Source organism: Phycicoccus sp. Soil748 (assembly GCF_001428025.1).
Classification (GTDB): Bacteria; Actinomycetota; Actinomycetes; order Actinomycetales; family Dermatophilaceae; genus Pedococcus.
The window spans coordinates 132,163-177,423 of record NZ_LMSC01000001.1 but is presented as its reverse complement, the minus strand read 5'-3'; the positions used below and the strand labels follow the sequence as shown (position 1 = coordinate 177,423).

The 45,261-nt window shown below is 72.0% G+C and carries 47 protein-coding genes, 1 tRNA gene, 1 pseudogene and 1 riboswitch (1 of these 50 only partly in view); of the genes and pseudogenes, 23 read left to right on the top strand and 26 right to left on the bottom strand.

Annotation, left to right across the window (positions count from 1 at the left end):
- The coding region (locus ASG70_RS00865; RefSeq protein WP_235531281.1) for an endonuclease domain-containing protein at nt 1–973 on the top strand (973 nt) is incomplete at its 5' end.
- Between the two features lie 283 nt (nt 974–1,256).
- Here ASG70_RS00865 and ASG70_RS00860 read toward each other — a convergent pair.
- Nucleotides 1,257–1,583 carry a DUF2530 domain-containing protein gene (locus ASG70_RS00860; RefSeq protein WP_235531280.1) on the bottom strand — a complete coding sequence of 109 codons (327 nt, stop codon included), beginning with the start codon at nt 1,581–1,583 and terminating at the stop codon, nt 1,257–1,259.
- 54 nt (nt 1,584–1,637) lie between these two features.
- Here ASG70_RS00860 and ASG70_RS00855 point away from each other — a divergent pair, with 54 nt between their 5' ends.
- From ASG70_RS00855 to ASG70_RS00840, 4 genes are all read left to right on the top strand, one after another.
- Nucleotides 1,638–3,161, top strand: coding sequence for an NCS2 family permease (locus tag ASG70_RS00855; protein WP_082589874.1), 1,524 nt, complete (start codon nt 1,638–1,640; stop codon nt 3,159–3,161).
- A 145-nt stretch (nt 3,162–3,306) separates the two neighbouring features.
- Nucleotides 3,307–3,777, top strand: coding sequence for a MarR family winged helix-turn-helix transcriptional regulator (locus tag ASG70_RS00850; protein ID WP_056881969.1), 471 nt, complete (start codon nt 3,307–3,309; stop codon nt 3,775–3,777).
- Nucleotides 3,774–5,069, top strand: coding sequence for an MFS transporter (locus ASG70_RS00845; protein ID WP_056881968.1), 1,296 nt, complete (start codon nt 3,774–3,776; stop codon nt 5,067–5,069). Before ASG70_RS00850 ends, ASG70_RS00845 begins: the two co-directional genes overlap by 4 nt.
- A 183-nt stretch (nt 5,070–5,252) precedes the next feature.
- Nucleotides 5,253–5,498 carry a hypothetical protein gene (locus ASG70_RS00840; RefSeq protein WP_056881967.1) on the top strand — a complete coding sequence of 82 codons (246 nt, stop codon included), beginning with the start codon at nt 5,253–5,255 and terminating at the stop codon, nt 5,496–5,498.
- A gap of 55 nt (nt 5,499–5,553) precedes the next feature.
- Here the strand turns inward: ASG70_RS00840 and ASG70_RS00835 are convergent, their stop codons facing one another.
- From ASG70_RS00835 to ASG70_RS00820, 4 genes are all read right to left on the bottom strand, one after another.
- Entirely contained in the window at nt 5,554–6,828 is a 1,275-nt protein-coding gene (locus ASG70_RS00835; protein ID WP_056881966.1) for a lytic transglycosylase domain-containing protein, read from the bottom strand.
- Between the two features lie 103 nt (nt 6,829–6,931).
- Nucleotides 6,932–8,053 (bottom strand): phosphoserine transaminase, encoded by a 1,122-nt coding sequence (serC, locus tag ASG70_RS00830; protein ID WP_056881965.1) that lies wholly within the window; start codon nt 8,051–8,053, stop codon nt 6,932–6,934.
- 243 nt (nt 8,054–8,296) lie between these two features.
- Nucleotides 8,297–9,289, bottom strand: coding sequence for a type IV toxin-antitoxin system AbiEi family antitoxin domain-containing protein (locus tag ASG70_RS00825; protein ID WP_056881964.1), 993 nt, complete (start codon nt 9,287–9,289; stop codon nt 8,297–8,299).
- A 193-nt stretch (nt 9,290–9,482) separates the two neighbouring features.
- Entirely contained in the window at nt 9,483–10,580 is a 1,098-nt protein-coding gene (locus tag ASG70_RS00820) for a citrate synthase 2 (RefSeq protein ID WP_056881963.1), read from the bottom strand.
- Between the two features lie 117 nt (nt 10,581–10,697).
- Between ASG70_RS00820 and ASG70_RS00815 the strand changes: the two genes are divergently transcribed.
- On the top strand, nt 10,698–11,279 hold the full coding sequence (locus ASG70_RS00815) for a pentapeptide repeat-containing protein (RefSeq protein ID WP_200949157.1): 582 nt from the start codon (nt 10,698–10,700) through the stop codon (nt 11,277–11,279).
- Nucleotides 11,280–11,285: 6 nt separating this feature from the next.
- On the opposite strand, the gene ASG70_RS00810 is transcribed toward ASG70_RS00815, so the two are convergent.
- Nucleotides 11,286–12,152: an NYN domain-containing protein gene (locus ASG70_RS00810; protein ID WP_056881962.1), complete on the bottom strand. Its 867-nt coding sequence runs from the start codon at nt 12,150–12,152 to the stop codon at nt 11,286–11,288.
- Nucleotides 12,153–12,195: 43 nt separating this feature from the next.
- On the opposite strand from ASG70_RS00810, the gene ASG70_RS00805 reads away from it, so the two are divergent.
- A complete protein-coding gene (locus ASG70_RS00805) occupies nt 12,196–13,473 on the top strand; it encodes an MFS transporter (protein WP_235531279.1) in 1,278 nt (425 codons plus the stop codon).
- Nucleotides 13,474–13,479: 6 nt separating this feature from the next.
- Here ASG70_RS00805 and ASG70_RS00800 read toward each other — a convergent pair whose 3' ends face one another.
- Both ASG70_RS00800 and ASG70_RS00795 read right to left on the bottom strand, forming a co-directional pair.
- Nucleotides 13,480–14,385 carry an oxygenase MpaB family protein gene (locus ASG70_RS00800; protein ID WP_082589872.1) on the bottom strand — a complete coding sequence of 302 codons (906 nt, stop codon included), beginning with the start codon at nt 14,383–14,385 and terminating at the stop codon, nt 13,480–13,482.
- Nucleotide 14,386: 1 nt separating this feature from the next.
- Nucleotides 14,387–14,782, bottom strand: a complete 396-nt coding sequence (locus tag ASG70_RS00795; protein WP_056881960.1) for a hypothetical protein — start codon at nt 14,780–14,782, stop codon at nt 14,387–14,389.
- A 47-nt stretch (nt 14,783–14,829) separates the two neighbouring features.
- Here ASG70_RS00795 and pdxH point away from each other — a divergent pair, with 47 nt between their 5' ends.
- The 3 genes from pdxH to eda all read left to right on the top strand — a co-directional run bounded on the left by pdxH (nt 14,830) and on the right by eda (nt 18,227).
- Nucleotides 14,830–15,510 carry a pyridoxamine 5'-phosphate oxidase gene (gene pdxH, locus ASG70_RS00790; RefSeq protein WP_056881959.1) on the top strand — a complete coding sequence of 227 codons (681 nt, stop codon included), beginning with the start codon at nt 14,830–14,832 and terminating at the stop codon, nt 15,508–15,510.
- Between the two features lie 189 nt (nt 15,511–15,699).
- Nucleotides 15,700–17,568, top strand: a complete 1,869-nt coding sequence (gene edd, locus ASG70_RS00785; RefSeq protein WP_369818856.1) for a phosphogluconate dehydratase — start codon at nt 15,700–15,702, stop codon at nt 17,566–17,568.
- Nucleotides 17,565–18,227, top strand: a complete 663-nt coding sequence (gene eda, locus ASG70_RS00780) for a bifunctional 4-hydroxy-2-oxoglutarate aldolase/2-dehydro-3-deoxy-phosphogluconate aldolase (protein ID WP_200949156.1) — start codon at nt 17,565–17,567, stop codon at nt 18,225–18,227. The genes edd and eda overlap by 4 nt, the downstream gene beginning before the upstream one ends.
- 36 nt (nt 18,228–18,263) lie before the next feature.
- Here the strand turns inward: eda and ASG70_RS18710 are convergent, their stop codons facing one another.
- The 4 genes from ASG70_RS18710 to ASG70_RS00755 all read right to left on the bottom strand — a co-directional run bounded on the left by ASG70_RS18710 (nt 18,264) and on the right by ASG70_RS00755 (nt 21,630).
- Nucleotides 18,264–18,956, bottom strand: a complete 693-nt coding sequence (locus ASG70_RS18710) for a DUF4232 domain-containing protein (protein WP_162253876.1) — start codon at nt 18,954–18,956, stop codon at nt 18,264–18,266.
- Between the two features lie 356 nt (nt 18,957–19,312).
- A complete protein-coding gene (locus tag ASG70_RS00765; RefSeq protein WP_082589868.1) occupies nt 19,313–19,951 on the bottom strand; it encodes a malonic semialdehyde reductase in 639 nt (212 codons plus the stop codon).
- Nucleotides 19,952–20,062: 111 nt separating this feature from the next.
- A complete protein-coding gene (locus tag ASG70_RS00760) occupies nt 20,063–20,893 on the bottom strand; it encodes an SDR family NAD(P)-dependent oxidoreductase (RefSeq protein ID WP_082589866.1) in 831 nt (276 codons plus the stop codon).
- Nucleotides 20,890–21,630 (bottom strand): hypothetical protein, encoded by a 741-nt coding sequence (locus ASG70_RS00755; RefSeq protein WP_056881955.1) that lies wholly within the window; start codon nt 21,628–21,630, stop codon nt 20,890–20,892. Before ASG70_RS00755 ends, ASG70_RS00760 begins: the two co-directional genes overlap by 4 nt.
- Here ASG70_RS00755 and ASG70_RS00750 point away from each other — a divergent pair.
- From ASG70_RS00750 to ASG70_RS00735, 4 genes are all read left to right on the top strand, one after another.
- Nucleotides 21,629–22,921 (top strand): MFS transporter, encoded by a 1,293-nt coding sequence (locus ASG70_RS00750; RefSeq protein ID WP_235531278.1) that lies wholly within the window; start codon nt 21,629–21,631, stop codon nt 22,919–22,921. The genes ASG70_RS00755 and ASG70_RS00750 overlap by 2 nt on opposite strands.
- A 25-nt stretch (nt 22,922–22,946) precedes the next feature.
- The gene (locus ASG70_RS00745) at nt 22,947–23,645 is read left to right on the top strand and encodes a metal-dependent transcriptional regulator (protein WP_056881953.1); all 699 of its coding nucleotides are present in this window, start codon (nt 22,947–22,949) and stop codon (nt 23,643–23,645) included.
- Nucleotides 23,646–23,826: 181 nt separating this feature from the next.
- Nucleotides 23,827–24,040, top strand: a riboswitch (cyclic di-AMP (ydaO/yuaA leader).
- Between the two features lie 53 nt (nt 24,041–24,093).
- Complete coding sequence (locus tag ASG70_RS00740) at nt 24,094–24,780, top strand: C40 family peptidase (protein ID WP_235531277.1); 687 nt, start codon at nt 24,094–24,096, stop codon at nt 24,778–24,780.
- Nucleotides 24,781–24,928: 148 nt separating this feature from the next.
- Complete coding sequence (locus ASG70_RS00735) at nt 24,929–25,621, top strand: DsbA family oxidoreductase (protein WP_162253875.1); 693 nt, start codon at nt 24,929–24,931, stop codon at nt 25,619–25,621.
- 43 nt (nt 25,622–25,664) lie between these two features.
- Here ASG70_RS00735 and ASG70_RS00730 read toward each other — a convergent pair whose 3' ends face one another.
- Complete coding sequence (locus ASG70_RS00730; RefSeq protein WP_056881950.1) at nt 25,665–26,762, bottom strand: calcium:proton antiporter; 1,098 nt, start codon at nt 26,760–26,762, stop codon at nt 25,665–25,667.
- 81 nt (nt 26,763–26,843) lie between these two features.
- Here ASG70_RS00730 and ASG70_RS00725 point away from each other — a divergent pair, with 81 nt between their 5' ends.
- Nucleotides 26,844–27,668: a DUF1028 domain-containing protein gene (locus tag ASG70_RS00725; RefSeq protein WP_056881949.1), complete on the top strand. Its 825-nt coding sequence runs from the start codon at nt 26,844–26,846 to the stop codon at nt 27,666–27,668.
- A gap of 19 nt (nt 27,669–27,687) precedes the next feature.
- On the opposite strand, the gene ASG70_RS00720 is transcribed toward ASG70_RS00725, so the two are convergent.
- The 4 genes from ASG70_RS00720 to ASG70_RS00705 form a co-directional block, all read right to left on the bottom strand.
- Nucleotides 27,688–28,134 (bottom strand): PLDc N-terminal domain-containing protein, encoded by a 447-nt coding sequence (locus tag ASG70_RS00720; RefSeq protein WP_082589862.1) that lies wholly within the window; start codon nt 28,132–28,134, stop codon nt 27,688–27,690.
- Nucleotides 28,135–28,202: 68 nt separating this feature from the next.
- Nucleotides 28,203–29,921, bottom strand: coding sequence for an alpha-glucosidase (locus ASG70_RS00715; RefSeq protein ID WP_056881948.1), 1,719 nt, complete (start codon nt 29,919–29,921; stop codon nt 28,203–28,205).
- Nucleotides 29,922–29,936: 15 nt separating this feature from the next.
- A complete protein-coding gene (locus tag ASG70_RS00710; RefSeq protein ID WP_056881947.1) occupies nt 29,937–30,989 on the bottom strand; it encodes a PD40 domain-containing protein in 1,053 nt (350 codons plus the stop codon).
- Between the two features lie 179 nt (nt 30,990–31,168).
- Nucleotides 31,169–31,711 (bottom strand): hypothetical protein, encoded by a 543-nt coding sequence (locus tag ASG70_RS00705; RefSeq protein WP_056881946.1) that lies wholly within the window; start codon nt 31,709–31,711, stop codon nt 31,169–31,171.
- A gap of 81 nt (nt 31,712–31,792) precedes the next feature.
- Here ASG70_RS00705 and ASG70_RS00700 point away from each other — a divergent pair, with 81 nt between their 5' ends.
- Nucleotides 31,793–32,020: a hypothetical protein gene (locus ASG70_RS00700; protein ID WP_056881945.1), complete on the top strand. Its 228-nt coding sequence runs from the start codon at nt 31,793–31,795 to the stop codon at nt 32,018–32,020.
- Nucleotides 32,021–32,025: 5 nt separating this feature from the next.
- Here the strand turns inward: ASG70_RS00700 and ASG70_RS00695 are convergent, their stop codons facing one another.
- Together ASG70_RS00695 and ASG70_RS00690 are read right to left on the bottom strand one after the other, a co-directional pair.
- Nucleotides 32,026–32,898, bottom strand: a complete 873-nt coding sequence (locus ASG70_RS00695; protein ID WP_056881944.1) for an alpha/beta fold hydrolase — start codon at nt 32,896–32,898, stop codon at nt 32,026–32,028.
- A complete protein-coding gene (locus ASG70_RS00690; protein WP_056881943.1) occupies nt 32,895–33,389 on the bottom strand; it encodes a MarR family winged helix-turn-helix transcriptional regulator in 495 nt (164 codons plus the stop codon). Before ASG70_RS00690 ends, ASG70_RS00695 begins: the two co-directional genes overlap by 4 nt.
- Before the next feature lie 73 nt (nt 33,390–33,462).
- On the opposite strand from ASG70_RS00690, the gene ASG70_RS00685 reads away from it, so the two are divergent.
- Complete coding sequence (locus ASG70_RS00685; protein WP_056881942.1) at nt 33,463–33,663, top strand: hypothetical protein; 201 nt, start codon at nt 33,463–33,465, stop codon at nt 33,661–33,663.
- Nucleotides 33,664–33,711: 48 nt separating this feature from the next.
- Nucleotides 33,712–34,347 (top strand): hypothetical protein, encoded by a 636-nt coding sequence (locus ASG70_RS00680; RefSeq protein ID WP_156399751.1) that lies wholly within the window; start codon nt 33,712–33,714, stop codon nt 34,345–34,347.
- 6 nt (nt 34,348–34,353) lie between these two features.
- Here the strand turns inward: ASG70_RS00680 and ASG70_RS00675 are convergent, their stop codons facing one another.
- The 3 genes and pseudogenes from ASG70_RS00675 to ASG70_RS00665 all read right to left on the bottom strand — a co-directional run.
- On the bottom strand, nt 34,354–35,748 hold the full coding sequence (locus ASG70_RS00675) for a multicopper oxidase domain-containing protein (protein WP_056881940.1): 1,395 nt from the start codon (nt 35,746–35,748) through the stop codon (nt 34,354–34,356).
- A gap of 131 nt (nt 35,749–35,879) precedes the next feature.
- On the bottom strand, nt 35,880–36,713 hold the full coding sequence (locus ASG70_RS00670) for a YdcF family protein (protein ID WP_056881939.1): 834 nt from the start codon (nt 36,711–36,713) through the stop codon (nt 35,880–35,882).
- 11 nt (nt 36,714–36,724) lie between these two features.
- Nucleotides 36,725–37,000: pseudogene (locus tag ASG70_RS00665) on the bottom strand (DUF3140 domain-containing protein); the annotation flags it as partial.
- A 42-nt stretch (nt 37,001–37,042) separates the two neighbouring features.
- Here ASG70_RS00665 and ASG70_RS00660 point away from each other — a divergent pair.
- Nucleotides 37,043–37,303: a hypothetical protein gene (locus ASG70_RS00660; protein WP_156399750.1), complete on the top strand. Its 261-nt coding sequence runs from the start codon at nt 37,043–37,045 to the stop codon at nt 37,301–37,303.
- Here ASG70_RS00660 and ASG70_RS00655 read toward each other — a convergent pair.
- From ASG70_RS00655 to ASG70_RS00635, 4 genes are all read right to left on the bottom strand, one after another.
- The gene (locus tag ASG70_RS00655) at nt 37,282–37,551 is read right to left on the bottom strand and encodes a hypothetical protein (protein ID WP_056881936.1); all 270 of its coding nucleotides are present in this window, start codon (nt 37,549–37,551) and stop codon (nt 37,282–37,284) included. The genes ASG70_RS00660 and ASG70_RS00655 overlap by 22 nt on opposite strands.
- 552 nt (nt 37,552–38,103) lie before the next feature.
- Nucleotides 38,104–38,179: transfer RNA gene (locus tag ASG70_RS00645), tRNA-Arg, on the bottom strand.
- Between the two features lie 170 nt (nt 38,180–38,349).
- Nucleotides 38,350–39,441: an ROK family protein gene (locus ASG70_RS00640; protein WP_056881934.1), complete on the bottom strand. Its 1,092-nt coding sequence runs from the start codon at nt 39,439–39,441 to the stop codon at nt 38,350–38,352.
- A 104-nt stretch (nt 39,442–39,545) separates the two neighbouring features.
- The gene (locus tag ASG70_RS00635; RefSeq protein ID WP_056881933.1) at nt 39,546–41,468 is read right to left on the bottom strand and encodes a carbohydrate-binding protein; all 1,923 of its coding nucleotides are present in this window, start codon (nt 41,466–41,468) and stop codon (nt 39,546–39,548) included.
- A gap of 326 nt (nt 41,469–41,794) precedes the next feature.
- On the opposite strand from ASG70_RS00635, the gene ASG70_RS00630 reads away from it, so the two are divergent.
- The 4 genes from ASG70_RS00630 to ASG70_RS00615 form a co-directional block, all read left to right on the top strand.
- Nucleotides 41,795–42,694, top strand: a complete 900-nt coding sequence (locus ASG70_RS00630) for a universal stress protein (RefSeq protein ID WP_056881932.1) — start codon at nt 41,795–41,797, stop codon at nt 42,692–42,694.
- Between the two features lie 235 nt (nt 42,695–42,929).
- Nucleotides 42,930–43,688, top strand: coding sequence for a matrixin family metalloprotease (locus tag ASG70_RS00625; protein WP_056881931.1), 759 nt, complete (start codon nt 42,930–42,932; stop codon nt 43,686–43,688).
- Nucleotides 43,689–43,748: 60 nt separating this feature from the next.
- The gene (locus ASG70_RS00620; protein WP_156399749.1) at nt 43,749–45,107 is read left to right on the top strand and encodes an MFS transporter; all 1,359 of its coding nucleotides are present in this window, start codon (nt 43,749–43,751) and stop codon (nt 45,105–45,107) included.
- 9 nt (nt 45,108–45,116) lie between these two features.
- On the top strand, nt 45,117–45,261 hold the 5' end (the start) of the coding sequence (locus ASG70_RS00615; RefSeq protein WP_056881930.1) for an AAA domain-containing protein. 4,061 nt of this gene lie beyond the right edge of the window; the window shows 145 of its 4,206 coding nt (coding positions 1–145); its start codon is at nt 45,117–45,119; the stop codon falls past the right edge of the window.

The following is a 45,261-nucleotide window of genomic DNA, read 5'->3' as shown; positions in this document are numbered from 1 at the left end:
TGTCGATGCCGCGGGACCTGCCGGGCACTGTCGACGGATGGACTCGCAGGCAGCCGCCCTCATGACGGCCCAGGGTGGGGTTGTCGGTGCCGCCCAGCTCGCCCGACTGGGCGTCTCCGCGTATGACGTGCAGGTGGCGGTCGCCCGCGGACGCCTGCGCCGGCTGCGGCGCGGGGCGTTCGTCGACGGCCGACGCTGGGTCGAGGCCGACAGCGACGAGCAGTACCGCTTGACCGTGATGGCGGTGATGCGGTCGCGGCCGGAGCCCGTGGCGGGTGCCGTCGAGCTGGCCAGCCACCACTCAGCGCTGGCTCTCCACCGGCTGCCCCTGTGGCATGTCGACCGCCGACTGGTGGTGCTCAGCAGTGACGTCCAGCAGTCCACGACGGTGGCGGGCGTCCGGGTCATGCCTCTCCGGTCGATGGTTGCCGGGGTCGAGGTCGACGGGCTGCCCACCCTGGCGGTCCCGGATGCCGTCGTCCTGACCGGTTCGACGTCGGTCGAGGCCGGGGTGGTCGCTGCCGACGCAGCCCTGCATGGACGATCGACCACGACCAGCGACCTGCATGCCGCGGCCGACCGGCTCCTTGGCGGCCTGCGGGGGCGGGCGAGGGTCCGACGGGTGCTGGCCGCGATGGACCCGCGTGCAGAGTCGCCGGGTGAGAGCAGGACCCGCTTGGTCATCTCGGCGCTCGGTCTGCCCGTGGCCTCGCAGGTGACTGTCCGCGACGAGCTCGGCGGATTCGTCGGCCGGGTGGACTTCCTCGTGGCCGGACGGGTTGTCGTCGAGTTCGACGGGGCGGTGAAGTACGCCGGCGCAGAGGGCCGGGGCGAGCTCGTCGCAGAGAAGAGACGTGAGGACCGGCTGCGATCGCTGGGCTACGAGGTGGTCCGGCTGACCTGGGACGACCTGGCCCACCCCGAAAGGGTGCTCGCCCGCATCAGGACAGCCCTGCTGCGCCGAGCCGCCTGACGCCCCCACTCCGCAGTCGAGGAGGGCGGGGAGGGGGCCATACGGTCGTGCCTCGCGAGCCCCGCGAGCCCCGCGAGCCCCGCGAGCCCGCGAAGCCCGCGAAGCCCGCGAAGCCCGCGAAGCGGGTGTCGTTCGGCGAAACCGTGACAAATAAGTCCCGTGTTGCACAAGGACACCCGCTTTGCGCGAGCGTCAGGGCGCGCGGGCGCGGGCGGGCGGGTAGGGCGCGCGGACGGCGGCGGGCGTGCGGACGGCGGCCGCCGGCGCGGGGTACGGGGTGTGGTCAGGTGGCGCTGGCGGCGTTGCCGCGGCCGCGGCGTACGTAGGTGTAGCCCAGCGAGCCGATGACGATGGCGGCCACGCAGGTCCAGGGCCACCAGTGCCGCTCGCCCTCGTGCAGCGACGGCACGACCAGGGTCGCGACGAGGGCGACCACCCAGCAGGCGAGACCCCAGAGGGTCACCGTCGCGCTGCTCACGGCCAGCGGCTGCAGCTCGCCCGAAGACTCGGCCGAAGACTCGGCCGACGACTCGGCCGACGGCTCGCCCGACGACCGGCCGGCCAGCTCGCTCGACGACCCGCCCGACAGCTCGCTCGACGACTCGATCACCGGGGCAGCCTATCTTTCACACCCGGGCAACACGCAGGCCCTACTCTGCTGCCCATGGCGAAGCCCTCACCCACGTCCCCCCGGCCATCACCCAAGGCTCACACCCCGGCACCGGCACCTCGAGCCGGCGGTCTCGACGGGTTCTTCCGCATCAGCGAACGCGGTTCGACGACGGGGCGGGAGATCCGCGGTGGCCTCGTCACGTTCTTCACGATGGCCTACATCGTCGTCCTCAACCCGTTGATCATCGGCACGCAGCAGGACGGCTCGGGCCACTTCCTCGGCGGCGGCGACATCGTCAAGGCGCAGACCCTCGTGGCTGCGGGCACGGCGCTCGTCGCCGGTGTGATGACGATCCTCATGGGCGTCGTCGCCAACTACCCGCTGGCGCTCGCGACAGGACTGGGGCTCAACGCGTTCGTCACGTTCGGCATCGCCAAGCTGCCCGACATGACGTGGGCGGACGCCATGGGCCTCATCGTCATCGAGGGCGTGATCATCCTCGTGCTGGTGCTCACCGGGTTCAGGCAGGCGGTGTTCCGCGCCATCCCGGCCGAGCTCAAGACCGCGATCTCGGTCGGCATCGGCCTGTTCATCACCATCATCGGCCTGGTCGACGCCGGCTTCGTCCGCCGCACCGGCACCGGTCCCGTCCCGGTCGAGCTCGGCATCGGCGGCGCCCTCAACGGCTGGCCCACCTTCGTCTTCGTCGTCGGTGTCCTCGCCATCATCATCATGCTGGTGCTGCACGTGAAGGGCGCGATCCTCTACGGCATCCTCGGCGGCACGGTCCTCGCGATCATCGTCGAGGCGATCGCCGACGTCGGCCCGCAGGTCGACGCCACCGGCAAGTTCGTCAACGCCGCGGGCTGGGGACTCAACGTCCCGACGCTGCCCAAGCAGATCGTCGACGTCCCCGACTTCTCCCTCCTCGGTCACTTCAACCTGCTGGGCTCGTTCACCAAGATCGGCGTCGTCTCCGCGGTGCTGCTCGTCTTCACCCTGCTGCTGGCCGACTTCTTCGACACCATGGGCACGATGGTCGCCGTCGGCGCCGAGGGCGGGCTGCTCGACAAGAACGGCAACCCCCCGAACTCCGACAAGATCCTGCTCGTCGACTCGGTCGCGGCCATCGCCGGTGGCGCCGGGTCGGTGTCGTCCAACACCTCCTACATCGAGTCCGCGGCCGGTGTCGGCGAGGGCGCGCGCACGGGTCTGGCCTCCGTCGTCACGGGCGTGATGTTCCTCTTCGCGACGTTCCTGGCCCCGCTGGTCAAGGTGGTGCCCTACGAGGCAGCCACCCCGGCGCTGGTCGTCGTGGGCTTCCTGATGATGCAGCAGGTGCGCGGCATCGACTGGGAGGACCTGGAGATCGCGATCCCGGCGTTCCTCACCATCGTGCTCATGCCGTTCACCTACTCGATCACGGCCGGCATCGGTGCGGGCTTCGTCGTCTACACCGTCATCAAGGCGGTCCGTGGCAAGAGCAGCCAGATCCACCCGCTGCTGTGGACCGTGTCCGCGCTGTTCGTCCTGTACTTCGCCATCACTCCCATCAAGGAGCTCTTCGGCGCCTGATCCCGCAGCACCACCAGCGCGTCCGTATGCCGCGTGGCCCCGTCCGGGGGCCACGCGGCATACGTCGTCCGAGGGGCCTGTGACCCGCGGGGAAATACTTAGCACAGGTAATGAGTTATGCTAAGTACCTGACCTAGGAGACGCCATGACCCCACCGCCTGCGCGCGCCCCGCGCCGCACCGCTGAGGCCGGTCTCACCCCCGCGGCCGTGTCGCGTCTCGCCGGCGAGCTCCGCCTGGCGTGCATGCGCATCTCCCGGCGGGTTCGGTTCGAGAGCACGGACGCGGTTGCGCCGCACCAGTTCTCGGTCCTGAACCGTCTCGAGCACACGCCCTGCACGCCCGGTGAGCTGGCCGAGATCGAGCGGGTGAGCGCCCCGAGCATGACCCGTACCGTCGCCCGCCTCGTCGAGCTCGGACTCGTCGAGCGCACCGACGACCCCTCCGACCGGCGACAGGTGATCCTGTCGCTCACGCCGGCGGCGACCACGCTGCTCAAGGACATCCGCCGCAAGCGCGACGCCTGGATGTCCGTCCGCGTCGGTCACCTGACGCCCGCCGAGCAGGACATCCTGCAGCAGGCCGCCGTCATCCTGACCAGGGTGGCGAACGAGTGAGCCCCACCTTCTCCTCCCTCAGCGTCCGCAACTACCGGATCTACGCCACCGGCGCGTTCATCTCCAACGTCGGCACCTGGATGGGCCGCGTCGCCCAGGACTGGCTGGTGCTCACCGAGCTGACCAACCACTCCTCGACCGCCCTCGGCATCGTGACGGGACTGCAGTTCCTGCCGTTCCTCCTCCTGGCCCCGTGGGCCGGGATGATCGCCGACCGCTACCCCAAGCGGGTCATCCTCGCGATCACCCAGTCGGCGCTGGCGATGTCGGCCCTCGTGCTCGGCGTGCTCGTCCTCACCGGCACCGCCCAGCTGTGGATGGTCTACGCCATCGCCCTGTTCACGGGTGTCGCGACCGCGGTCGACAACCCGGCGCGCCAGACGTTCGTCTCCGAGATGGTCCCGCGCGACCGGCTCGCCAACGCCGTCTCGCTCAACAGCGCCTCGTTCAACGCCGGCCGTCTCATCGGCCCTGGCGCCGCCGGCCTCACCATCGCAGCCTTCGGCACGGGCTGGACCCTCATGCTCAACACCCTGACCTTCGTGGCGGTGCTCATCGCCCTCGCGTCGATGGTGCGTACAGAGCTGCGGCCCGCCCCGATGCTCAACCGCCGCAAGGGGGCCATCCGGGAGGGCGTCACCTACGTCCGCAGCCGCCCCGACATCATGCTGGTGATGGCCTTGGTGTTCGTGCTCGGCACCTTCGGGATGAACTTCCAGATCACCACGGCCCTGATGGCCACGCGCGAGTTCGGCAAGGGGCCCGAGGAGTACGGCCTGCTGGGGTCGATCATGGCCATCGGCTCGCTCACGGCGGCCCTGTTGTCGGCCCGCCGTGCCCGTCCGCGCCTGCGCATCCTGCTCGTGGCGTTCGCCGGGTTCACCATCTCCAGCGGCCTCGCCGCACTCGCACCGACCTACGCCCTGTTCGCCCTGGCGCTCGTGCCGGTCGGGCTGTCGGCCCTGACCGCGTTGACCACCGCCAACGCCATGGTCCAGCTCAGCGTCGACTCGGCCATGCGCGGCCGGGTGATGGCCCTCTACATGGCGATCTTCATGGGCGGCACGCCGCTCGGTGCCCCGGTCATCGGCTGGATCGGCGACGTCTGGGGACCCCGCTGGACGATCGGCATCGGCACCATCGCCGTCGGGCTGGTCACCGTGGCGGTGTCGGGGTGGCTCGTGAGGCACGAGAATGTGCAGGTGACGTACGAGTCCCAGCGCCGCCCGCGCCTGCGCATCCGCACCGTGCCCGCTCCCGTGTCCGAGCCGATGCCCGAGGCCGTACGGTGACGCCGGTCTTCCGCCGCCGGGTCACCATCGCGGTCCTCGTGATCGTCGTGGCGGTTGCGGTGGTCGCCAGCCTCGTGCGCTGACGGGCGCTCGCAGCCGGGCCGCATCCGCCATCTGGTTGAGGCGGCTGGCCCGGCACCGCGGGATCCTGTGCGGGTGGGAGGCGAACCGTCGTCGGCCTGCATGAGGATCCGGCCGCTCGGACCCGGGGCCTGGCAGGTCTCGGGACCCGGCGTCGTGCGCCGGTTCGCCACGTTGGAGGGTGCCCGTCGCTGGGCGAGCCTGCACCTGTCCGACTGCGGGGGTGGCCATGTCGCCGTGCTCGACGACTCGGGCGCGGAGCTCGAGGACTCCGAGGTGGGCCCGGGCAGCCTGGCCGCTGCCGACCGCCGGGGTGTGGGCAGACCCGTGCCCCGGCCGCCGACCTGAGCCGTCAGCCGGTCAATGGCGAAGGGTTCAACGGCGACACGTCAACGTCGGCCGGTCAGGAGCGGGTGCAGAGGACCGGGATGCCGAGCTGGAGCACGACCTCGTAACCGTCCGGGCACGTCCCGTTGCCCAGGAGCGGCACCGTGAGCGGCAGTGCGGGCGTGGTCGTCGTGGTGGGCGTAGGAGTCGTGGTGGAGGGCTTCGGCGTGGGCGTCTGCCCGGTCAGCCCACCGACGACGCCACCCACGACACCGGTGACGGTGCCGACGACCCCGCCGCTCGCGGTGGTGGACGGTGCCGGCGTCGAGCCCCCGCCCGACGTGCCACCCGCGCCACCCACCGCACTGCCACCGGGACCACCCTTCCCGCCGCTGGCGGAGGGCTTGGCGGACGGCTTGGCCGCTGCGGGCTTGCTGGACGGCTTGCTCGAGGCAGCCGCCTGGGCGCCGGCCGGCCGGGCCACGTTCGAGGGGAGGAAGGGCGCGCCGGTGCGCTGGCCGTCGGTGAGCGCGAAGTCCGGGACGACCGTGAACCCGCCGCGGTAGGCGCGCGCGATCGCGAGGACCTGGTCGGCATACGCGTCGCTCTGGTTGTAGCGCAGGACGGCCGACCGGGCGCCCGTCTCGGTGCCGAGGTCACCGGGGCCGGAGCAGAGGTACACGGCGGTCGCGGTCGCGGCGTCGGTGATGTTCTGGGGGTCCTTCTGGCCGTCACCGTTGGCATCGACCCCGACCGAGCGCCAGGTCCCGGGAATGAACTGCATCGGGCCGACCGCACGGTCCCACGTGGTGTCGCGGTCGAAGACGCCCCGGTCGGTGTCGCGGATCGCCGCGGTGTCGTTGGTGCCGTTGAGCGGGATGCCGAAGATGCCGGGGCGCACCGCGCCGGTGCTGGCGTCGATGCCGTTGCCGCCGTAGCGGCCGTGGTCGGACTCCACCTTGCCGATGGCTGCGACGAGGGCCCAGTCGATGTTGCACTCGGCGTCGGCCGTGTCGACCAGCTGGGCTCCCCGCCGGTAGGCAGCGAGCGCCGCTGCCGGGATGCCGTTGGGGCTGCCGGCGGAGGAGGCAGCGGGCAACCCGGCCGCTTCGAGCGCCGGGGTGGGCGACGCTTCAGCCGGGGCCGGAAGCTCCGGGAGGGACGGCAGCGAAGGGGCCTCCGGCTGCGTGACCGGGAGCTTGGGCACGGTGATGAGCGGGCTGGAGTCGGCGACCACGTCGGTGCTGGGCGTGCCCCCGGTGGACGCGAGCGCGATACCGGAGCCGATGAGGGCCACGGCAGGCAGGGCGGCGGCGGCTCTGCGCCAGTGCAGTCGCGTCACGCGGGTCATGTCTTCGGCTCCTCGGCTTCGTCGCCCCACCGCAGGGTGGTCACCCGGGACAACGAGTGGTGGAGGCCGAGGTTACGCGGGGTGAGAGATCACCGCGCGCGAACTACCCCACGACGTGCTCAATGCACGCAATCAGGGCAGAGACGTCGTCCGGCTCGGTCGCCGGGAACGTCGCGACGCGCAGCTGGTTGCGGCCCAGCTTGCGGTAGGGCTCGACGTCGACGACGCCGTGCGCGCGCAGCGTCTTGGCGATGGCAGAGGCGTCGACTGCGTCGTCGAAGTCGATGGTCGCCACCACCTGCGAGCGTGCGGCCGGGTCGGCGACGTACGGCGTGGTGTAGCTCGTGCGCTCGGCCCAGTCGTAGAGGCGGCCGCTGGAGTCGGCGGTGCGGGCGACGGCCCAGTCGAGGCCGCCGTTGCCGTTGATCCAGTCGATCTGCGAGTGCAGCAGCGCGAGGGTCGCCAGGGCCGGGGTGTTGTAGGTCTGGTTCTTGCGCGAGTTGTCGATCGCGGTCGGCAGGCTGAAGAAGTCGGGGACCCAGCGGCCGGTCGCGGCGATCTCCTCGACGCGGGCCAGGGCGGCCGGCGAGAACGCAGCCAGCCACAGGCCGCCGTCGGAGGCGAAGCACTTCTGCGGGCCGAAGTAGTAGACGTCGGTCTCGGCGACGTCGACCGGCAGGCCGCCCGCGCCCGAGGTGGCGTCGATGAGCACCAAGGCGTCCTCGTCGGCGCCCTCGACCCGTTTGACCGGAGCCATCACGCCGGTGGAGGTCTCGTTGTGCGGCCACGCGTAGACGTCGACGCCCGGCTCGGCGACGGGGCTGGCGAGGGTGCCGGGCCCGGCCTTGATGACGGTCGACTCGCCGAGGAAGGGTGCGTTGTTGGTGACGCTGGCGAACTTGGACGAGAACTCGCCGAACGCGAGGTGCTGCGCCCGCTCACGGACCAGGCCGAAGGCGGCGATGTCCCAGAACGCGGTCGACCCGCCGTTGCCGAGGATGACCTCGTAGCCCTCGGGGAGGCTGAACAGCTCCGACAGGCCCTCACGGACCGCGCCGACCAGGTTCTTCACCGGGGCCTGGCGGTGGGAGGTGCCGAGCAGGGTGGTGCCGAGGCTCGCGAGGTACTCCACCTGCTCGGGGCGCACCTTCGAGGGACCGGAGCCGAAGCGCCCGTCCTTGGGGAGCAGGTCGGCGGGAATCGTCTGGGCGGCAGTCTGGGTCACGCCGACAGTCTGACACCACGTCCCGAGGCGTGGGACGTCAGGTCCACCACCCGGACCGTCCGGCCCGGCCCCGGCTCCCCCGTGTCGCCGGCCGAACCCGCGCCCTTCCCACGAACCGCGTCCCGCCCCCAACCGCGCCCCGCGATGAGCAGCAACCTCTGCTAGCAGAGGTTGCTGCCACCCGGGCAGCCAGGAACCTGGGTCCCGGGCAGGAGGCTCTGCTGGGTGGCACCAAGGCCGGGTCTACGCCCGAACGCGCCTTCGCGACCGCTGAACCGCGGCGTCGACCCGAGATCGGATGAGCCGGAGGTCATCCAGCTCCCCCCAGCCGAACCGGACGACCTCGCGACCGGTGTCCCTCAGCCGGTCCTCGCGCCACTTCTCGACCGCGAGCGCCCTGCGCAGCTGCTCTGCGGTCGGGTGGACGACGTCGCCGGAGTACTTCGCCAGCCCGTCGAACTCGATCACCACCGGTTCGTCGTCGAGCTCGAAGTCGGTACGCCACCGCCTTCCTTCTGCTTCAACCTCCACCTGCGGCGTGAACCGGTAGCCCAGCAGCCGCAGCGCATGAGCCAACCGGGTCTCACCCACGGACTCGTGCCGTCCGTCCGCATGCTGGAGGAGTGCGCGCACTCCGGTGATCCCTGGATGGCCGGCATAGGACCCGAGCGTCTCGTCCAGCTCGGCCGTGGAGATGAGCCGCTGATGGAGGGCAGCGTCCGCGGCGACGAGGCTCTCCAGCGGGAAGGGCCGCCGTCCCGGCCCCGTCGGCACCATCCCCACCTGGAGGACTGCGTGCGCCACCGGGACGGTGGGGTGGCCGCCAGACGCGTGAACTGGTGCTGCACCGCAGGCAGGGTGGAGGACGGCCGAGGGCCGCTGTCGGGTGTGGTCATCTGCTGCCCGGGAGAGGTGGGCGGTGCGCAGGTCCGACTTCCAGACGGGTAGGTCGTGAAGCACCAAGGCCGATTGGTGACTGGCCACCACTCGCCCTTCGAAGGAGCGCAACAGGGCGATGGCCAGCAGGCGGTGCTGCCGCCGTTCGGTGTCGAACCGGTCCCTGCCCTCCCACGGAGGGTGGTCCGAGGTCGGTGAGCGCACGGCATACCAGCCCCGGATGAGGCGGCGGACCTGACCGGTCCTACGCAGGCGGCGCAGCTCGGACGGGCCGATCCCCACCAGGGCGGCATCCGACGCTGAGACGACGTCGTCGCGCGCCAGCTGGTACAGCTCCATCGCGGCAGCCTGCCGCAGTCAGCGGGTCCGGCGCTGGAGCCCTGTGGACAACTCGAGCTGCCTCGCGCCCTCGCCAGTGACTCAGGACAGGTTGCTGCCGCGCGGGTATGCAGCAACCTGAGCTCACGGCAGCAACCTCTGCTAGCAGAGGTTGCTGCCGTGAACGGGCGCCCAGTTGGTGCCGGGGCGTGGGTCAGTCGCGGTAGCCGGTGACTGCCTCGACGCCGCGGGGAGCCTCGCCGATGTAGCGGGAGCTGGGGCGGATGAGGCGGCCGGTGAGCTTCTGCTCGAGGATGTGGGCCGACCAGCCGGCTGAGCGGGCGCAGCTGAACATCGGCGTGAACATCGAGGCCGGGATCTGGGCGAAGTCGAGGACCACCGCGGCCCAGAACTCCACGTTGGTCTCGAGGACCCGGTCGGGTCGGCGTTCGCGCAGCTCGGTGAGGGCCGCCTGCTCGAGGGCCGCGGCGACCTCGTAGCGGGGGGCGTTGAGCCGCTGGCAGGTGGCGCGGAGCACGCGGGCGCGGGGGTCCTCGGCGCGGTACACGCGGTGGCCGAAGCCCATCAGGCGCTCGCCGCGGTCGAGGACTCCCTTGACGTAGGCGCGGGCGTCGTCGGACTCCTCGACGGCCTCGATCATGTGCAGCACCCGCGAGGGGGCGCCTCCGTGCAGCGGCCCGGACATGGCGCCGACCGCCCCGGACAGGCAGGCGGCGACGTCGGCGCCGGTGGAGGCGATGACGCGGGCGGTGAAGGTGGAGGCGTTCATGCCGTGCTCGGCTGCGGACACCCAGTAGGCGTCGACGGCCTCGACGTGGGCCGGGTCGGGCTCGCCGCGCCAGCGGATCATGAACCGCTCGGTGATGGTGTGGCCCTTGTCGACCTCACGCTGCGGGACCATCGGCCGGCCTTGGCCGCGGGCGGACTGCGCGACGAACGACAGCGCCATGACCGAGGCGCGGGCCAGGTTGTCGCGGGCCTCCTCGGGCTCGATGTCGAGCAGCGGCTTGAACCCCCAGAGCGGCGCGAGCTGGGCCAGGGCCGACTGCACGTCGACGCGCACGTCACCCGAGTGCACGGGAAGCGGGAACGGCTCGGCGGGCGGCAGACCGGGGTCGAACGCGTTGTCGACGAGCAGGCCCCAGACGCGGCCGAACGACATGCGCCCGACGAGGTCCTCGATGTCGACGCCGCGATAGCGCAGCGAGCCGCCCTCCTTGTCCGGTTCGGCGATCTGCGACTCGAAGGCGATGACGCCCTCGAGCCCGGGCTTGAAGTCACTGTCGGACACGGGGTCCCCTATCTGGTCGGCGTCGTCGGCGAGGGGTGCGGGCGGTGTGCCTGAGTGTCGCGCACCGGCCCGGTGCGGTCATTCTGCACCGTCGGCCCCATGGGCCACCATGTCGTCATGCTCACTCCGGACGGCGACTACGACGGCGACACCTTCGACGGCGACCTCTCCGAGGCCAGGGCGGCGAACGCGCGGTTCCTCGAGTGCACCTTCGAGGGCTGCGCGCTGACCGGCCTCACCGCGCCGCGGGCGCGGTGGAGCGACTGCGTCCTCGAGGGCGTGCACGGGGCAGGCGTCGACCTCGCCGAGACGGCCTGGCAGGACTGCACCGTCCGGGGGGCGCGGCTCGGCGCCGTCCAGCTGTACGGCGCGGAGCTGCGCCGGGTGCGCTTCGAGGGGTGCAAGGTCGAGTTCCTCAACGCGCGAGGTGCCAGGCTGACGGACGTCGAGTTCGTCGACTGCCAGCTCGTGGAGCCCGACTTCGCCGAGGCGACGCTGACGCGGGTCCGGTTCGACGGGGGCCGGCTGCTGACGGCCGACTTCGGGCGCGCCAAGCTCAAGGACGTCGACCTCAGCACGGCGGCGGTGACGGCTCCTCGCGGCGTCTCCGGGCTGGCCGGGGCGAAGATCTCGCGCCTGCAGCTCATCGACCTGGCCGAGGTGTTCGCCGCCGAGCTCGACCTCACCGTGGTCGACTGACACCGCCTACCCCTTGGCGCGCCGACGGTCGCGTACTGCGAAGTTGCTGGTGCCCTCTCCGCTGAACTCGAAGAGGTCGATGGCCTTGAGCAGCTTGGACAGCGAGGCGTAGCCCAGGTTGCGGGAGTCGAACGACGACTGGTTCGCGATGCGGTTGCCGACGGTGCTGACCGATGCCCAGCCCTCGTCGTCGGCCGCGGCCTCCACCGCGTTGCGCATCAGGCGCACGAGCTTCGCGTCTCCTTTCAGCTCGGCCATGGACTTGCGGGCCGGGACGGCGGCGGCCTTCTTCGTGGACGACTTGCTCGAGGCGGCGGTCGACCTGCCGGCCGCGGGAGCAGCGCCCTTCAACGGCGCCTCCACGGCGGCCTTGGCCTTCCCCTTGCCGGTCGTGGGGGACGGCTCGGTCGCGTCGCCGTTCGAGCCGTCCTCGTCCTGCTCGGTCATCTGGTCGAGCAGCAGGAACTTCGTGCAGGCCGACTGGAACGCCTCGGGCGTCTTGGTGTCGCCGAAGCCGTAGACCTGGGCGCCCTTGGCCCGCAGGTGCATCACGAGCGGCGTGAAGTCGGCGTCGGACGACACGATGCCGAACGCGTCGGGGTGATCGGTGTAGAGCAGGGCCATCGCGTCGACGACCATCGCCATGTCGCTGGCGTTCTTGCCGCGGCTGTAGTCGAACTGCAGCATCGGCAGGATCGCGTTGGGGTGCAGGACCTCGGTCCACGGCCGGAGGCTGGCCTTGGTCCAGTTGCCGTAGGCGCGGCGGATGCTGGTCTCGCCGTACTTGGACAGCTCGCTGAGGATGACGTCGAGCTTCTTGGCCGACGAGTTGTCCGCGTCGATGAGCAGCGCGATGCGCGCACGGGCTTCCATGGCGGCGACGCTACGGCACGGAGCGCGACGTAGGGTCCGTGTCGTGCCGCTTCTGCTCGACCTCGCCCCGCTGCGGGAGAACGCGCCGTACCGGCGTTTGTATGCAGGGTTCACGCTCTCCAACGTCGGTTCGCAGCTGGCGGTGGTCGCCATCGGCCTGCAGGTCTACGACCTGACCCGGTCGACCGCCGCGGTCGGCATCGTCGGGCTCTGCGCGCTCGTGCCGTTGGTCGTCATGGGCCTGTACGGCGGCACCCTCGTCGACCACTTCGACCGCAGGGTCGTCGGGATGGTGGCCCAGGGCGTCGCGTTCGCCACGAGCATCCTGTGCGCCCTGCAGGCGTGGCTCGGCAACACGCAGGTCTGGGTCCTCTACCTGCTGGTCGCCCTGTGGAACGGTGCGTTCGCCGTCGCGTCCCCGGCGCGCAGCTCGATCTACCCGCGCATCCTGCGTCGCGAGCAGCTGCCCGCGGCCAACGCCCTGTCGGTCTTCGCGATGAACGCATCGATGACGGTGGGCCCGCTGCTGGCCGGTGTCCTCGTCGACTGGGGAGGGTTCAAGGCGGCGTACACGACCGACGCGGTCATCACCACGGCTGCCCTCTGGGGCCTGGCCACCCTCCCGTCCCTGCCGCCCGAGCCGCCCGCCGACGGCGCCGCACCCACCCGGCCCGGGCTGCGGTCGGTGCTCGACGGGTTCGCGTTCCTCGGCACCCGGCCCAACGTGCGCATGACGTTCGTCGCCGACATCGCCGCCATGCTGCTGGCCCAGCCGCGGGTGCTGTTCCCGGCTGCCGGCGCGGTGATCTTCGGCGGTGGAGCCAAGACGGTCGGAGCGCTGTCGGCGGCGGCGGCGGTCGGTGGCATCGGGGCGATGTTCTTCTCGGGTCGGCTCGGCCACGTCCGCCGGCAGGGCCTGGCGATCCTCGTCGCCGTCGTCGGCTGGGGCTTCGCGATCGCCGGGTTCGGGGCCGCGATGCTCGCCGCCGGTGGGGTCGTGAGCCGGGGTACGGCGCTCTGGCTGGGCCTGGTCGCCATGGCCGTCGCCGGCGGCTCCGACTCCGTCAGTGCGGTGTTCCGGACGACGATCCTGCAGTCAGCCACGCCGGACCACCTGCGGGGCCGGTTGCAGGGCGTGTTCATCGTGGTGGTCGCCGGCGGCCCGCGGCTCGGGGAGCTCGCGGGCGGGTTCCTGTCGACCGGGGTGGGGGAGGCGTGGACCGCGGTGATCGGCGGGCTCGCCTGTGTCGTTGCGATCGGTGTCCTGGCGCGGGTGCAACCGGGCTTCCTGCGCTACGACGCCCGCCACCCCACGCCGTAACCGCGCTCAGCTCGCGGCGTCGCGCTGCTCCAGCGCTCGGCGGCGAACGTCGTCCGGGTCGTGCATGGCCCACCGGACCGTCGCCGTGGCGACCCCACCCAGGGGACGGCCGAGCACGCGTTCGGTGACGGGGAGATAGGGGAGCCGGAGCGGGCGGCGGGCCCACCACGGGAGCATCGACACCGCGCCCGCGGCCAGGGCCGAGTACCCCGCCCGCGCCGCGAGGGGCAGGGGCGGGTGCACGAGCAGGAAGCGCGCCGCCTCCCGTGCCGCGGGCGTGGACTCGAGCTCGGGGCGGTAGTCCTCGATGACCTGGCGCAGCGCCGCGACCGTCCTCGGCGGGTCGACCACACCGAGTGCCTGGGCGACGACGCAGCTCTGGTCGACGTACCGGTCGGCCTCGGCGTCGGTCAGCGGCTCGACGGCGTAGCGCTGGTAGGCGGTGAGGAAGCTGTCGGCCTCGGTGACGTGCACCCACTTGAGCAGGTGCGGGTCGCTCGCGGCGTAGGGGCGCCCGTCGGGAGCCTTGCCGCGCACGCGCTCGTGGATGCCGCGGATGCGTGCGATGAGGGCCTCGGCGTCCTCGATGGTGCCGAAGGTGGTCGTCGCGAGGAACTCGCTGGTGCGCTGGAGCCGTCCCCACGGGTCGCCCTTGTACCCGGAGTGGCCCGCGACCCCCGCCATCGCCAGCGGGTGCAGCGACTGCAGGAGCAGGGCCCTGATGCCGGCGGGGAACATCGAGGCGTCGGCGTGGACGCGCCAGATCGGGTCGGCGGGGGTGAACCAGCGCGGGCCCTCCGCGCCCCAGATGCGCTCGGCCTTGGTGCGGGCGTCGTCGCCGGCGACCTTGGAGCGCAGGGCATGGGCGAGCTGGCGGCGGGCGCCGTTGGTCACCGGGTCGAGGACGGACACCTCAGTGCGCGCCGCGTCGCCGCGGGATCTGCTTGAGGCGCTCGGCCGGGGAGGGCAGGTCGGCGGGACGCACGCGCGTCGACAGGTCGCTGTTGGCGATGAGCTCGGGGATGGGGGTGGCGGTGCTCGGGTGCGTCGCGATCGGGTCGTCGCCGGCGAACACCACCCAGACGGCCTCGCCGTGGTCGGCCCGCGGGTCGAACGTCTTCAGGACCGACCCCTCGCGCACCGTGCTGGCGTGCTCGATGGCCCGCCGCTTGGCCTTCTGCCGGTCGATCGCCTTCTGCGCCGCGGCCATGGCGGGCTCCCTGGCCTGCTGCGCGAGCACGATGGCGTGGGGGCCGTACTTCACGCCCCAGCGGACGACCTTGCCGACGGCCTTGCCGGTGCCTGGCATGGGTGACTCCTGTCGCTGCTGTCTTTCCCTCACCCTAATCTCGGGGCATGACAAGTGCGCGGCGCGTGGACTACACCGGCGAGGGTCTCTCCGAGGAGCAGGTGGCGCCGACCCCTTGGCAGCAGGCGCGGCTCTGGGTGGAGGAGGCCATCGCGCGCCAGGAGGCGCAGGGTGACGTCCCCGAGCCCACCGCCATCTCCGTGGCCACGGTCGACGCGGCCGGGATGCCCAACGTCCGCACCGTCCTCATGCGCTTCTTCGACGACCGCGGACCGGGGTTCGTCACCGCGACCACCTCCGCCAAGGGCCAGGAGATCGCGGCCACCGGTGGGATCGCCGCCGCCCTCACCTGGCCGTCGATGTTCCGGGCCATCCGCTTCCGCGGGCAGGCGCAGGCCCTGACCCGCGAGGAGGTGCAGGGCTACTTCTCCTCCCGCCCGTGGGCCTCGCGCATCTCGGCCTGGGCCTCTCAGCAGTCCCAGCCCGTCGAGGGACGGGCCGAGCTCGAGGCCGCCTACGACCGGTATGCCGCGCAGTACCCCGACCACGGGCACCCCGACGACGTGCCCGTCCCCGACTTCTGGGGCGGCTGGCGGGTGGCCTGCGACGAGGTCGAGTTCTGGGGCGGGCGCCGCAACCGCCTGCACGACCGGCTCGTGTTCACCCGGACCGGCAGGGGAACGCTGGACGACGCCGCGAGCTGGACCCTGTCGCGCCGCCAGCCCTGACGGGCACGAGCACGGCGAACCACGGGCTGAGACGACCCTGAGCCCCGCCGTCCGCATGGCGGAACGCCGTGGTGGAGGGCCGGCAGGCGCCTTCACACTTGTGAAGGAGATCACACGCGCACGCCAAGGACGTCGTTCGCGCGGTCCATCACCTGACCGCCGAACCCCAGGAGCCCCATGGCCCCCGCCCTGCACCCCGTCGTCGCTGAGGTCACCGCACGCCTGACCGAGCGCAGCCGAGCCAGCCGCACGGCATACCTCCAGCGCCTGTCGCGCGCCGCCTCGGAGCTCAGCCTGCGCCCGGCACGCACCGACCTCGGCTGCTCCAACCTCGCCCACGCCGTCGCGGCCTGCGGCGGCAGCGACCGCACCACGATGGCCGCCGACACGGGTGTCAGCCTCGGGATCGTCACGTCCTACAACGACATGCTGTCGGCGCACGCGCCGTTCGAGCACTACCCGCAGGCCATGAAGCAGACGGCTCGCGAGGTCGGCGCCGTGGCGCGCGTGGCCGGCGGTGTGCCAGCCATGTGCGACGGCATCACCCAGGGGCGAGCGGGTATGGAGCTCAGCCTGTTCAGCCGCGACGTCATCGCGATGTCGACGGCGATCGCCCTGTCGCACGACGTGTTCGACGGCGTCCTCATGCTCGGCGTCTGCGACAAGATCGTCCCCGGCCTCGTCGCGGGTGCGCTCTCGTTCGGGCACCTGCCGACGGCGCTCGTGCCGGCCGGCCCCATGGCCAGCGGTCGCTCCAACGCCGAGAAGGCCGAGACCCGCAAGGCGTTCGCCGCCGGTGAGGCCGGCCGCGACGAGCTGCTTGCGAGCGAGGTGGCGTCCTACCACTCGCCCGGCACGTGCACGTTCTACGGCACCGCCAACTCCAACCAGATGCTCATGGACGTCATGGGCCTGCACCTGCCCGGGGCCGCCTTCGTGCACCCCGACGACCCGGTGCGCGACGCCCTGACCGACGCGACCACCCGCCGTGTCGCCGAGATCGCCGCGTCGGAGCAGCCCTACGGCATCGGGCAGGTCGTCGACGAGAAGTGCGTCGTCAACGGCGTCGTCGCCCTCCTCGCGACCGGCGGCTCGACCAACCACACGATGCACCTGATCTCGATGGCGGCCGCCGCGGGCATCGACCTGACGTGGGAGGACTTCGACGACCTGTCGGCCGCCGTCCCGTCGGTCGCGCGGATCTACCCCAACGGCACCGCCGACGTGAACCACTTCCACCAGGCCGGTGGCACGCCGTTCCTCGTGCGCACCATGCTCGACGCGGGGCTGCTGCACGAGGACGTCCTCACGCTCGCCGGGCCCGGCCTGCGCCTCTACACGCGCAAGCCCGAGCTGGTCGACGGGGGGCTCGAGTTCGTCGAGGCCCCGGCCGAGTCGCTCGACCCGTCGGTCCTGCGTCCGGCGACCGACCCGTTCGCCGCCGACGGCGGCCTGCGTGTCCTGCGTGGCACCCTCGGCCACGCCGTCATCAAGGTCTCGGCCGTCGCCGACGAGCACAAGGTCGTCGAGGCGCCCGCGCGCGTCTTCACCGACCAGGTCGGGTTCCTCCAGGCCTTCTCCCGCCGCGAGCTCGACCGCGACGTGGTCGTCGTCATCCGCGAGCAGGGACCCAGCGCCAACGGGATGCCCGAGCTCCACGCGCTCACACCCTCCCTCGGCGTCCTGCAGAAGCGCGGCCACGCCGTCGCCCTGGTCACCGACGGCCGCATGAGCGGGGCGTCCGGGGCCATCCCGGCCGCGATCCACGTGACCCCCGAGTCGGTCCACGCCGGCCCGATCTCGAAGATCCACGACGGCGACGTCATCCGCGTCGACGCCCGCACCGGCCGACTCGACGTCCTCGTCGACGACGCCGAGTTCGCGGCACGCCTGCCCGCCCAGCGCGTGAGCGACGAGGGCGTGGGTACCGGGCGTGAGCTGTTCGCGCCGATGCGCGCCGCCGTGGGCCGCGCCGACGAGGGCGCCCACGTCTTCGCCGGCCTGGGGCGCCAGTACGACCGCACCACCGCCGCCGTCACCGCCGAGGAGACCCGATGACCCCCGCGACCGCCCCTGTCGCCAAGCCCGTGATCTCGAGCGAGGCCGACCTGCTCGACCTCGCCCCGGTCGTCCCCGTCGTGGTCGTCGACTCCGTCGAGCAGGCCGTGCCGCTGGCGCGGGCCCTGCTCGCCGGCGGCATACCCGTCATCGAGCTGACCCTGCGCAGCGCGGCAGGGCTCGGCGCCATCGAGGCCGTGGCCTCCGAGGTCGAGGGCATGGTCGTCGGCGCCGGCACCGTGGTCACGCCCGAGCAGGTGCGGCAGGTGCAGGACGCCGGCGCCCAGTTCATCGTCACGCCGGGGTCGCCGCCGCGGCTGCTCGAGGCGGCGCTCGCATCCGGGCTGCCGCTGCTCGCCGGCGCAGGCACGCTCACCGAGATGCTGACGCTGGCCGAGGCCGGGCTGGAGGCGATGAAGTTCTTCCCCGCCGAGGCCAGCGGCGGTCGGCCCTACCTGTCCGCGGTCGCTGGTCCGTGCCCCCAGCTGCGGTTCTGCCCCACCGGCGGCATCACGTCGCAGACGGCGGCCGACTGGCTGGCCCTGCCCAACGTCGGCTGCGTCGGCGGGTCCTGGCTGACCCCCAAGGACGCGGTGGCACAAGGGGACTGGGCACGCATCGAGGCGCTCGCGGCCGAGGCCGCCGCGCTACGGGTCTAGGGCGCCCGCGCCGCACCAGAGGAATTCCCGCAGCGGTCAGCGGTGGAAGGGGCGCACGGACAGCAGGGGTGTTGCCGTGTTGCTGCACGCGTCGACGGCGAATGGCGCGAACTGGGCGGCGGTCTCCCCGGGCAGGTAGACGCGGAAGCCCGCAGCCCTGGCCCCGTGGCAGCGAGGTCCGTAGTTGGCCGCCTGGGCGACCCGTACGAGCGCCATGGCGGAGGCGCCCGGCGCGAGCCGCACGCGGGACGGGGACTGGCCGAGGTCCCGGGTGGCCGCGGCACCGATCTGCGCCCCCGTGTCCGGTGCCGTGAGGGAGACTCCGGGGTACCCCTGCAGGTCGCAGGCGCTGCGCCCGGTGTTCCTCGTGACGAGCTCCACGACGAAGCTGCCCGCCGCGCCGCTGCCCGGCTGCGTGACGGCCCTGGTCGTGGTTGTGGAAGCGGTGCAGCGGTGCGCCGCCGTGGCTCCGCCGCTGGTCGAGCTGGACGTGCCGCCGGAACTGGTGCCCGACGATCTGCTGCTCGCGGAGGTGGACGACCCGGCGCTCGGTGAGGTCGACGACGAGGGCGAGGTCGTCGAGGTCGACGACGGTCCCGAGCTGCTGGTCGTCGTGCCGGGCGTGCCCGAGCCGCCGCTGCCGGCGCAGGCCGCCAGGGCCAGCCCCGTCGTCGCGACGAGGGCGAGCCCCGAGACCTGACGTCGTGCGGAGTGCCTCGTGGTTCCCATGACGTGCCTCCTGTCGATTGCCGTCACCCTTGGGACGACCGGGACGACCTCGGGGTTGGCCGGCCGGGGCATGGAACAGCCCGCGGGCCTCGCCTCGCCGAATCGAGCGGCTCAGCATGTGCAGGGGACGACCTGCACGGCCCGCGGGCTGCGGTGAACTGCTGGGATTGCGCGGGTCGCGCCGTCGAAGCAGTCGACGTTGCGCACCTAGCGCGCAGTCACCTCACGCGTCCAATATGAAATCAATTCCTGGACCACCTCCCTTCCGTGTACTCCGACGCTAAGTCGCGCGGGCGCCGTGCGCAACGGGATAACCGGACATGTCCGGATCGTGGCCCGGAGGGTGAGGACAGTCGTCAGACGGTGGTCACGACCTCGTCGTAGTCGAGTCGCGGCAGGCGGTCGAACCACGCGCCGTCGCCGGGGCGACCGATGTTGACCACGGCCAGGGCGCGGTGCTTGCCGTCGGGGAAGAACTCCTTGGTGACGGCGGCGGCGTCGAACCCGGTCATCGGGCCCGCGGCCAGGCCGGCAGCGCGCACGCCGAGGATGAAGTAAGCCATCTGCAGGGTGGCGTTCATGGTGGCCGAGGTGCGGCGCATCTCGTCGTCGGCGAACGCGTCACGGGCACCGGGGAAGATCGGGAAGACCTTGGGCAGCTCGTCGTGGAAGTCGTCGTCGGCGGCGAGGATCGCCACGAGGGGGGCCGTCGAGGTCTTGGGCTTGTTGTTGCCGCCCATGTGCTCGACGAGGCGGGCGCGGGCCTCGGGCGAGCGGACCAGGACGATGCGCAGCGGCTGGTTGTTCATGGAGGTGGGGGCCCACTTCACCAGCTCGTAGATCGCGCGCACCTGCTCGTCGGTGACAGGCTCGTCGCTGAAGGTGTTCGCGGTCCGGGCCTCGCGGAAGAGCAGGTCTGCAGCCTCGTGAGAGAGCTCGAGGTGGTCGGAGAACTGGGCCTCGAGCTCGGTCAGGTCGTCATGCGTCTGGGTCATGTGAAGTTGAACCGTCAACTTCATGGCTGCATTCCCCAACCACGTCACCGCAGGTCATGGCCATCATGGCCCGTCCCGGGAGGGTGCGGCGACGCTGCGCTCCGGTCGACCTCAGGACTCGCGGTGCACCTTGTGGGCAGCGGCCTGGGCGCGCGGCTTGATGACGAGCAGGTCGATGTTGACGTGGGCCGGGCGCTGCACCATCCACACGACCGCCTCGGCGACGTCCTCGGCCACCAGTGGCTCCTTGACGCCCTCGTAGACCTTGTCGGCCCGCTCCTGGTCGCCGCCGAACCGGGTCAGCGAGAACTCCTCGGTGCGCACCATCCCGGGCGCGACCTCCGTGACCCGCACGGGCTGGTCGACGAGCTCGAGCCGCAGGGTCTCGGTGAGCACGGCGACCGCGTGCTTGGCCGCGGTGTAGCCGGAGCCGCCCTCGTACACGGTGCGGCCGGCGATCGAGCCGACGTTGACGATGGTGCCGGCGCCGGAGGCCACGAGGGCGGGCAGCAGGGCCTGGGTCACCTGGAGCGTGCCGACGACGTTGGACTCGAACATGCCACGCCAGTCGGCGACGTCCGTCTGTGCGGCAGGCGCGAGGCCCAGCGCGCCGCCGGCGTTGTTGACCAGCACGTCGAGCCGGTCACCGACGACGTCGGCGAGGCGGGCGACGTCGGCGGCGTCGGAGACGTCGCAGGTGACCGCGCGTCCGCCGATCTCGGCGGCGAGCGCCTCGACCCGGTCGGAGCGGCGGGCGGCGCAGACCACCTCGTACCCCACGGCGGCGAGCTGGCGGGCCGTGGCCGCGCCGATGCCGCTGCTGGCGCCGGTGACGACGGCCAGGGGGCGGCCGGCTGCACCGGGGGAGGTGCGCGCGGTAGCGGAATCGGACCCCGGAAGGGCAGCGGACCCGGGAGTGGCGGGGGAGGTCGGGTTGGTCATCGGGTCGCTCCTGCGGGTCGGACGGTGGTGGGGTCGACGGCGATCCAGGTGGCCTCGGCCTGCGCGAGCAGGCGGCCGTCGGCGGCATACAGGGCCGTGCCGCTCAGGTGCTTGCGCCCCTCCGACCCGCGCTGCCACGCCATGACGACGTGGGGCGCTCCGGCGACGGGAAGGTCGTCGACCTGTGCGGTCATGGTGCCGAGGACCATCGCCCGGCCGGCGATCCCGGAGGCCCAGCCGCCGGGGCAGTCCAGGGCGGCCCAGACCGTCTCGACGTCCACACCGGTGTCAGGCACCCACGCGCACGCGTAAGCCTCGTCCTCCTCGAGCCGGCCGGGACGCAGCCGGAGGCCGTCGCCGGCTTCGCGGCCGGTGCCGCAGGAGAAGCAGGTGCGGAACGGGTGGTCGGCCAGCCCCTCGAAGCGCTCGCCGGCCGCGACCGCCACCTCGAAGGGGACAGGGCCGGGTACGGCCTCGCGACCCGGACCGCGGTCCGGCCACGCCTGCGCGACGACGTGGTCGCCGTCGACGAGCTCGACCGCGCCGTCGACCACCCCCTCGCCCGGCACCTCCCGCACGGTCATCGGCCGGTCGAGCGGTGGGGGCGTCCGCAGCCGCACGGTCACGGCCGGCAGCTCCGGGGTGGTGCGCACCTGGCGGGCGAGGTGGCCGCTGGTCCAGCCGCCGTTGCCGGACTCGGGCGGGCCGCAGAACCGGGCAGGGACGACGAGCTCCATGACGGGCAACGTACCCGTCCGCGCCGAGGTCCTCGCGGCGGAGGGGACAGAATGGACGACGATGCCTCAACCGACCGCCCCGACGTCCGGCCCGGACACCGACTTCCGCCTGCGCAGCATCGCGGTGTCGGCCTACGGACCGACCGTGGTCGCAGCGGTCGGCGCCGGCGCGATGCTTCCCGTGGTGGCGCTGAGCGCCCTCGCCCTCGGGGCGTCGCCGTCCGTGGCCGCGCTCACCGCGGGCCTGACCCTGGTGGCCGAGCTGTTCTTCGCCGTGCCGGCGGGGGCGATGGTCCACCGGATCGGCGAGCGCCGCGCGCTGCTCTGGGCGAGCGGGGTCGACGCCGTCGCGTCGCTGGCGGCGCTGCTCGCCCCCTCGGTCGTCGTGCTCATGGTCGCGGTGTTCGCGATGGGGTTCACCTCCTCGATGTTCCTCGTGGCGCGGCAGGCCTACCTCATCGACGCCGTGCCCTTCGCGCTCCGGGCCCGTGCCCTGTCGACGCTGGGCGGGGTCAACCGCATCGGCCTGTTCGTCGGGCCCTTCGTGGGGGCGCCGCTCATCCACGCGTTCGGGCCACAGGCCGGGTTCGGCGTCGCGGCGGCAGCCGGGATCTGCGCCGCGGTGCTCGTCTGGCGCGCTCCCGATCTCACCGCAGCCCACGAGGAGGTGCAGCGCGCGCAGGCCTCGTCGTCGACGGCGCGGGTGATCTGGGACCACCGGCGCACCTACCTCACCCTCGGCCTCGGGATCATGGTCATCGGCGCCGCACGCTCCTCCCGGCTGGTCCTCGTGCCGCTGTGGGCGGCCCACGTCGGCCTTTCGGCGAGCGCGACGGCGGTGATCTTCGGCGTCACCGGCGGGGTCGAGATGCTCCTGTTCTACCCGGCGGGGTCGGTCATGGACCGGTTCGGCCGGGTGTGGGTCGCCGTACCCTGCGTGGTCCTGCTCGGGGTCGGCCTCCTGCTCCTGCCGCTCACCACCACCGCGTGGGCGGTGCTTGCGGCCTCCTCGCTCGCCGCCGTCGGCAACGGCCTGGGCTCCGGCATCGTCATGACGCTGGGGGCCGACAACGCCCCGCCCGTCGGGCGCTCGCAGTTCCTCGGCGGCTGGCGGTTCGTCTCGGTGGTCGGCGGCAGCGGTGCGCCCCTGCTCATCAGCGCCGTGACCGCCTGGTCGAGCCTTGCGGTCGCCTGTGTGGGGCTCGGCGCCCTGGCGCTGGTCGGCACGGGCTGGCTCGGCTACTGGGTGCCGCGGTTCGACCCGCTGCGGCGTCGGGAGGTCACGGGGTGAGGTCCCGGATGAGAGGCTTGGCCCTGTGACGGACCTGATCGACACCACCGAGATGTACCTCAAGACGATCTTCGAGCTCGAGGAGGAGGGCATCGTCCCCCTCCGCGCCCGCATCGCCGAGCGTCTCGGGCACTCGGGCCCCACCGTGTCGCAGACCGTCGCCCGCATGGAGCGCGACGGCCTGCTCAGCCTCGGCGGCGACCGCCACCTCGAGCTCTCGGACGAGGGCCGGCTCCTCGCGACCCGTGTCATGCGCAAGCACCGGCTGGCCGAGCGGCTGCTCGTCGACGTCATCGGCCTGGAGTGGGAGTACGTCCACGACGAGGCCTGCCGCTGGGAGCACGTGATGTCCGAGCGGGTGGAGCGCAAGATCCTCGCCCTGCTGCGTGACCACCACGACTCGCCCTACGGCAACCCCATCCCCGGGCTCGACGAGCTGGGCGAGGAGGAGCCGAGCGAGGACTTCCGGTTCGGGCTCCACACCCTCACCGAGCTCGCGAAGGAGGCGCCCGAGACCGTCCTCGTGCGCCGCATCGGGGAGCCCGTCCAGGTCGACCACGAGGCGCTGAGCCTGCTCACCGTCGCGCGGCTCCTTCCGGGCGAGCGGGTGCGGGTGCACCGGGCCGACGGTCGCGTCGTGGCCCTGCGCGAGGGTGCGCCGGAGTCCACGGCGGTGTCGCTGCCGGACGACGTCGCGCAGCACGTCTTCGGCGCGCTGGTCTGACCGACCTGTGGTAGGCGGCGGCGGTCGCTGAGCACGAACCGCCGGTGCGAAGCGTGTCTTCGTTGCCATTTGTGGGCGCTTTCATGGACTTTTGTTGACCCGCCGTGACCCGAACGTGACATTGGGCGCCACGCTTGTGTACGGTGTCCCAGACCTCCTCACCCCCTAGAGGTGGTTGGCCCGATGTGGATCGCCTAGTCCTGTCACCACGCCCGGGTCACCAGCAAGACCGCTTGGCAGGAGCGGGGGACCCACTTTTGGTCCGTCTCCGGACGGTCCTCGGGGTGAAGTCCTCACCAGAGCGCCCGCAAGGTCGGGAGGCAACCGTGAGGGCCGGGTGACCTACCTCCACCCGAACCCGACAGCTCACCTCGTAGGCGTCGGAGGTTCTCTGACCGTGTCATCTCACGCTGCTGGTCGCCACCGCGCGCCAGGTCGTTTCAACCCCGTGTCCGAGCTGGCTGGCATCGCGGCGAAGTCCGCCCAGCCGGCCGTCAAGACGACCGCCGTCATCGCGGCGTCCGGTGGCCTCGTGGCCTCGTTCGCCCTCCCCGCCTCGGCGGCCCCGGCGAGTCACCCCTCGACCAAGGGTGCGCCGGCTGCGGTCGCCCCCGTGGCCGTGCAGGCCCCGAAGACCGCTGCCCCGCAGGCCGCCGACGCGTTCGGCGTCATCGGCTTCAAGGCGACGGCCAAGCCGAAGCCGAAGCCGAAGCCGAAGCCTGTCGTGGTGGCTGTGCCCCAGCGCACGGCCCCGGTCGCGAGCCGGTCGACCCAGCGCACCGCGCCGGTCGTCTCCAAGCCCGCTGTCGGCGGCATCCTGGGCATCGCGGCCCAGTACGCCGGCATCATGTACGTCTACGGCGGCACGACGCCGGCGGGCTTCGACTGCTCCGGCTACACGCAGTACGTCTTCCGCCAGGCCGGCATCAGCCTGCCGCGCACGGCCGAGGCGCAGCGCCAGGCGACCACCCCGGTCTCCAACCCGCAGCCCGGTGACCTCGTGTTCTTCGGCTCGCCCGCCTACCACGTGGGCATCTACGCCGGGAACGGCATGATGTGGGACAGCCCGCGCACCGGCAAGGCCGTGGCGCTGCGCTCCATCTGGTCCAGCGACGTGACCTACGGTCGCCCCTGACCAACCCGGCCCCACCTTCGGCGCCCCTGACGAGGCCCCCCACCGCACTGAGGTGGGGGGCCTCGTCCGTGTCCGCCGGCGTGCGGGGCCGTCGGAGGGGCACCCCGACCCGTACCGCGCTCGGTGGGGTCGTGTGAGTATGGGGGACATGAACGCTGTGGAGATCGACGTCTGGGCCGACGTGGTCTGCCCGTGGTGCTACCTGGGCAAGCGCCGGCTGGAGCTCGCGATCGCGGAGAGCGCACACCCGGCCGAGGTCGCCGTCACCTACCACGCCTTCGAGCTCGACCCCTCGGCCCCGCGGGGCAGCGGGGAGCGCGTCCTGCCGTGGCTCGCGCAGCGGTACGGCGTGGACCTCGAGGGCGCGCGTGAGATGGCCGAGCGCCCGGCGATCATGGGCAGGCCCGACGGCATCGAGATCGACGTCGACGCCCAGCTGCGGGCCAGCTCGTTCGACGCGCACCGCCTCGTGGCGCTCGGCCTCGCGCAGGGAGGCCACGCCCTGCAGGCCGCGGTGCTCGAGCGGATGTTCAGCGCCCACTTCAGCGAGGGCAGGGCCATCGACGACATCGAGACCCTGCAGCGCCTCGGCGCCGAGGCGGGGCTCGACGGCCGCCGGGTGTCCGCGGTGCTGGCCGGCGAGGAGTACTCCGCCGAGGTCCGCGCCGACGAGGAGGCCGCCCGCGACATCGGGATCACCGGGGTGCCCTTCTTCATCGGCAACCGCAAGGTGGGGCTGTCCGGCGTGCACACCGTCGAGGTGCTGGGCCGGCTCATCGAGAGCGCCGCCGCCGACCACCCGCTGCACGCCGAGGAAGCCCAGGCCGCTCCGCGCGCCTGAGCCGGCCACACGCCGTACGCCCTTGGGGTCGGAGCCGTACGCCTCAGGGGTTGACGGCGAGGAACACGAACGCCGCGAGCAGCACCAGGTGCACGCCGCCCTGCAGCCGGGTGGCGCGGCCGGGCACCACGGTCAGCACGCTGACGAGCACGGTGAGCCCGAGCAGGACCATCTGCGTGGAGCCGAGCCCGAGCAGCAGTGGCCCCTCGAGCCAGACCATCGCGATGGCGATGGCAGGGATGGTCAGGCCGATGCTGGCCATCGCCGAGCCGAGGGCGAGGTTGAGGCTGATCTGGATGCGGTTGCGCTGCGCAGCGCGCACCGCGGCAAGCGTCTCGGGGAGCAGCACGAGCAGGGCGATGACGACCCCGACGAACGACTGCGGGAACCCGGCCGCGGCGACGGCCGACTCGATCGCGGGTGACTCGACCTTGGCCAGGCCGACGACGGCCAGGAGCGAGACCAGCAGCAGGCCCAGGGAGGCCCAGGTCTCGCGGTCGCTCGGCGGGTTGGCGTGCTCGTCGGACAGGGGCTCGCCCTCCTTGCCGACGGGCAGGAAGAAGTCGCGGTGCCTGACGGTCTGCGTGGACACGAACATGCCGTAGAGGATCAGCGAGATCACCGCGGCGAACGCCAGCTGGCTCGGGGTGAACTCGGGCCCGACCTGCCCGGTGGTGAAGGTCGGGACGACGAGGGTCATCGCGGCGAGGGTGGTCACCGTCGCGAGCGCGGCACCGGTGCCCTCGGCGTTGAACGAGATGAGCTTGTAGCGGCGCGCCCCCACGAACAGCGACAGCCCGACGATGCCGTTGCAGGTGATCATCACGGCCGCGAAGACGGTGTCGCGCGCGAGGCTGGTCGAGTCCTTGCCGCCAGAGATCATGAGGGTGACGATGAGGGCCACCTCGATGATGGTGACCGCGACGGCCAGGACGAGGGAACCGAAGGGTTCGCCGACCCGGTGGGCGACGACCTCGGCGTGGTGCACCGCGGCCAGGACGGCGGCTGCGAGGGCAGCGGCCACGATGACCACCGGTACGGCGCCGAGGTCCCGGCCCCACGCCAGGACCAGGGCGACGAGTGCCAGTGGTGGGGCGAGGGTGGTCCAGGTGAGCAGGGGATTGGTCGTTCGCGCGGCCATGGGGAAGTCTCCCAGACCCGGGGCGAACCCACGCAATCGGTCCGGGCGGCGCCCGCCGGTGCGGGCGTCTAGGTTCGGGCCATGACGTTCTCCATCGTGGGCCAGGTCGGTGACGCGTTCGGCGTCGCCGTGGCGAGCAAGTTCCCCTTCGTCGGGGCCGTGGTGCCTGAGGTGCGGCTCGGCGTCGGTGCCGTCGCCACGCAGGCCATGGCCCGGGTGTCCTACCGCGGCACCGCACTCGCCGCCCTTTCCGACGGCCACGACGCGGCTGCTGCCGTCGAGGCCTGCACCACCCCGGACGACGCGCGTGAGCACCGGCAGCTCGGTGTCGTCGGGGTCGACTCGCAGGCGACGTACACCGGGGGCGAGTGCATGGACTGGGCCGGTGGCGCCTGTGGCCGCGAGGCCACCGGCGGCTACGCCATCCAGGGCAACATCCTCACCGGTCCCGAGGTCGTCGAGGCCATGGAGCGCGCGTGGCTGGGGTCCGCCGGCGGCTCGCTCACCGACCGCCTCATCGCCGCGCTGCTCGCGGGGGACGAGGCCGGCGGCGACTCCCGCGGGCGCCAGGGCGCGGCCCTGTACGCGGTCGCGCCGGGAGCGGGGTACGACGCGTGCGGGGTGCTCGCGGACGTGCGCGTCGACGACGACCCGGACGCACCGCGCGAGCTCGCCCGGCTGCTGCGCACCAACGACCTGCTCTTCGGTCGGCCCGAGGACGTGCAGCCGCTGACGGGCGACCTCGCCGACGAGGTGTCGGCTCGGCTGGCGCAGCTGGGCCATCGTGGTGACGACGTCACGGAGGCGCTGGAGCGGTGGGCGGGCGAGGCGAACTACGAGATGCGGATGAGCCCCGACGGCATCGACGCGAAGGTGCTGGCGGCGTTGCGCGAAGCCACCACCTGAGGTCCAGCCCGGCTGGGTATCAGCCCGGCTGGGGGTCGGTGGTCTCGTCGGGGCGCTCGTGCCCCAGCCGACGCTTGCGCTCCTGCTCGAGCGCGCGCTCCTCGGCGGCCTCGCGCTCGGCGCGCTGCCGCTTCGCCTCCTGGCGCTGGGCCTCGGCGCGCTCGCGCACCTTCCGCAGGAACTCGGCGTCGTCGTCGGGGTTGGTGGCGACGAACCTGCCGGGTCGGTCGTACTCGGGGTACCCGGCGTTGCCCTTGTAGGGGAGGCTGCGCGCCGGCCCCTGGGGTCGTCCCGCCACGAGCCACGCCACCGCGCCCACCTCGAAGGTGAACAGCACGATGACGACCCAGGTCGCCTTGGACAGGTTCCTGATGCGGTGCTCGTCGGCCATGATCACGTCCAGCAGGCAGTAGATCCACACCGCCGTCAGGATCACCCCGAGCCCCACGCCCCCACGAATCAGCACAGGCCGATGGTGGCAGGTGCCCGGCCCGGCTGTCCGGCGATTGCGCGGGACAGCCGGGCCGCGCGAGGTCAGCGGCGCAGTACGCGGGCCTCCCACGGGCGCAACGACGCGGTCGGCCCGGTGGGGTCGGTCGGGTCGCCCAGGTTGCCCAGCAACAGCGTCGCACCCGACCAGCCGTCGAGGTCGAGCCCGTCGACATCGTCGAGCGGCAGCTCGTCGCCGGAGAAGTTGGCGAGCACGAGGAGCTCGGTGCCCTCGTGGGCGCGGGTGAACGCGTAGAGCCTGGGGTGGTCGGCGGCGAGCATGTGGAAGTCGCCGTGCGCCACGGCCGGCTCGGTGTGGCGCAGCTCGATGACGCGGCGGTAGTGGTGGAACACCGAGTCCTCGTCGGCGAGGGCGGCCTCGGCGTTGATCTCCGTGTGGTTGGGGTTGACTCGCGACCACGGGCTGCCGGTGGTGAAGCCCGCGTTGTCGCTCGCGTCCCACTGCATGGGGGAGCGGGCGTTGTCGCGGCTGCCGAGGCGCAGGGCGCTCAGCACCTCCTCGGCGTCCGAGCCCGACGCGACGGCCATCCGGTAGTAGTTGACCGACTCGATGTCGAGGAAGTCGTCGTGGGCGGCGAACGGCACGTTGGTCATGCCGAGCTCCTCGCCCTGGTAGACGTACGGCGTGCCGCGGTGCAGGTGCAGGACGGTGCCGAGCAGCTTGGCGGAGGCGACCCGGTGCTCGGGCGCGTCGGACCCGAACCGGGAGACGGCGCGCGGCTGGTCGTGGTTGTTCCAGTAGAGCGAGTTCCACCCGACGTCGGCGAGGGCGTCCTGCCAGCGGCCGAGCGAGCGCTTGAGGTCGCGCAGGTCGAGGGTGCGGCGGTCCCACTTGTGGTCGCCGTGGTCGATGCCCACGTGCTCGAACTGGAACACCATGTCGACCTCACGGCGCTCGGGGTCGGTGTAGAGGACGGCGTCCTCGACGGTGACGCCGGGCATCTCGCCGACGGTGAGCAGCTTCTCGGCGCGGCCCTCGAAGACCGCGGCGTGCATCTCGTGGAGGTACTCGTGGATGCGCGGGCCGTTGAGGAAGTGGGGCGTGCCGTCACCGAGGTGGGGGTTGCCGGGGATCGGCTGGCCGTCGGGCAGCGCGGTGACCTTGGAGATCATGTTGATGACGTCCATGCGGAACCCGTCGATGCCGCGGTCGAGCCACCAGCGCATCATCGCGTAGACGGCCTCGCGGACCTCAGGGTTCTCCCAGTTGAGGTCGGGCTGCTTGCGGCTGAACAGGTGCAGGTAGTACTCGCCGGTGGCCTCGTCGAGCTCCCAGGCGGGTCCGCTGAAGAAGGACTCCCAGTTGGTCGGCTCGGCGCCGGGCGCGCCCGTCTCGTGGCCCTCGCGGGCGGGGCGCCACCAGTACCAGTCGCGCTTGGGGTTGTCCTTGCTGGAGCGGGACTCGACGAACCACGGGTGCTCGTCGGAGGTGTGGTTGACCACGAGGTCCATGACGATGCGGATGCCGCGCTCGTGCGCCTGGGCGATGAACTCGTCGACGTCGGCCAGGGTGCCGAACGTCGGGTCGATGTCCTCGTAGTCGGCGATGTCGTAGCCGTTGTCGTCCTGCGGGCTCGTGTAGATCGGGGAGAGCCACACCACGTCGACGCCGAGGGTCTTGAGGTAGTCGAGCCGGGCGATGATGCCGGGCACGTCGCCGATGCCGTCGCCGTTGCTGTCCTGGAAGCTGCGCGGGTAGATCTGGTAGACGACGGCTTCACGGAACCACTGGGCTTCGGTCATGCGCAGCAGTCTGGCCTACCTTCGAGCGGGGCCCCAGTCCGGCGCGCTGTCCCAGAGCGCCGTGTGCGTGACGTGCTGCTCGTGGCTGCCGTCCAGCCGCGCAGTGAAGAGGTCCGGCTGTCCGCCGTCACCGGAGCGTGCGTAGACGACCTTGGTGCCGGAGGGTGAGAACGAGGCCGACAGCAGCATCGTGTCCGCGCTCACGTGGGTCACCTGGCGACGTCCGGTGCCGTCAGGGTGCACGACGTAGAGCTGGGAGTCGAGGAAGCCGCCGTCCTCGTTGGAGCGGAACAGGATCCACCGTCCGTCGGGTGACCAGTCGGGGTGGTCGCCGGCGTGCAGCGACCACGGCGTGATGCGCCGCACGTGGCTGCCGTCGCTGCGCATCACGAACAGCGCGATCCCCCCGGCGGGTTCGGTCAGCGGGGAGTTCTCGCGCCGGAAGGCGACCTGCCGCCCGTCGGGGGAGACGACCATCTCGTTGTTGTCCCCGGCGAAGGGGCGGGAGCGCAGGATGACGCGGGAGTGCTCACCCGACAGGTCCCGGATGACGACGTCGGAGTGCTCGATGAAGCCTTCTCCATCGGGGAACTCGCGCACGAGTCCCGTGGAGCGGGTGTAGATGACGTGCCTGCCGTCCGGCATGAACGCCACCTCGGACTCGTCGGGGCACTTGGTCTCGATGTCGGGAGCCGTGGCGTTGCACTCCGGGCTGAGGCGTCGCAGGTGGCTGCCGTCGGGGTGCACGGTGTAGATGGCGCACACGGTGTCGGGGACGCAGCGCCGGAAGGCCACCAGCGACCCGTCGGGCGACCAGTCGGGCTGGTCGTCGACCACGCCTGCCGCGGGTCGGGTGAGCTGGCGGGTGCCCGTCCCGTCCGGCCGGATGGTGAAGATGGCTCCGGTCGTCCGGTCGGCGTCCAGGTACTGCTTGTAGGCGATGCGTCCGTTGGTGCCGGGGGTGGTGGCCGAGGCGGGTGCTGCCACGAGGGCGCCAAGCACCACGGCCATGACGGCCACGGCGGCTGCGGCTCTGCGGGGTCGGAGCGTGGGGAAAGTGGGGAACATCTGGCCCTCCTGGGGTGGCCGGTGGTTGCGCTGGACAGTGCGGGTCCCGCGGTCTTCCCCTGCACGCCGACGGCGTCCTCCGTCGAACGATGCTCCCGGTGCCACCGCCCGGCAATGACCCGGTCGGACCATGCGACACCGCATTTCGGCGGAGCCCTTTCGCCGTAGGTGGTCCCGTCTCAGCGCACCAGCGAGCAGTCGACGGGCACCGTGGCCTGCGCGTAGGCCACGATGACCGCCACCGTGACGACGAGGGCTGCGGCAGCCGCGGTCAGCGTCAGGACCTGGGCGCAGGCGACGACGACGTGCTGCCGGTAGGCGAGGGGCTCGCCGCGGCGCAGGGTCGCCGCGCGCCGGGTGGAGACGACGACCAGCGGCACCAGGGCGAGGACGAGGAGCAAGGACTGCACGGCGTACCCGGCACGGAGGCCGGGCGCCACGGTCCCCGCCCCGATCGCGATGAGCGCCACCACCAGCACCACCGCGAGCAGCTGCGGCAGGCGCGCCCACCACCGGCGGAAGGCCGTCGCGCGTCTGGTCGTCACCCGGCGGCCCGACGGCTGGACGAAGAGCGTCATCGCCAGCATCGCGGTGGCCACCGTGGTCGTGCCGGCGACGAGGCCCCAGTCGAGCCACTGCGCCGGTGCGCTCGACTCGTAGCACGTGCCGTCCGCCGGGGCTGCGGTCGCCACCGCGCCGAGCAGGGCGCCGAGCTGGGTCATGGGGGTCCTCGCAGGCTTCGCCGGGTCCGCGGCGGGTGGGGCCGGGACCTCGACGCTACTGCCGCGCGGCACACTGTCTCCATGCGGAGTGCGTGGCAGTTCAGTGCGATCTGCTACGGCATCGCGCTGGTGGTGTGGTTCGTCCAGCGCCTGCGCCGCTGGAAGCCCCGCGGGTATGCCGACGCGCCCCTGCGGTGGAAGCTCGCCAACTTCCACCTCATGTCCTACGGCGTGCTGGACGCGATCCTCGTCGTCGGGTTCCTCATCAGCCTCTTCAACGCCACCCTGCTGTCCAACGCCGAGGGCTGAGGCCGTCAGCAGCCGGCGTCGAGCACCTCGCGCAGCCTCGCGGCGAACGCCTCGGGCTGGCCGGCATACCCGCCCTCGCCACCGACGAACCCACCGTGGTGGCTGGGGAAGACCTCGACCCCGGTGCCGAGCAGCGCCGCGACGGCCTCGGTGGTCCGCCACGTGAGGGTGTCCTTGGACTCGATGCCGGCCGCGAGCACGATGCGGGTCGGGGCCGACTGCAGCGCCTCGACGTCGGGGCGGAAGGCGGTGATGGCGTCGGACATCCCGGACAGCAGCGGGTCGCTGCGGGTGCCGTCGTCCTGCATGGGCATGCCGAACATCGCCGGGTCAGGAGCAGGGGCTGTCGCGAACTCTTCGGTGAGCTCGCCCTGCACCGACGTCATGGCGATGAAGTGCGCCATACCCGCCGCCCACCCCCGTAAGGCGTAGGTGGCGTGCACGGCCCGCTCGGCGGCGAAGGCGGCCTCGGCGTCGGGCAGCACTGCGAGACAGGGCGGTTCGTGGGCCACGAGCACCGTCACGTCCTCGGAGTGGGCGGCGACGAGGGCCAGGGCGCTGACCGCGCCACCGCTGCTCGCGAACACCTCGACCGGGCCGGCGGCCAGGGCCTCGATGATGCGGTGCTGGTCGGCGGCGTTCTGCTCGGGCGTCTGCCGGTCGCTGCCGTCGGTGCGCACGCTGCGACCGAGGCCGCGGACGTCGTAGGTGACGACGGTGCGGTCCGGCACCAGGTCGACCAGGGCCGAGAAGCCGTCGGCACCCATCGGGGCGCCGACCATGAAGAGCGGCGGGCGGCCGTCCGCGGTCGGGAGCGGGCCGTGCACGTCGTAGGCCAGGGTGCCGTCGGGGGTCTGCAGGGAGTGCGTGGTGGTCATGCTCGTGAAGACCTCTCTCGCGGAGGGAAGTCATCGCGGGCGGCGTCGATGAGACGGGTGAGGCCGTCGCGCAGGCCCTCGAGCTCGGCAAGGTCCATGCCCAGGCGCGCCATGATCGCCGGTGGGATCTTCTCGGCACGCGACCTCGCGCGGCGGCCCTGCGTGGTCAGGGAGATGGCTAGGGCGCGGTCGTCGAGGGGGTCGCGGGTGCGGGTGACCATGCCGCTCGCCTCGAGACGCTTGAGCAGCGGCGACAGGGTGGCCGGCTCGAGGCTGATCCGGCGGGCGAGCTCGGAGACCCGCAGCGGCTCCTCCTCCCAGAGGGCGAGCATCACGAGGTACTGCGGGTGGGTCAGGCCCATGGGCTCGAGCAGGGGGCGGTAGAGCGCGATGACGTTGCGCGACGCCACGGCCAGGGCGAAGCAGACCTGGCGGTCGAGGGCGAGGAGGTCGACAGGCGCGTCCTGCGCGGCGGGGGTGGCGGGAGGCACGAGGTCATCCTAGGAGGCGTGGCGTATAGTTAGCGCACGAATCATACGTGTACTAACTATCGAGGCGGTAGGCATGGCCAAGGGCAGTAACGAGGGGCTCTCGCTGGGCTACCGGCTGCTGTACGGGATCCGGTACTTCGGCTGGCACCTCTTCGGGCCGGCCCAGCTGACGGCCGAGGACGACCCGCACATGAAGATGAAGCGCGAGCGTGCGGCGAAGGTCGAGGCTGCCCGCGCGGCCAGGCTCCGCCGCGAGCAGCAGGCGCACGGCTGAGTACGGGGACCGATGCCCTGACCGCCGCGCGGCGATGACAATCCGCCCATGGGTGAGCCGCTGCCGTTGACGAGGGGCGGGCGCGTGGCCCGGGTGGTGGGGCTGGTGGCGCTCTGGGCCGTGTGGGTCGTCGTCGCGACGGCCTGGCTCGTGTTGTCCGGCGTGGCCGGTGAGGCGGGGGCGTGGCGCTGGTCGGCGGTGGCCTACGTCCCCCTCGCGCTGCCGACTTGGGGACTGGTCCGGCGGCTGCGCCATCGCAGGCCGGTCGCGGTCGGGATGGCGCTGGTGATCTGGCTGCTGGTATGGGGCGTGCCGGCCCAGGCGACGCCGGGCTTCGGGCGCGTCGAGGCCTTCGCCGACGAGTGGGGCGCGCCACCGGGCGCGACGTTCCTCGGCCAGACGTCGGAGGGCAACGACTGGTGCTTCGGCGACGGCTGCCCGACCGTGGTGCGCTACTACGCCGTCGACGACGCGGCCGGCGCGGTGAGCGCCGTCGATGCGCGGCTCCGTACTGAGGGCTGGCAGCCGCGGGGTCTGGCGCACGGTCCGGCCTGGTGCAAGGGGGACTTCCACGTCTCGGCGTGGAAGCCGCCGGCCACATGGGGGCCGGTGGGCGCGCACGTCGCCCCGGTACCGCCGGGGGCGGAGGTCGTCGAGCTGCGCGTCGGGGCCAACTGCCTCTGAGGGGGCTCAACCGGTGACGCGGTACCTCGTCGTCATGCCGGCGGTGAGGTGGTCGTTCACGTGGCAGTGGAAGAGCCAGGTGCCCACGTCGTCCGGCACCATGTCGGCGACCACCATCGACGCCGGCAGCAGGCTGATGACGTCCATCCGCGTGCCCATGACGACGACGGTGTTGCCGTGCCAGTGGGGGGTGTGGAGGTCGACCTCGGTACCCATCGACATGACGTACCACCGGACGCGTTCACCCTTGCGCAGCGTGACCACCGGCTGGTTGCCGAAGAGGTAGCCGTTGATGGAGTGCTTGAGGTTGGCCTCCTCGAAACCCTCGTCGTCAGGAGCCGGCGGGACCTTGGTGAACTTGTCGACGTTCTCGCCCAGGTAGGGGCTGATGCCCTCGTTCATCACGGCGAAGAGCTCGAAGACCTCGCGGTCCACGTCGGCCGGGGTCCCGTCCGGGCGGGCCTTCCCGCGTGCGGTGACGACCATGAAGCCCTGCAGCCCGGCGTACGTGTCGCCGACCTCGTCGGTGTGCGAGTGGTACATCCACATCACCGAGGAGCCGTCGTGGGGCCCCGGACCTGCGCGGTCGGGCACGAGCCAGGTGTAGGTGTGGCGGCCGCCCTGGGGGACGGCGTCGTCGAGGGTGTCCTTGCCGGTCGTGTTGTCTGCGTAGGGCGCTCCCTCCGAGGCCTTTTGGTAGAAGACGCCGTGGGGGTGGACGCTGGCGCTGATGGAGCAGCGGTTGAGGAAGACCACCTTGATCGTGTCGCCGACCTCGGCGCGGATCACCGGGCCGGTGAAGCCGAGGTAGGCGTCGGCCGGGGGACGCGACTGCGCCGTCGAGAACGTCGAATCGGTGTAGCCGCGGTAGAGGCACTTCACGTAGGTGGAGCCGATGCGGGACTTGTCCTGCTTGGTCCAGGTGTCCGCGACGTCGTCGAAGCGCTTGCCGGTCACACCGTTGCGGCCGTTGGGGGCGTAGTTCCACTCCACCTGCTCGGCGGCGATGTAGTAGGTCCGCGTCGCGCCCGTCGGGTGGAACGCCTGCCCGGCGACCTGGCCCCAGTAGGCGTCGTCGCCGGCGGCGTCCGGGGCGGCGGCCTTGGCGCCTGCCGCTGCCCCCGCGGGTGCGGCGGATCCGCCGGCCGCGTGCAGGTGGGCCGATCCGTGCGGGTTTGCCACAACGTTGGCCGCCGCGCCGTCGGGCAACGGCGCCTGCGTCCAGGTCACCCCCAGCGCCAGCGCCAGGACGGGTGCGGCGACGGCGCCCGCCGTCAACAGGGCGCGGTGTCGTGCCCCTCCTGCGACCTCACTGCGCCGGTGGCGTCGGTGTCGCCGGGCGAGGGTCGCGATCCCCGGGATCGCGACGAGGATGACGGCGGCGGCGAAGACAAGTTCCATGAGCCCCTCCAGACGACGCCATGGCATGTGCTGCCCGGACCACGGTATTCAGCGAGCGCTCAGGAAGGATCCACCGCTCGCCGTATGCCTTGTCCCCCAACGGTTGTGCTTCGTCTGACGGGTGGCTGAGCTCAGCGGTCGCGCAGCTCCGGCCGGGCGGTGCTGCGCAGGCGGCGGTAGGCGGCCAGGACGTCGTCCGGGATGGTGACGTGCCCGATGAAGTTGGCGCCGCGCGGGCCGTACCCGCCCTCGTCGTCGTGCAGTCGGCGGACCTCGCCCAGGGCCAGTGAGGTGAAGCGGTCCAGCGTCCAGGCCGCGCCTGACTTGTCGGGTTCAGCGCCAAAAGCGCTGTCAGTCATGGCGTTCCCGCCTACGCCGGCGGTGGTCACGACCGGGATGAATGGTGCGTGGCTGACGATCTTGATGGGGTCCGCGGCCTCGCGCTGCTGGTGGTCGAAGGCCGCGTGGGTGCGGCGCTGCATCGTGGGGTCCTGGATCAGCAGGACGCTGGACACCGGTGGCGACCAGGGCCGCAGCTCCATCAGCGAGAGCTCGGCGTTCTCCCCGCAGTTCGTGGACTCCGTCTCGGTGACCACGGCGTCGGCTGGCACGTCGAGGTGGCGCTGCAAGAGGTCGGCGAAGACCGCTGCCTCGGGCCTTCCTGCCGTCCGGACATTCGAGTAGGCCGGGTGCTGACGTACCGCTGCCTCGAGGTAGCTGGTGGAGTGCCCGATCCCGCCGGTCACGAGGAGGCGGTCGACCAGGCCGTCGTGGAACGCTCTGGCAGCCACATCGAGGCAGGCGAGGACCGCGCTGCCGCAGAGGACCAGGACGTCGAACCTCCGGCCCACGCGGTCCGGGTCGAGTGACTCCACGTCACGGCGGGCCAGGAAGTGTCCGATGCACTCCAGGTCGTCGCCGAGGTGGGGTCCGTCGTTCTGCTTCTCCGGGCAGGCCGGGTCCATGGTGATGCCTGTCAGCTCTGGGGGTCGTGGCCCCAGTTCATCAACGAGTAGCGCCAAGGGGTCTCGCTGATGTCGCCGTCGGGACGCTGGGCGAGGTGACGCTTCACGTATCCGGCGACCTTCTCCATGTGGGCGTAGTCGGACTCGGTGAGATCGTCCTTGTTCTTGCGCTTGATCTCGATGATGCGCCGGCCCGAGGCGTGGCCGGTGCTCTCACCGCCTCCGTCCTTCTGCCCGACCGACCTGGACTCGTCCGTGCCCAGCCACTTCTCGAGGTCTGAAGGCGANGGGGTGGACGCCGAGTGAGGGCGGAGATGCGATGGTTGAGCATGCCCACCAGCCGGTCCCCGCAGGACCTGGTCGGGCTATCGGGCCCCTTCGAGGACGTGCCGCAGCGGGTCAAGGTCGTCGTCGTGACCGGATGGCTGGTTGTCGTGGGACTCACCTACCTGGCCGCGTGGCGGTGGGGCTGGAGCCTCAGGCCTCGTGGGGATGCCCGCTCACCGCTGTTCATGCTCATCCCGACGCTCGGCTACTGGTCCGTCGTGGCACTCGTGCTGTCTCGCCTTCACCTGCGTTCGCGCCGCTGACCCTCCGCTTGGACGGCCTGTCGCTGAGCGCCGTCCGGGTCGATCAGCTGGATGACGGTGGCGTTCAAGGCGTAGCTGATCCAGAGACCGACCACCAGGCTGGCAACACCCGTGAGCCAGCGGACGAAGTCGTTGTCGATCTCGCTCGCAAAGAGCGTGAACACCATGGAGCTGCCGACGAGCACGAAGAAGCCCACCAGCATCGACGCGAAGCGGGCCAGAAGGAATCGGCCGGTGACGGTGTGCACCCGGCGAGGATAGGTCCAGCAGGAGCGGCTATCGGCGGAATCGGTCGTGCCTCGGACAGGTTGGAACTGCCAGCTCCATGGGTGCTTATGGGAGTCAATGTCCGTGCGTGGGGCCGTCAGGGCAGGGCGGCCAGCAGAGCGTCGTCAGAAGGGGTCATGCTCAGCGACGTCGCAGGCGCGACCATCCGAGGCGCGTGAGGTCGAGCAGCAGCGCGAGACCCGCGAGGCTGGCAAGCACCGCCGGTACGGCATTGATGGGGTTGCCGCGGAGCAGGGGCCAGGTGAGTACGAGAATGACCCCGACGGCGAAGAGGATCGCTCGCCAGAGTGGGGGCTCGGGCGAGTTCCGCCATCCGTCTCGCCAAGTGTTGAACATCGATCCTCGTGGGTGTGTCGGCGGTGGCCGGGTCTGGTCTGCGGGAACGATATCGCCGGTCGTTCGCGCTCACCTGAGGTTGCCGTCCGCGCCCCTTGCAACCCGATCGCGAGTTGGGAGGAGGAGTTGAGCCTGCCGATCTGGACCGGATGACCCTCTGACCTGCGATTTCGTGGTGGTGCCCTCGGGCAGATTCGAACTGCCGACACCCGCTTTAGGAGAGCGGTGCTCTATCCCCTGAGCTACGAGGGCGGGGCCTGACCGGCGACCCCCGCGCAGAACGCAGAGAGCCGCTGGCCGTGCGCGAGAAGACTAACCGACGATCGGACGACCGAGGCGCAGCGCCCCGGGCCTTGGCAGCAGCATCCCGAGCGCCCAGGCGCGGGCAACGGCGGCGGGCGCGCCGACAACAGCGACACCGCCTAAAGCTGACCGACCCCTGCACGGATGGCGAGGCTCGCGGCGCCGCGGGTCCACAGGTCCTCCTGACCCGCGTCCACCTCGATGCGCACCTCCGCCGAGATGCCCGAGAACCCGTGCACCGCAAGCGACTCACGCACCGCGGGCTCCATGAGCCCGAAGGCGGCAGCGCTCTCCCCCGCGATGATGACCAGCTCCGGGTCGACGAGGTTGCACAGCCCAGCAAGACCCCGCCCCAGCGCGTCACCGGCTTGGCGGAACGCCTCCCGAGCGCGGGTCGACGATGCAGAAGCGCCACGCTCCGAGGCCGCGGACATCGCCTCCGCGACTGACACGCAGCCGCTGAGCTCGCAGATGGCCGTGTCACCGGCCAGCGCCTCGAGGCAGCCTCTGGCCCCACAGGTGCAGACCCTCCCCTGTGGGTCGAGCGGCAGGTGACCCAGCTCGCCGGCGATGCCACGCTCGCCCGTGTGGAGCCGGTCGCCGAGGACCAGGCCGCACCCGATACCGATCCCGAGGGTGACCACGGCCAGGGTGCTGGCGCCGCGCCCCCGACCGAACCAGTGCTCCGCCAGGGCCAGGGTGTTGGCGTCGTTCTGGACGACGACCGGCAGGTCGAGCAGGTCGGCCAAGGGCTCCCGGACGGGGACGTCGCGCCAGCCGAGGATCGCGGACAGCCGGCAGCTCCCCGACTCGGGGTCGACGTGCCCGCTCAGCCCGACGCCGACGCCGAGCACATCCTGACGGGCAGACCCGGACGTGGCCAGCAGCTCGTCGACCACCGCGCCGATGGTGGCCAGGGCCGTCGCCGGATCGGCCGACGCCAGCGATGCCGCATGACGGGCCAGCACGGTGCCGCTGAGGTCGGTGAGCACTGCGCTGACGGTCGAGGGCCCAAGCTTGACCCCGATCGCCACGTGCCGGCCAGGGTTCACCGAAAGCGCCTGCACCGGACGACCCCGGCCGGCCATGCTGCGGCCGGTCGGGGGAGGCCTGGACTCGCGAAGGTAGTCGTCGTCGATCAGCGGCCGCAGCGACCTGGTGACTGTGGACGCGTCCAGTCCGGTCCACTCCGCCAGCTGCCCTCTGGTCACCGGGCCGAACCTCAGGGCCAGCGAGAACAGCTCAGCCCGGCGGGGCTCGGCGAGCCCGGCCGCGCGCCCAGTCGCGCGGCCGGCCCCACGTCCACTCGCTGTCCTCATCCGAGCCGGAGCTCCATCCAGTTGAGGTTGATGGCGCCGACGTCGCTGGCGCCCCGCCCGATGGTCACCAGGTTGAGGCCCGCCTGCAGCCGCAGCTTGGTGCTCTGGTTGTCCCACTGGTCCCAGCTCGTCGTCGACGGGAAGGTCACCTTCTGCGGTCCGTCCACCACGGTGCGGTCGGCGCGCTCGCTCGAAACGGTCATGGTGCTCGAGGAGGCCAGGCCGTTCGCATAGCGCCAGCGCACGGAGTACGTGCCGGCGCGTGGCGCCTCGACGGCGAAGGTGACCAGGGCATCGCCCGGCTCTCCGCCGGCCTCGAGCTTGTCGGCGAAGCCGGACCCGTCGTACCCCGCGTGGTTGTTGTTGAAGTTCGCGCCGCCGCCCCAGGTGGCCCACGCGGCGTGGAAGCGCGTCACTCCGCGCTGCGGGGTGATGTGGAAGAGGGCGCTCGCGTGCGGTGCCAGGCTCGCCCGCGCCTCGGTGCGCAGGCCGAGGTCACGCCGGGCCCAGACGTCTCGGACCTTCGCCGAGCCGGCGATGCCGAGGTCGCGGCTGGAGTGCAGGGACTTCTCGACGGTGTCGGTGTCGCCCCGGTTGAAGAGGGCGACCACCCACGACCCGTCGGGCAGCTGGCCGGCCCACCGCTCGGTGTCGCGTGACGTCGGGTCCTGCGAGTAGGGCGTGCCGTTGTAGTAGTACGGCTTGCCCACCAGGCCCTGCTCGTGCAGGCGCAGCACCTCGGGCTGCGTGAAGACCCAGCCGCTGGAGCCGATGTCGGAGTAGAGGTCGGCGATCGCGATGGGCGACCCCGCGATCGTCATCAGGGTGACCGCGGTCTTGCGCTCCTCGTCCGAGGCGAAGGTGTGCGCCCGCAGGAAGTCGCCGTCCAGGATCAGCTGCCCGCGACCGTTGCGGTGCGACCAGCCGGTGAACCCGCAGAACGGGTTGAACCAGTTGGGCCAGGCGTTCTGCCAGTCCTGGCGTCCGCCGCTCAGCCGCTCCCAGCCGCCCTTGTCGGCGTCGGCGTTGATGCGCACCATGTCGCCGTTGGCGAGCTCCGCCACCGCGTTGTCGAACAGGTGCGGCATGACCAGCGACACCTCCATCGAGTCGCCCGCCGCCTCGTTGATCCAGTGCAGCGCCTTGACGTAGTTGTCGCGGCCGTGTGCCGCGTTGACCCGCCCGATGTTGGCGTCCATGCCGTCCTCGTACCAGGACAGGAAGTCGATGCGCAGAAACGGGACGCCGATCTTCTTGAAGTAGTCGACGTAGCCCTGGACGTACTCGCGCGCGCCCGGCTTGGTGACGTCCACCCAGTACAGGCTGTTGCCGCCGATGTCACGCGCGAAGAAGTCGTTCTCGGCGACGATGTCGGCGATCTTGACGTCGGGTCGACCGACGACGGTCTTGGTGGGGTCCTCGACGGCGGCCCGGTGCACCCAGAGCGGGTTGTAGTAGACGCCGAGCGTCATCTTGCGCTGGGCGAGGTAGGCGGCCCAGTAGGCCCAGTCGTGGGTCCACGCGTCGTTGTAGCTCCTGATGTAGCCGTGCTCCGTGGTGCGCGAGGAGCCCTCGATCCACCCGTCGGTGCAGGCCATGTCGTAGCCGCTGGGCGCGAAGTCGCTGGCCAGCCAGTCGATGTTGGCCTTCCACTCGTCCTCGGGGATGGGCGCGTTGTGGGGGAAGGACCAGCCGTAGATGTTCCAGTAGAGCGGGCCGGCGCCCTTGCGGGTCCACGGGCTGTTGCGGCTCGCCCGGGTCAGGGGAGCGGCCGGGAGCGACCCGCGGGCCGTCGTGGCGCCTGTGGTGGAGGGCGCGGTGGCGCGGGTTGCAGCGTAGGCCGGGTCGGCCAGCTCGAGGGCGGTGGCCAGGGAGATGAGTCCGCTGGAGGCCAGCAGGGCGCGTCGGGTGATCGCCATTGATCGTGCTCCTTGGGGTGCGAGGTCGGGGGACTGTCCGAAAGGGGCCGCGACGTCGCCGGGTTGGCGATATGCGGCTTTTGCGTCACCTCGACCATCCTCCTCTGAATTAGATGCGTCAAGCACTAAATTGCAGGTCGGGCGGGACCAACGGCCCTGACCTGCACCGTCCGGCAGCCACATCATGGAGTCGGGCCGGTGGGCGCGGCGCTCCCTGCGCGTCGTCGCTCACCGGCTCCTCTGACCCCGCTCCGCGCGTTGCGACCCCCGTTTCGATCGTCGGGTTGAGCACAAGGGCCCGGGGACGCGATGGACAGGAGGGCGTCATGGACGCAGGCAGTGGCACCACCGGTCGGGGCATCGTCGTGGCCTTCGACGGGTCACCCGGGTCCGAGGTCGCGCTCGACTGGGCGGCCGCCGCCGCACGGCGCCAGGCCAAGCCGCTGACCGTCGTCCTCTGCGTCGACATGGCGGCGGTGCCGCTCGACCCGGTCTACTCACCCGACGACCTGCCCCGCGAGATCCGTGAGGGCGCCCAGGCGACGCTCGACCGCGGCGTCGAGCGGGCCAAGAACTTCGCCAAGCCGCCGGACGTCGACGGCGTCATCGTCGTCGGCACGACCGCGGCCGAGGTGGTGCTCGCGTCCAAGGACGCCGAGCTCGTCGTCATCGGCTCCCGCGGTAGAGGTCGCCTGGCCGCCGGGCTGCTCGGCTCCGTGTCGTATGCCGTTGCGGCGCATGCCTTCAGCCCCGTCGTGGTCGTCCGCGGCGAGACCGTCGTCCACCCCGACACCGGCCACCCGGTGGTCGTCGGCGTCGACGACAGCGACGCCTCGCACCGGGCCGTGGCGCGCGCCGCCGAGATGGCCGCCGCCGCGGGCGCGCCGCTGCGCATCGTCCACGTCGGGCGGCTGCGCTCGCCGGAGGGGTGGGCCTACGTCGAGGACCACGCCGCCGGCACCGAGCACTCGCACGCCGTCCGCGAGCGGGCGCAGACCATCCTCACCCGGGCGCGCGACCGCGTCCTCGCCACGCACCCCGAGGTCGAGGTCGAGACCGAGGTCCTCTTCGGCGAACCGGGGCACGTGCTCGCGCCGTACGGTGCCCGCGCAGGGCTGCTCGTGGTGGGCAGCCGCGGCCGCGGCGGCTTCGCCGGCCTCATGCTGGGCTCGGTCAGCCACACCGTGATCCACGAAGCCGGCTGCCCCGTCATGGTCGTGCGCTGAGAAGGCGCCGGACCAGAGGCGCCGACCGCTCACCTCGGTGCCGACCACGTGCGTTCACACCGGTGCCGACCACCGACGATGACACCCGTGTAACTCATGCACTTGGCGGAGACGTGCTCATCCGAATGGGCTGAACCAGCCGTCTGAGGCGCGGAGCACCCGTTGGGCGGCCTTAGCGTGGTGAACGCAGGAGCAGTGACCCCCATATCTGCTCACTCCCGGAGGACGTCCCCCAATGCGAAAGTCTCTCGCGCTCATCACCGCTGCCCTGGCCCCGCTCGGCCTCGCTTCGGCGATCGCCACGGCGGTGCCGCAAGCCGCGTCCGGCGCCACCGCGACCTACAAGCTCACGACGATGAAGCTGCCCAACGGCACGTCGGTCCCGTTGCGCTGGAACGGTTGCCAGAAGGCCGTCACGTGGAAGGCGAACCTCGCCGCCGTGCCGCTGGCGCAGCGCACCGCGGTCCTCTCCGAGACCAAGACCGCCGTGGCCCGCATCGCCAGCTACACCGGGTTCACCTTCTCCTACAAGGGATACTCGACCGAGGTGCCGACGCCGGGCTCGATGGCCAAGCAGTCGGCCGAGCTGGTCGTGGCCTACACGAGCCCCACGAGGACGAGGTACGACCTCTCCGGCTCGATCCTCGGCCAGGGCGGCCTCTACGGCGCCTGGGTCTCCCGCACCTCGAGCGGGCGGACGACCTACACGACCGCGGCCCTGCGCGGGTTCGTCGTCATCGACACCCCGCAGATGCTGGCGCAGACCTCCGCCGGCTTCGGCGCGGGCGCCCGCCGCACCAACCTGCTGCTGCACGAGCTCGGCCACGCGTTCGGCCTGCAGCACGTCTCGACGACGACCCAGCAGATGTACCCCACGCTCACCAGCCGTTCGCCCAGCGGCCTCGCCTCCGGCGACCGCTACGGCCTCTACAAGTCGGGCCGGGCCGCGGGCTGCATCAACACCGCGTACATGCCGCTGGCGGACCTCAGCTGACGCACCGGGGCACCCCCTCCCGGGCGCGACCGGCTCACCCGGCGGGCTAACGTTCGCCGGGTGAGCCCAGCCCGCCACCACGCCGTGAACGACCCCGCCGTCCAGCGCCGCACCATCGCCACCCTCGTCGGGTCGCAGGTGCTCGGCGGCGTCGGCGTCGCCAGCGGCGTGGCCGTCGGGTCGCTGCTCGCCGAGGACGTCAGCGGCTCCGCCGACCTCGCGGGCCTCGGCGGCACGTTCCAGGTGCTCGGCGGCGCGCTCATCGCGGTGCCGATGGCCCGGCTCATGGCCCGTCGTGGCCGCCGCCCGGGGCTCGGGCTCGGCTACCTGCTCGGCATCGTCGGGGCCGTGGTGCTCATCACCGCGGGGGTCGTGCGCAGCTTCCCGCTCCTGCTGCTCGGCAGCGTGCTGTTCGGCGGCGCCACCACGTCCAACAGCCAGGCGCGGTACGCCGCGGCCGACCTCGCCGAGGACCGCCACCGCGGGCTCGACCTCAGCGTCGTGGTCTGGGCGACCACCATCGGCGCCGTCCTCGGGCCCAACCTCGTCGGGCTCGCCGGCACCGTCGCCGACGCCCTGCACCTGCCGGCGCTGACCGGGGCGTTCGTCTTCTCCCTCGCCGGGTTCGTGCTCGCGGCCGTGCTCATCACGCTGCGCCTGCGCCCCGACCCGCTCCTGCTCTCCCGCGAACGCGCCCGCGCCGCCGCGGCCGCCGCCGCGGCTGACGCCGGCTCGGACGACGAGGTCGAGGCGCCGCACGGCTCGGTGGTGCGCGGGTTCCGCGTCGTCCGCCAGCGCCCGGCTGCCCTGCTCGGGCTGGTCGCCGTCGCGCTCGGCCACATGACGATGGTCAGCGTCATGGTCATGACCCCGCTGCACATGCACCACGGTGGCTCGACCCTGCGCCTGATCGGCCTCGTCATCAGCATCCACATCCTCGGCATGTACGCCCTCTCCCCGCTCGTCGGGACCGCGGTCGACCGGTTCGGCGGCCGTCCCGTGGCGATGGTGGGCTCCGTCGTGCTCGTGGTGGCCACCCTGCTCGCGGCCCAGGCGCCGACCGGGTGGTCGCCCGGCCTCGCCATCGGGCTGTTCCTCCTCGGCGCCGGCTGGTCGTGCACCCTCGTCAGCGGCTCCACCCTCATCGCCGGCGCCGTGCCGGTCGCCGACCGCGCCGGCGCCCAGGGCGCGTCCGACCTGGTGATGGGGCTGGCCGCCGGCGGCGGAGGTGCCCTCGCGGGGCTGGTGGTGGGCACGGCTGGGTACTCCGTGCTGGGCCTCGGCGCAGCGGTGGTGGCGGCCACGATCGGGCTCACCGCGGCGTTCCTGCGGGATGCCGGTCCCGGCCCGCGAGACGGCGGTGCGCACGCCGGCCACACGCCGCCGACACTGGACCCGGTCGACAGCCACGTTCGTTAGCCTGCACAGGTGAACCAGCCGACCGACGAGACCCCCACCGCCCCGGCTGCCGACAGCGACCCCCGTGGTGAGCGCGTCGCCGCCGCGGTGAAGACCTGGCAGCGCCACCTGGTCGACCTCGGCGGTCGCAACACCCTGCTCTGGTACCGCGACC

Bases quoted from the DNA above. Each gene is read 5' to 3' on its own strand.
- ASG70_RS00680 (WP_156399751.1), top strand. From the start codon at position 33,712: ATGGGTGAGCCGCTGCCGTTGACGAGGGGCGGGCGCGTGGCCCGGGTG.
- ASG70_RS00635 (WP_056881933.1), bottom strand. From the start codon at position 41,468: ATGGCGATCACCCGACGCGCCCTGCTGGCCTCCAGCGGACTCATCTCC.
- ASG70_RS00695 (WP_056881944.1), bottom strand. From the start codon at position 32,898: ATGACCACCACGCACTCCCTGCAGACCCCCGACGGCACCCTGGCCTAC.
- pdxH (WP_056881959.1), top strand. From the start codon at position 14,830: ATGACAAGTGCGCGGCGCGTGGACTACACCGGCGAGGGTCTCTCCGAG.
- ASG70_RS00670 (WP_056881939.1), bottom strand. From the start codon at position 36,713: ATGGACCCGGCCTGCCCGGAGAAGCAGAACGACGGACCCCACCTCGGC.
- ASG70_RS00710 (WP_056881947.1), bottom strand. From the start codon at position 30,989: ATGTTCCCCACTTTCCCCACGCTCCGACCCCGCAGAGCCGCAGCCGCC.
- ASG70_RS00750 (WP_235531278.1), top strand. From the start codon at position 21,629: ATGACGGGCAACGTACCCGTCCGCGCCGAGGTCCTCGCGGCGGAGGGG.
- ASG70_RS00840 (WP_056881967.1), top strand. From the start codon at position 5,253: ATGAGGATCCGGCCGCTCGGACCCGGGGCCTGGCAGGTCTCGGGACCC.
- ASG70_RS00705 (WP_056881946.1), bottom strand. From the start codon at position 31,711: ATGACCCAGCTCGGCGCCCTGCTCGGCGCGGTGGCGACCGCAGCCCCG.
- ASG70_RS00815 (WP_200949157.1), top strand. From the start codon at position 10,698: ATGCTCACTCCGGACGGCGACTACGACGGCGACACCTTCGACGGCGAC.
- ASG70_RS00630 (WP_056881932.1), top strand. From the start codon at position 41,795: ATGGACGCAGGCAGTGGCACCACCGGTCGGGGCATCGTCGTGGCCTTC.
- ASG70_RS00755 (WP_056881955.1), bottom strand. From the start codon at position 21,630: ATGGAGCTCGTCGTCCCTGCCCGGTTCTGCGGCCCGCCCGAGTCCGGC.
- ASG70_RS00850 (WP_056881969.1), top strand. From the start codon at position 3,307: ATGACCCCACCGCCTGCGCGCGCCCCGCGCCGCACCGCTGAGGCCGGT.
- ASG70_RS00855 (WP_082589874.1), top strand. From the start codon at position 1,638: ATGGCGAAGCCCTCACCCACGTCCCCCCGGCCATCACCCAAGGCTCAC.
- ASG70_RS00795 (WP_056881960.1), bottom strand. From the start codon at position 14,782: ATGCCAGGCACCGGCAAGGCCGTCGGCAAGGTCGTCCGCTGGGGCGTG.
- ASG70_RS00700 (WP_056881945.1), top strand. From the start codon at position 31,793: ATGCGGAGTGCGTGGCAGTTCAGTGCGATCTGCTACGGCATCGCGCTG.
- ASG70_RS00715 (WP_056881948.1), bottom strand. From the start codon at position 29,921: ATGACCGAAGCCCAGTGGTTCCGTGAAGCCGTCGTCTACCAGATCTAC.
- ASG70_RS00810 (WP_056881962.1), bottom strand. From the start codon at position 12,152: ATGGAAGCCCGTGCGCGCATCGCGCTGCTCATCGACGCGGACAACTCG.
- ASG70_RS00765 (WP_082589868.1), bottom strand. From the start codon at position 19,951: ATGACCCAGACGCATGACGACCTGACCGAGCTCGAGGCCCAGTTCTCC.
- ASG70_RS00725 (WP_056881949.1), top strand. From the start codon at position 26,844: ATGACGTTCTCCATCGTGGGCCAGGTCGGTGACGCGTTCGGCGTCGCC.
- ASG70_RS00685 (WP_056881942.1), top strand. From the start codon at position 33,463: ATGGCCAAGGGCAGTAACGAGGGGCTCTCGCTGGGCTACCGGCTGCTG.
- ASG70_RS00825 (WP_056881964.1), bottom strand. From the start codon at position 9,289: ATGGAGCTGTACCAGCTGGCGCGCGACGACGTCGTCTCAGCGTCGGAT.
- ASG70_RS00835 (WP_056881966.1), bottom strand. From the start codon at position 6,828: ATGACCCGCGTGACGCGACTGCACTGGCGCAGAGCCGCCGCCGCCCTG.
- ASG70_RS00625 (WP_056881931.1), top strand. From the start codon at position 42,930: ATGCGAAAGTCTCTCGCGCTCATCACCGCTGCCCTGGCCCCGCTCGGC.
- ASG70_RS00675 (WP_056881940.1), bottom strand. From the start codon at position 35,748: ATGGAACTTGTCTTCGCCGCCGCCGTCATCCTCGTCGCGATCCCGGGG.
- ASG70_RS00735 (WP_162253875.1), top strand. From the start codon at position 24,929: ATGAACGCTGTGGAGATCGACGTCTGGGCCGACGTGGTCTGCCCGTGG.
- eda (WP_200949156.1), top strand. From the start codon at position 17,565: ATGACCCCCGCGACCGCCCCTGTCGCCAAGCCCGTGATCTCGAGCGAG.
- ASG70_RS18710 (WP_162253876.1), bottom strand. From the start codon at position 18,956: ATGGGAACCACGAGGCACTCCGCACGACGTCAGGTCTCGGGGCTCGCC.
- ASG70_RS00760 (WP_082589866.1), bottom strand. From the start codon at position 20,893: ATGACCAACCCGACCTCCCCCGCCACTCCCGGGTCCGCTGCCCTTCCG.
- ASG70_RS00730 (WP_056881950.1), bottom strand. From the start codon at position 26,762: ATGGCCGCGCGAACGACCAATCCCCTGCTCACCTGGACCACCCTCGCC.
- ASG70_RS00660 (WP_156399750.1), top strand. From the start codon at position 37,043: ATGCCCACCAGCCGGTCCCCGCAGGACCTGGTCGGGCTATCGGGCCCC.